General features: G+C 36.7%; 54 protein-coding genes, 1 tRNA gene and 1 riboswitch (2 of these 56 only partly in view). Of the genes, 32 read left to right on the forward strand and 23 right to left on the reverse strand.

Annotated elements, in window-relative coordinates:
- Positions 1–422, forward strand: partial view of a M20/M25/M40 family metallo-hydrolase gene (locus DBR39_RS00565; protein ID WP_124530392.1) — the 3' portion only. 1,048 nt of this gene lie to the left of the window's left edge; the window shows 422 of its 1,470 coding nt (coding positions 1,049–1,470); its start codon lies beyond the left edge, outside the window; the stop codon is at positions 420–422.
- Between the two features lie 968 nt (positions 423–1,390).
- Here DBR39_RS00565 and ilvA read toward each other — a convergent pair.
- From ilvA to folP, 7 genes are all read right to left on the reverse strand, one after another.
- Positions 1,391–2,653, reverse strand: coding sequence for a threonine ammonia-lyase (gene ilvA, locus DBR39_RS00570; RefSeq protein WP_124530393.1), 1,263 nt, complete (start codon positions 2,651–2,653; stop codon positions 1,391–1,393).
- Between the two features lie 11 nt (positions 2,654–2,664).
- Positions 2,665–3,711, reverse strand: coding sequence for a ketol-acid reductoisomerase (gene ilvC, locus DBR39_RS00575; protein ID WP_103234239.1), 1,047 nt, complete (start codon positions 3,709–3,711; stop codon positions 2,665–2,667).
- Positions 3,712–3,758: 47 nt separating this feature from the next.
- On the reverse strand, positions 3,759–4,040 hold the full coding sequence (locus DBR39_RS00580; RefSeq protein WP_103234240.1) for a hypothetical protein: 282 nt from the start codon (positions 4,038–4,040) through the stop codon (positions 3,759–3,761).
- Between the two features lie 11 nt (positions 4,041–4,051).
- Entirely contained in the window at positions 4,052–5,776 is a 1,725-nt protein-coding gene (gene ilvB / locus DBR39_RS00585; RefSeq protein WP_124530394.1) for a biosynthetic-type acetolactate synthase large subunit, read from the reverse strand.
- Positions 5,777–5,782: 6 nt separating this feature from the next.
- Positions 5,783–7,465, reverse strand: a complete 1,683-nt coding sequence (ilvD, locus tag DBR39_RS00590) for a dihydroxy-acid dehydratase (protein WP_124530626.1) — start codon at positions 7,463–7,465, stop codon at positions 5,783–5,785.
- Between the two features lie 178 nt (positions 7,466–7,643).
- A complete protein-coding gene (gene ilvE, locus DBR39_RS00595) occupies positions 7,644–8,516 on the reverse strand; it encodes a branched-chain-amino-acid transaminase (protein WP_124530395.1) in 873 nt (290 codons plus the stop codon).
- Positions 8,517–8,883: 367 nt separating this feature from the next.
- The gene (folP, locus tag DBR39_RS00600) at positions 8,884–9,654 is read right to left on the reverse strand and encodes a dihydropteroate synthase (protein WP_185147115.1); all 771 of its coding nucleotides are present in this window, start codon (positions 9,652–9,654) and stop codon (positions 8,884–8,886) included.
- A 455-nt stretch (positions 9,655–10,109) separates the two neighbouring features.
- Between folP and DBR39_RS00605 the strand changes: the two genes are divergently transcribed.
- The 6 genes from DBR39_RS00605 to tpiA all read left to right on the forward strand — a co-directional run bounded on the left by DBR39_RS00605 (position 10,110) and on the right by tpiA (position 15,762).
- Positions 10,110–10,676 (forward strand): DUF1599 domain-containing protein, encoded by a 567-nt coding sequence (locus tag DBR39_RS00605; protein WP_103234244.1) that lies wholly within the window; start codon positions 10,110–10,112, stop codon positions 10,674–10,676.
- Position 10,677: 1 nt separating this feature from the next.
- Positions 10,678–11,787, forward strand: coding sequence for a BT_3928 family protein (locus tag DBR39_RS00610; protein ID WP_124530397.1), 1,110 nt, complete (start codon positions 10,678–10,680; stop codon positions 11,785–11,787).
- Between the two features lie 161 nt (positions 11,788–11,948).
- Entirely contained in the window at positions 11,949–12,296 is a 348-nt protein-coding gene (locus tag DBR39_RS00615; RefSeq protein WP_034692300.1) for a TerB family tellurite resistance protein, read from the forward strand.
- 27 nt (positions 12,297–12,323) lie between these two features.
- A complete protein-coding gene (locus DBR39_RS00620; RefSeq protein WP_124530398.1) occupies positions 12,324–14,450 on the forward strand; it encodes a S9 family peptidase in 2,127 nt (708 codons plus the stop codon).
- Positions 14,451–14,491: 41 nt separating this feature from the next.
- The gene (locus tag DBR39_RS00625; RefSeq protein ID WP_103234029.1) at positions 14,492–14,869 is read left to right on the forward strand and encodes a GxxExxY protein; all 378 of its coding nucleotides are present in this window, start codon (positions 14,492–14,494) and stop codon (positions 14,867–14,869) included.
- 134 nt (positions 14,870–15,003) lie between these two features.
- A complete protein-coding gene (gene tpiA / locus DBR39_RS00630; RefSeq protein WP_103234030.1) occupies positions 15,004–15,762 on the forward strand; it encodes a triose-phosphate isomerase in 759 nt (252 codons plus the stop codon).
- 95 nt (positions 15,763–15,857) lie between these two features.
- On the opposite strand, the gene DBR39_RS00635 is transcribed toward tpiA, so the two are convergent.
- The gene (locus tag DBR39_RS00635) at positions 15,858–17,126 is read right to left on the reverse strand and encodes an esterase-like activity of phytase family protein (protein ID WP_124530399.1); all 1,269 of its coding nucleotides are present in this window, start codon (positions 17,124–17,126) and stop codon (positions 15,858–15,860) included.
- Between the two features lie 235 nt (positions 17,127–17,361).
- Positions 17,362–17,556: riboswitch (cobalamin riboswitch) on the forward strand.
- Between the two features lie 62 nt (positions 17,557–17,618).
- On the opposite strand from DBR39_RS00635, the gene DBR39_RS00640 reads away from it, so the two are divergent.
- Complete coding sequence (locus DBR39_RS00640) at positions 17,619–18,728, forward strand: T9SS type A sorting domain-containing protein (RefSeq protein WP_124530400.1); 1,110 nt, start codon at positions 17,619–17,621, stop codon at positions 18,726–18,728.
- A 234-nt stretch (positions 18,729–18,962) separates the two neighbouring features.
- Here the strand turns inward: DBR39_RS00640 and clpP are convergent, their stop codons facing one another.
- Positions 18,963–19,649 carry an ATP-dependent Clp endopeptidase proteolytic subunit ClpP gene (gene clpP, locus DBR39_RS00645; RefSeq protein WP_027373257.1) on the reverse strand — a complete coding sequence of 229 codons (687 nt, stop codon included), beginning with the start codon at positions 19,647–19,649 and terminating at the stop codon, positions 18,963–18,965.
- Positions 19,650–19,759: 110 nt separating this feature from the next.
- Positions 19,760–21,745: a DNA primase gene (gene dnaG, locus DBR39_RS00650; protein ID WP_124530401.1), complete on the reverse strand. Its 1,986-nt coding sequence runs from the start codon at positions 21,743–21,745 to the stop codon at positions 19,760–19,762.
- A gap of 213 nt (positions 21,746–21,958) precedes the next feature.
- Here dnaG and tsaE point away from each other — a divergent pair, with 213 nt between their 5' ends.
- The 13 genes from tsaE to DBR39_RS00715 all read left to right on the forward strand — a co-directional run bounded on the left by tsaE (position 21,959) and on the right by DBR39_RS00715 (position 33,340).
- On the forward strand, positions 21,959–22,366 hold the full coding sequence (gene tsaE / locus DBR39_RS00655) for a tRNA (adenosine(37)-N6)-threonylcarbamoyltransferase complex ATPase subunit type 1 TsaE (RefSeq protein WP_124530402.1): 408 nt from the start codon (positions 21,959–21,961) through the stop codon (positions 22,364–22,366).
- 67 nt (positions 22,367–22,433) lie between these two features.
- The gene (locus DBR39_RS00660; RefSeq protein WP_103233083.1) at positions 22,434–23,624 is read left to right on the forward strand and encodes an alanine dehydrogenase; all 1,191 of its coding nucleotides are present in this window, start codon (positions 22,434–22,436) and stop codon (positions 23,622–23,624) included.
- Positions 23,624–23,995, forward strand: a complete 372-nt coding sequence (locus DBR39_RS00665) for a DUF4258 domain-containing protein (RefSeq protein WP_124530403.1) — start codon at positions 23,624–23,626, stop codon at positions 23,993–23,995. The genes DBR39_RS00660 and DBR39_RS00665 overlap by 1 nt, the downstream gene beginning before the upstream one ends.
- 20 nt (positions 23,996–24,015) lie before the next feature.
- On the forward strand, positions 24,016–24,789 hold the full coding sequence (locus tag DBR39_RS00670) for a histidine kinase (protein ID WP_124530404.1): 774 nt from the start codon (positions 24,016–24,018) through the stop codon (positions 24,787–24,789).
- Complete coding sequence (locus DBR39_RS00675) at positions 24,764–25,474, forward strand: LytR/AlgR family response regulator transcription factor (protein WP_124530405.1); 711 nt, start codon at positions 24,764–24,766, stop codon at positions 25,472–25,474. Before DBR39_RS00670 ends, DBR39_RS00675 begins: the two co-directional genes overlap by 26 nt.
- A 110-nt stretch (positions 25,475–25,584) precedes the next feature.
- Positions 25,585–25,974, forward strand: coding sequence for a hypothetical protein (locus tag DBR39_RS00680; RefSeq protein ID WP_124530406.1), 390 nt, complete (start codon positions 25,585–25,587; stop codon positions 25,972–25,974).
- A 96-nt stretch (positions 25,975–26,070) separates the two neighbouring features.
- Positions 26,071–28,359, forward strand: a complete 2,289-nt coding sequence (locus DBR39_RS00685) for a cation:proton antiporter (RefSeq protein WP_228447731.1) — start codon at positions 26,071–26,073, stop codon at positions 28,357–28,359.
- Between the two features lie 103 nt (positions 28,360–28,462).
- Entirely contained in the window at positions 28,463–28,948 is a 486-nt protein-coding gene (locus tag DBR39_RS00690; protein ID WP_124530407.1) for a hypothetical protein, read from the forward strand.
- 48 nt (positions 28,949–28,996) lie between these two features.
- Positions 28,997–29,521 (forward strand): hypothetical protein, encoded by a 525-nt coding sequence (locus tag DBR39_RS00695; RefSeq protein ID WP_317127274.1) that lies wholly within the window; start codon positions 28,997–28,999, stop codon positions 29,519–29,521.
- 237 nt (positions 29,522–29,758) lie between these two features.
- Positions 29,759–30,601 (forward strand): prephenate dehydrogenase, encoded by an 843-nt coding sequence (locus tag DBR39_RS00700; RefSeq protein WP_124530409.1) that lies wholly within the window; start codon positions 29,759–29,761, stop codon positions 30,599–30,601.
- 232 nt (positions 30,602–30,833) lie between these two features.
- Positions 30,834–31,106 (forward strand): DUF2089 family protein, encoded by a 273-nt coding sequence (locus DBR39_RS00705; RefSeq protein ID WP_124530410.1) that lies wholly within the window; start codon positions 30,834–30,836, stop codon positions 31,104–31,106.
- 11 nt (positions 31,107–31,117) lie between these two features.
- Positions 31,118–31,699 carry a YIP1 family protein gene (locus DBR39_RS00710; RefSeq protein ID WP_124530411.1) on the forward strand — a complete coding sequence of 194 codons (582 nt, stop codon included), beginning with the start codon at positions 31,118–31,120 and terminating at the stop codon, positions 31,697–31,699.
- A 6-nt stretch (positions 31,700–31,705) separates the two neighbouring features.
- Positions 31,706–33,340 carry a serine hydrolase domain-containing protein gene (locus DBR39_RS00715; RefSeq protein WP_124530412.1) on the forward strand — a complete coding sequence of 545 codons (1,635 nt, stop codon included), beginning with the start codon at positions 31,706–31,708 and terminating at the stop codon, positions 33,338–33,340.
- 81 nt (positions 33,341–33,421) lie between these two features.
- On the opposite strand, the gene DBR39_RS00720 is transcribed toward DBR39_RS00715, so the two are convergent.
- Positions 33,422–34,840, reverse strand: coding sequence for an L-serine ammonia-lyase (locus DBR39_RS00720; RefSeq protein ID WP_124530413.1), 1,419 nt, complete (start codon positions 34,838–34,840; stop codon positions 33,422–33,424).
- Between the two features lie 179 nt (positions 34,841–35,019).
- Here DBR39_RS00720 and DBR39_RS00725 point away from each other — a divergent pair, with 179 nt between their 5' ends.
- Positions 35,020–35,598: a Crp/Fnr family transcriptional regulator gene (locus tag DBR39_RS00725; RefSeq protein ID WP_124530414.1), complete on the forward strand. Its 579-nt coding sequence runs from the start codon at positions 35,020–35,022 to the stop codon at positions 35,596–35,598.
- Between the two features lie 60 nt (positions 35,599–35,658).
- Positions 35,659–36,282: an FMN-dependent NADH-azoreductase gene (locus tag DBR39_RS00730; protein WP_124530415.1), complete on the forward strand. Its 624-nt coding sequence runs from the start codon at positions 35,659–35,661 to the stop codon at positions 36,280–36,282.
- Between the two features lie 192 nt (positions 36,283–36,474).
- On the opposite strand, the gene DBR39_RS00735 is transcribed toward DBR39_RS00730, so the two are convergent.
- The 6 genes from DBR39_RS00735 to DBR39_RS00760 form a co-directional block, all read right to left on the reverse strand.
- The gene (locus tag DBR39_RS00735; RefSeq protein ID WP_109738830.1) at positions 36,475–37,818 is read right to left on the reverse strand and encodes an ammonium transporter; all 1,344 of its coding nucleotides are present in this window, start codon (positions 37,816–37,818) and stop codon (positions 36,475–36,477) included.
- Between the two features lie 98 nt (positions 37,819–37,916).
- Positions 37,917–38,567 carry an alpha/beta hydrolase gene (locus tag DBR39_RS00740; RefSeq protein ID WP_124530416.1) on the reverse strand — a complete coding sequence of 217 codons (651 nt, stop codon included), beginning with the start codon at positions 38,565–38,567 and terminating at the stop codon, positions 37,917–37,919.
- 123 nt (positions 38,568–38,690) lie between these two features.
- On the reverse strand, positions 38,691–39,317 hold the full coding sequence (locus tag DBR39_RS00745; protein ID WP_103233524.1) for a YceI family protein: 627 nt from the start codon (positions 39,315–39,317) through the stop codon (positions 38,691–38,693).
- A 78-nt stretch (positions 39,318–39,395) separates the two neighbouring features.
- The gene (locus DBR39_RS00750; RefSeq protein ID WP_103233523.1) at positions 39,396–39,962 is read right to left on the reverse strand and encodes a YceI family protein; all 567 of its coding nucleotides are present in this window, start codon (positions 39,960–39,962) and stop codon (positions 39,396–39,398) included.
- Positions 39,963–40,104: 142 nt separating this feature from the next.
- Positions 40,105–41,154 carry a glucokinase gene (locus DBR39_RS00755; RefSeq protein ID WP_124530417.1) on the reverse strand — a complete coding sequence of 350 codons (1,050 nt, stop codon included), beginning with the start codon at positions 41,152–41,154 and terminating at the stop codon, positions 40,105–40,107.
- A gap of 116 nt (positions 41,155–41,270) precedes the next feature.
- On the reverse strand, positions 41,271–41,834 hold the full coding sequence (locus DBR39_RS00760; protein WP_103233522.1) for a hypothetical protein: 564 nt from the start codon (positions 41,832–41,834) through the stop codon (positions 41,271–41,273).
- A 364-nt stretch (positions 41,835–42,198) separates the two neighbouring features.
- Between DBR39_RS00760 and DBR39_RS00765 the strand changes: the two genes are divergently transcribed.
- Entirely contained in the window at positions 42,199–43,578 is a 1,380-nt protein-coding gene (locus DBR39_RS00765) for a DUF1800 family protein (RefSeq protein ID WP_124530418.1), read from the forward strand.
- Between the two features lie 177 nt (positions 43,579–43,755).
- The gene (locus tag DBR39_RS00770) at positions 43,756–44,940 is read left to right on the forward strand and encodes a DUF1501 domain-containing protein (protein ID WP_124530419.1); all 1,185 of its coding nucleotides are present in this window, start codon (positions 43,756–43,758) and stop codon (positions 44,938–44,940) included.
- Positions 44,941–45,231: 291 nt separating this feature from the next.
- Here DBR39_RS00770 and DBR39_RS24100 read toward each other — a convergent pair whose 3' ends face one another.
- The 3 genes from DBR39_RS24100 to DBR39_RS00780 form a co-directional block, all read right to left on the reverse strand.
- Positions 45,232–45,369: a hypothetical protein gene (locus DBR39_RS24100; protein WP_165835351.1), complete on the reverse strand. Its 138-nt coding sequence runs from the start codon at positions 45,367–45,369 to the stop codon at positions 45,232–45,234.
- Between the two features lie 102 nt (positions 45,370–45,471).
- Positions 45,472–46,491 (reverse strand): helix-turn-helix transcriptional regulator, encoded by a 1,020-nt coding sequence (locus DBR39_RS00775; RefSeq protein WP_124530420.1) that lies wholly within the window; start codon positions 46,489–46,491, stop codon positions 45,472–45,474.
- 72 nt (positions 46,492–46,563) lie between these two features.
- A complete protein-coding gene (locus tag DBR39_RS00780; protein ID WP_103233518.1) occupies positions 46,564–46,899 on the reverse strand; it encodes a HopJ type III effector protein in 336 nt (111 codons plus the stop codon).
- A 742-nt stretch (positions 46,900–47,641) separates the two neighbouring features.
- Here DBR39_RS00780 and DBR39_RS24560 point away from each other — a divergent pair.
- From DBR39_RS24560 to DBR39_RS00795, 3 genes are all read left to right on the forward strand, one after another.
- Positions 47,642–48,442, forward strand: a complete 801-nt coding sequence (locus DBR39_RS24560) for an RtcB family protein (RefSeq protein ID WP_410494247.1) — start codon at positions 47,642–47,644, stop codon at positions 48,440–48,442.
- Positions 48,443–48,578: 136 nt separating this feature from the next.
- Positions 48,579–48,686: transfer RNA gene (locus tag DBR39_RS24105), tRNA-OTHER, on the forward strand.
- 243 nt (positions 48,687–48,929) lie between these two features.
- On the forward strand, positions 48,930–50,684 hold the full coding sequence (locus DBR39_RS00795) for a hypothetical protein (RefSeq protein WP_124530423.1): 1,755 nt from the start codon (positions 48,930–48,932) through the stop codon (positions 50,682–50,684).
- Positions 50,685–50,854: 170 nt separating this feature from the next.
- Here the strand turns inward: DBR39_RS00795 and DBR39_RS00800 are convergent, their stop codons facing one another.
- Together DBR39_RS00800 and DBR39_RS00805 are read right to left on the reverse strand one after the other, a co-directional pair.
- On the reverse strand, positions 50,855–51,409 hold the full coding sequence (locus tag DBR39_RS00800) for a histidine phosphatase family protein (protein WP_124530424.1): 555 nt from the start codon (positions 51,407–51,409) through the stop codon (positions 50,855–50,857).
- The gene (locus DBR39_RS00805; protein WP_124530425.1) at positions 51,394–52,176 is read right to left on the reverse strand and encodes an adenosylcobinamide-GDP ribazoletransferase; all 783 of its coding nucleotides are present in this window, start codon (positions 52,174–52,176) and stop codon (positions 51,394–51,396) included. The genes DBR39_RS00800 and DBR39_RS00805 overlap by 16 nt, the downstream gene beginning before the upstream one ends.
- Positions 52,177–52,355: 179 nt before the next feature.
- Here DBR39_RS00805 and DBR39_RS00810 point away from each other — a divergent pair, with 179 nt between their 5' ends.
- Entirely contained in the window at positions 52,356–53,348 is a 993-nt protein-coding gene (locus tag DBR39_RS00810; RefSeq protein ID WP_124530426.1) for a hypothetical protein, read from the forward strand.
- Between the two features lie 55 nt (positions 53,349–53,403).
- On the opposite strand, the gene cobT is transcribed toward DBR39_RS00810, so the two are convergent.
- Positions 53,404–54,411 carry a nicotinate-nucleotide--dimethylbenzimidazole phosphoribosyltransferase gene (gene cobT, locus DBR39_RS00815; protein WP_124530427.1) on the reverse strand — a complete coding sequence of 336 codons (1,008 nt, stop codon included), beginning with the start codon at positions 54,409–54,411 and terminating at the stop codon, positions 53,404–53,406.
- 411 nt (positions 54,412–54,822) lie between these two features.
- Between cobT and DBR39_RS00820 the strand changes: the two genes are divergently transcribed.
- The 3 genes from DBR39_RS00820 to DBR39_RS00830 form a co-directional block, all read left to right on the forward strand.
- Positions 54,823–55,575, forward strand: coding sequence for a DNA polymerase beta superfamily protein (locus tag DBR39_RS00820; protein WP_124530428.1), 753 nt, complete (start codon positions 54,823–54,825; stop codon positions 55,573–55,575).
- 102 nt (positions 55,576–55,677) lie between these two features.
- Positions 55,678–56,535 (forward strand): DUF1837 domain-containing protein, encoded by an 858-nt coding sequence (locus DBR39_RS00825; RefSeq protein WP_124530429.1) that lies wholly within the window; start codon positions 55,678–55,680, stop codon positions 56,533–56,535.
- A protein-coding gene (locus DBR39_RS00830; protein WP_124530430.1) for a DEAD/DEAH box helicase crosses the window boundary here: on the forward strand, positions 56,532–57,671 show its 5' portion. Its footprint extends 1,104 nt past the window's final position; 1,140 of the gene's 2,244 nt are visible here — the first part of the coding sequence; the start codon lies at positions 56,532–56,534; its stop codon lies beyond the right edge, outside the window. The genes DBR39_RS00825 and DBR39_RS00830 overlap by 4 nt, the downstream gene beginning before the upstream one ends.

Genomic DNA, 57,671 nt, shown 5'->3' on the forward strand with positions numbered 1-57,671 from the left:
TTCCTAAAGAAAACATCGTAGCAGTTCTGAACGGTGATATGATCGGAAGAAATGATAATAATGAAGCGGCTTTATTAGGAGGAAATGCTCCTCATAAAAATTCTGAAGAATTGGTAAAAATGGCTGAAGAAGCCAATAATGAGAGTACAAAATTCAAATACCTGAAAGATTGGGATTCTCCGAGCCATGCTGAGTATTTCTATTTTAGAAGTGATCATCTTCCTTATGCTAAAATCGGGATTCCTGCTATATTTTTCACGAGTGTACTGCATGATCAGTACCATACTCCACAGGATGAATCTGAAAATATCAACTACAAAAAGCTTTATAAAATGACTGAATGGATGTACAGAACATCCTGGAAAGTAGCTAATGAAGCTGAACGCCCGAAAGTAATTTCGAATTTTTCACTGGAAAGATAAAAAATAAAAAAAGCTTCACAGATTGTGAAGCTTTTTTCATCATTGTGTTTTTAGAATCTGTTTGAAAACGAAATAATTTAATATAGAATATGATTTGGAACCATTAAGAAGAATTGAGGTTGTAAGGAAAATTAAGTTTCAACTCAATTGAATAAAGCACCGTGCTTACTAAATATCGAAAGATATTTTCCTTCATCATTCTTAAAGACTTAATCAATCTTAATGGTTTAAAAAATTATTTTAAATTAATTATAGTTCTTTTGCCTTGAAGCAAAAGAATCAAAAATTCAAGACTTAGAAACTTCCGCTAAAAATGAAATCTGTTCTCTAAAAACTCTAAACTCGTGCGGTAGCAATCTATGTTTAGAATCACTTATTGTCCCGCACTCAAACACTAGAGTTTTTTTAACGTTCACAGAATTCATTTTCTTAACGCCTCAGTTTCGTATGTCGTTTGACATTGTTAAAAACAAAAAAGCTTCACAGATTGTGAAGCTTTTTTCATCATTGTGTTTTTAGAATCTGTTTGAAAACGAAATAATTTAGTATAGAATATGATTTGGAACTATTAATAAAAATTGAGGCTTTAAGAAAGGTTAAGATTCAACTCAATTGAATGAAGCACCGTGCTTAATAAATATCGAAAGATATTTTCCTTCACTATTCTTAAAAACTTAATCATCCTTAATGGTCTAAAAAATTATTTTAAATTAATTATAGTTCTTTTGCCTTGAAGCAAAAGAACCAAAAATTCAAGACTTAGAAACTTCCGCTAAAAAGGAAATCTGTTCTCTAAAAACTCTAAACTCGTGCGGTAGCAATCTATGTTTAGAATCACATGTTGTTCCGCACTCAAACACTAGCGTTTTTTTAACGTTCACAGAATTCATTTTCTTAACGCTTCAATTTCTTATGTCATTTGATATTGTTAAAAAAAGAAACATTTCTCTTTTTAAATCTAAATTCTTTTAAATAAGAAGATTCATTAAAGAAGGATCATTATTCAGATAATTGACAAAAAAATCATTTTGCTTCATTTTATCAATCAAAGGGGTAAAATCTTTGTTTTGTTTGAGAGCAATTCCCACGACTGCAATTCCTTTTTCTTTCGAGTTTTTTTGGGTGTACTCAAAGTAGGTAATGTCATCATCAGGTCCCAGCACATCTATCACAAACGTTTTCAGTGCTCCAGGGCGCTGTGGAAATCTCACCAGGAAATAGTGTTTCAATCCTGCATACAGCAACGCTTTTTCCTTGATTTCCTCCATACGGGTGATATCATTATTGCTTCCGCTGATAATACAGACTACATTTTTACCTTTAATTTCGTCCCTGTACTTTTCCAATGCTGCTACTGAAAGGGCTCCTGCAGGTTCTACCACAATTGCATCTTTATTATACAATGACAAAATGGTTTGGCAAACAAGTCCTTCCTCTACCGTAGCCATATCATACAGGATATCTTTGCAGCGTTCAAAAGTGAGATATCCCACTTGCTGTACAGCCGCTCCATCTACAAACCGGCTTATCTTTTCAAGAAGGACAGGTTTCCCCTTTTCCAGTGCTTTTTTCATACTTGCTGCCGCTGAAGGTTCTACTCCAATAATCTTTGTCTGTGGTGACAGATGTTGAAATACAGAACAAATGCCCGCTGCCAGACCTCCTCCTCCAATCGGAACAAAAAGATAATCGATAACACCTTCCATTTGCTCCAGAATTTCCAGTGCCGTTGTTGCCTGTCCTTCAATAATAGCGGGATCATCAAAAGGATGAATAAATGCACTGTTATGGTCTTTGCAAAAACTCATCGCTGCATCTTTCGCTGCATCAAATGTATCTCCATACAGAATGACATCTATGTATTCTCCTCCGAACATTTTCACCTGTTCAAGTTTTTGTCCGGGGGTAGGCAAAGGCATGAAAATAGTTCCTTTCACCTTCATCGTATGACACGCAAAAGCAACTCCCTGTGCATGATTTCCGGCACTGGCACACACGACTCCTTTTGAAAGTTCTTCCTGTGACATGGTTGCCATCTTATTGTAAGCTCCCCTGATTTTATAGGATCTTACTCTTTGAAGGTCTTCTCTTTTAAAACTAATATTCGCCTCATAAATAGCTGACAGATTATTATTGACAGCCAAAGGTGTTTTTACCACTACATCTTTTAATCGTTCCCCCGCTTTATAGACATTCTCTAAAACGGAGGAAGCTATTCCTTCTTTCATCATCTTTATAATTGTTAATTGTTTTCGGGTCTCAGGCTTCGTACCGTCTTACCGGCCTTCCACATTTCGCTTTCTCTTAATTCAGTAAGCTCTACTTCTAATTTTTCACGATAATCCGGTTTGCTATTGCTGTCAATAGAACGCTGTGCTTCATTTCCTTTGGCTACATTATCATACAATTCTTCAAATAAAGGAGAAGTTGCATCCCTGAAACGTTTCCACCAATCCAAAGCACCTCTCTGGGCAGTGGTACTGCAGTTGGCATACATCCAGTCCATTCCGTTTTCTGCGACCAATGGCATTAATGACTGGGTCAATTCTTCTACGGTTTCGTTAAAAGCTTCAGAAGGACTGTGTCCGTTTTTTCTCAATACATCATACTGAGCAGCAAATATTCCCTGTACGGCTCCCATCAATGTTCCACGTTCTCCTGCAAGGTCGCTGTATACTTCTTTCTTAAAATCGGTTTCAAAAAGATATCCGCTTCCTATTGCAATCCCCATTGCCGTTACTCTTTCTCTGGCTTTTCCTGTTGCATCCTGATATACGGCAAAACTGCTGTTCAGACCTCTGTCTTGTAGAAACATTCTTCTCAATGACGTTCCTGAACCTTTTGGCGCTACCAGAAATACATCTACATCGGTGGGAGGCACAATTCCGGTACGTTCGCTGAAAGTAATTCCGAAACCATGAGAAAAATACAAAGCTTTTCCTGCGGTAAGATGCTGTTTTACTTTTGGCCAATATTCAATCTGGGCAGCATCACTCAAAAGATAGCAGATGATGGTTCCTTTTTCTAACGCTTCTTCGATTTCAAATAACGTTTCTCCCGGTACAAATCCGTCTGCTACTGCTTTATCCCATGATTTGGAGTTTTTTCTCTGCCCTACAATGACATTAATTCCGTTATCTTTCTGATTCAAAGCCTGCCCCGGTCCCTGTACTCCGTATCCAATTACTGCTACGACTTCATTTTTTAATACTTCCTGAGCTTTTTCCAACGGAAATTCGTTTCTTGTTACTACGTTCTCCTCAACTCCTCCAAAATTCAATTTTGCCATTTTTTTTTGATTTTATTTATTACTGATTATGATGTTTAATTTTTTGCTTAACTCGCATATTCTATTGCGGTCAGATATGGGGTTCTGTGATAATGTACCTCCAGAACGTCTACCTGTTTTTCCATTTGTCTGCTGATCTTCTGAACAGAATCTTCCGTTTCTCTGATCACAATGACAAACTTTTTTACTTTTTCTATTTCGGAAGGGCCCACATTGAAAGTCAACATAGAAATTCTCCTTCTCGAAAAAATAGCATTGATCCGGCTGATCAATCCTAAATAATCTTCTGTATACGCGGTAATGGTATATTCTTTATGGTCTGTTTTCATCTTTTTATTCTTTAAAATTTATTATTCAGTACAATCTCTGAAACACTTTTCCCCTGAGGAATCATCGGAAATACATTGTGTTCTTTTCCTGTCATGACCTCAAGAAGAAAAGCTCCGCTGTGATCAAGCATTTCACGAAGAGCCAACTTCAAATCTTCTCTCTCGGAAACTTTATTTCCAGAAATATGATATCCTTTTGCTACCTGAACAAAATCAGGACTTTGAATATCCACTGAGGAGTATCTTTCTTCGTGAAACAGTTCCTGCCATTGTCTTACCATTCCCAGATAGCAGTTATTAAGAATTAGAATTTTAACTTCCGGATGATACTGCATAATGGTTCCCAATTCCTGAATATTCATTTGGGCTCCTCCATCTCCCATGACCGCTACAACAGGGCGATTGGTACCGGCATACGATGCTCCGATTGCTGCAGGAAGACAAAATCCCATGGTTCCCAATCCGCCACTCGTGACATTGGTTCGGGAATGCTTAAATGTAGAGTAACGGCATGTTGCCATCTGATGCTGTCCTACATCTGTTACAATGATTGCTTCTCCTGCTGTCATCTCATTGAGGTACCGGATAACTTCTCCCATTGTAATTTCTCCTTCTTCAGGATAAAGCTCCGTATTGATCAGGTTGATACTTTCAATTTCATGACATTTTTTAAATCTTTCATGCCATTCCGGATGCTCTCTTTTTGTAATCCATCCAGTAAGAAGAGGAATCGTCTGTTTGCAGTTTCCAAGAATCGGAACATCGGCTTTTACATTTTTATTGATCTCTGCTTTATCAATATCCAGGTGAATGATTTTTGCCTGTTTTGCATATTGATCCAGTCTTCCTGTCACCCGGTCATCGAAACGCATTCCAACCGCAATCAGAACATCACATTCGTTGGTTAATATATTGGGTCCATAATTTCCATGCATTCCTACCATCCCTACAGCCTGAGGGTGATCGGTAGGGATAGCGCTCATTCCCAAAACCGTCCATGCCACCGGGATTCCTGATTTTTCAGCAAACGCTAAAAATTCTTTTTCAGCTTTCCCCAGCATGATTCCCTGTCCTGCTATGATAAATGGTTTCTCTGCATTATTGATCAGTTCCGCCGCTTTTTCAATACTTTCAAAACATAGATTGGGATCCGGTTTATAGCTTCTCAATGATTGACATGGAGAATATCCTTTATAATCAACAGACTGCAGCTGGGCATTTTTGGTGACATCAATCAGTACAGGTCCGGGACGACCTGATTTTGCAATATAAAATGCTTTTGCCAGGACTTCTGAAAGCTCATTGGCATCAGTCACCTGATAATTCCATTTGGTAACCGGGCTTGTGACATTCATTACATCTATTTCCTGAAAAGCATCGGTTCCGAGAAGGTGTTCAAAAACCTGTCCTGTAACGCATACCAAAGGGGTATTATCCAACAGAGCATCTGCTAATCCTGTGACAAGATTGGTCGCTCCGGGCCCACTGGTTGCCAATACAACCCCTACTTCTCCAGATACTCTTGCAAGACCTTGTGCAGCATGTACCGCGGCCTGTTCATGACGCACCAGAATATGTTCCAACGTTTCATGGTAATCGTAAAGGGCATCATAAATTGGAATAATAGCTCCTCCCGGATATCCGAAAACGGTTTTTACTCCTTCCTGAAGAAATGCCTCCAAAATGATCCGGCTTCCGGTAAGTTGTATTTCTGTTGATAAATTCAGGTTTTCCATATACTTTTATTGAGTGATTTCGTCCGTTACACAGCCTTCTGCCGCTGATGATACCGTTAATGCATATTTAAAAAGCAGTCCTTTCTGTACTTTAAGAGGGGGCTTTTGCCATCCTTTCTTTCTTCTTTCAATTTCTTCTTCTGAAACTTTGAGCTGTATGGTGTTGTTTACCGCATCTATTTCAATCAGATCATTATCATTTACAAAGGCGATCAATCCTCCTTCGTGAGCTTCCGGAGTAATATGTCCCACTACAAAACCATGGGTTCCGCCACTAAATCTCCCATCTGTAATCAAGGCAACACTTTTCCCCAAACCTGCTCCAATCAAAGCGCTGGTAGGTTTCAGCATTTCAGGCATTCCGGGAGCTCCTTTTGGACCTTCATGACGAATGACGATGACATCACCGTGTTGTACGGTTCCATCCTGAATTCCTCTGATCAGATTTTTTTCTCCATCAAATACACGGGCTTTCCCCACAAAACGTTCTCCTTCTTTTCCTGTAATTTTGGCCACGCTTCCTTTTTCAGCAAGGTTTCCATACAATATTCTCAGATGTCCGGTAGCTTTTATAGGTGCTGACAGAGGTCTTATGATTTTCTGTGTATTAAAATCCAGATTCGGAACATCTTTAAGATTCTCCGCGAGTGTTTTTCCGGTAACGGTAAGGCAGTCTCCATGAAGTAAACCTTCTTCCAGCAAATATTTCATTACTGACGGTATTCCTCCATGCTCATACAAATCCTGCATCAGGTATTTCCCGCTTGGTTTAAGATCTGCCAATACAGGCGTACAATCGCTCATCTTCTGAAAATCATCCTGGGTGAGAGGAACTCCTACACTTTTTGCCATGGCTATGAAATGTAATACCGCATTGGTGCTTCCTCCCAAAATAACAATCATACGAAGGGCATTTTCAAAAGCTTTCCTGGTCATGATATCAGAAGGCTTAATGTCTTTTTCCAATAATATTTTAATATATTTTCCCGCTTCATGACATTCGTTTTGTTTTTCCTGGCTTAAAGCAGGATTGGAAGAGGAGTACGGAAGGCTCATTCCCAATGCTTCTATCGCAGATGCCATTGTATTGGCTGTATACATCCCTCCACATGCTCCTGCTCCCGGGCAAGAATTTTTGACCACCCCATCAAAGTCTTCTTCTGTAATTTCACCGGCAATCTTTTGCCCCAATGCTTCGAAAGCTGAAACGATATTAAGTTGTTCTCCTTTATAACAACCGGGAGCAATAGTTCCACCATACACCATGATAGATGGTCTGTCTAGTCTTCCCATTGCGATAATGGTTCCCGGCATATTTTTGTCACAGCCCGGTAACGCGATCAAACCGTCGTAGTATTGTGCTCCACAGATGGCCTCAATACTGTCTGCAATTACATCACGGCTTACCAGTGAATAGCGCATCCCATCTGTTCCGTTGCTCATTCCGTCACTTACGCCAATGGTATTGAAAATCAATCCGGCCAGCCCATTCTTCCAGGTTCCTTTTTTTACCTCCCTGGCAAGATCATTGAGGTGCATATTACAGGTATTTCCATCGTATCCCATGCTGGCAATCCCGACCTGAGCCTTGTGCATATCTTCTTCTGTAAAACCTATCCCGTACAACATTGCTTTGGCAGCGGGCTGTTCACTGTTTTGGGTGAACGTTTTTGAATATTTATTTAGCATATTATTCTTCATTTTCTTTTCTTCTCATCTGCTTAAAGCGATTTTTTTTATTTAATTTTCAGCCAAAACTACAGCTTGTAATATTTCTTTCATTTCTAACTTTCCTAAAACTACAATATCCAATCATTTGAAAAACAGATGTATTCACCTGATATACAAATGTTTAAATTCCGAAAATTTACAATGACAGAACTCTTACCCTTTTCAAATAAGCCTGCTGTACTCTCCCACTTGCTGTATCTTCCCAGTCTCTGGTAAAAGGGACATCATCGAGTGAATCCAGCGCAACAATTTCTGCAGCGGTACCACAGAAAAACCCGGCATCTGCTCCTCTCATTTCTTCAGGTTTGAAAAAGGATTCTTTAACCGGAATATCAAGCTCCTCACAGATTTCAAAAACCGTTTGTCTTGTAATTCCCGGAAGGATACTTCCTTTGCCCGGAGTGAATAAGACTCCATCTTTTTCGTAGAAAACATTGGCACCAGAGCTCTCGGCAACATTTCCGTTTTCATCCAAAACCAATGCTTCATCATAGCCTTTGTCTTTGGCATCCTGACAGGCAAGGATCGAATTCACATAATGCCCACCTACTTTGGCTTCAACTTTAAAAGCTTTAGGATTCGGGCGCTGAAAAGGGGAAGTCATGATTTTCATTTTATCTGCCAGGTATCCGTTGTTCCATTCCCAGGCAAGAAGCGACAGGTAAGATTTTTGTCCTTTTGAAAGCGACATATTGGGCGAACATGTGACCAACGGACGGATATAAGCATCTGTAAATCCGTTACGTTCCAGAAGTTCATACGTCAGTTCTGTAAGCTGCTCTGCGGAATAATCAAAGGGAATATGCATCAGTTCTGCTGATCTTTTCAGCCTTTCATAGTGTTCTTTTGCTTTGAAAATTTGGGTTCCCTGATCTGTGCTGTAGGATTTGATTCCTTCAAAAACAGAGTAACCGTAGTGAAGGGATTGCCCATAAAGATCTGTTCCGGCTTCCTTTGCCTTCAAAAATTTTCCATCAAAATAGATGACCGTGTCGTCGTTGTAATACATGTTATAGAAGTTTAAAAAATTAAAAAAGGGAATAAAAAAAGCCCTCTCACGCTGTGAGAGGGCTCCATATATGTACAGTCATATAGTTTCCTTCTCACAGACGCAAGGGAATAATAATGACGATAATAATTACTGATAATAACTGATACATACTCTTGTACTATAAAAAATTAAAACAAAAAAAGCCGTTTCAAATATGAAACGGCCTATATATAATTTAAATTAAAATCTATTTAAAATGCCGTTTCCTTACTGTTGTTAATGACAACAGCAATAATAGAAATGACAATAATATTTTTCTGATTCGTAAAATTCATACTGCAAATGTATAAACTTTTTAAATACTCACAAGTTTTTTTCACACTTTTTATTTTTTTCGTAAAAAACGGGTAAGCGTTTCCTTTGCTTCAGCCACATCATGAACCCTTAAAATTTTTGCACCCTGCTCCAACACTTTCATATGAAGTTCCTGAGTTTCTTCATTGATATCCAAAGGTGATTTTCCGAGCGGTTTATAGATAAATGACTTTCTGGAAATGCCTATTAAAAGAGGAAATTTTCCAAATCCGAGATACTCAACTTCGTGGATCATTTTCATTTGGTCATCTACTGTTTTTCCGAAACCAAAACCGGGATCAAGAATGATATCATTCACTCCTTTTTCTAGAAGTTCTTTCGTTTTTTTGGAAAAATATTGATTCACTTCCAGCGTTATATCTTCGAATTTTATTTTATCATGCATGGTTTGGTAGGAAGGATTTACATGCATCAGGATGTACGGAAGCTTCGTTTCAGCAGCTGTATCAAACATTTCTGCATCATACTGACCTCCTGAAATATCATTGATCAGATCTATTCCTTCATTAAATCCCAATCTCACTGTTTCTGCATAAAAAGTATCAAGGGAAATCAGGGCTTCCGGAAATTCTTTTTTGATCAGAGAAATGAGATTTCCGATCCTGTTTATTTCTTCTTCAGCACTTAAAAATTCTGCATTGGGACGTGTAGACTGAGGTCCAATATCCAGTATTTCAGCCCCTTCTTTCAGTAGTTTTTCGGCATGTGACAAAGCTGATTTTTCATTATTGAATTTCCCTCCGTCAGAGAAAGAATCCGGAGTCAGATTCAGGATTCCCATGATCTTTGGAATGTCTAGTTCTACCAATCGGCCATTGCAGTTGATTGAATAGGTTTGAGGGTTGGAGAGCTGGAGGATTGGAGGGTTGGAGAGCATAGGAGTTTATTATTGGGATATGAGAATTAATAAATGATAGTTGATAAATGATTTTGTAGTGCAAAATTAGTGATTTATGTGTTTTTAATGGGTAGAAATTAGAAATTATAGGCTGGAGGCAGAAGCTGGAGGTTGGAAGCTAAATGCACACTCTCAAAACTCAAAACTCGGTAAATCGAATATTGAAACTCTTTCCTCAAACACCCTCCAACCCACTTACTCTCAAACTCTAAAACCCCGCATCACGAATCCGAAACCCTCAAAATCTCCCACCCTCAATCCCTCTGCCTCACAAACTCAGCTCGTCAAATTCAAAAATCTAAAACCGAATTCGTATATTTGGAAGATTAAGAAATTTTATGCTAAAAACATCAGTACAGTTCGAGAAAGTTATCAGTCAGTGTCGTGATCTTTTCGGTAAAAAGCTACAGGATTACGGGGCTGCATGGAGGGTACTAAGACCGAGTTCCATTACAGACCAGATTTACATCAAAGTCAACAGGATTCGTACGCTTCAGATGACTGATAAAAAAATGGTAGATGAGAGTGAGGAAGATGAATTTATCGCCATTGTGAACTACTCTATCATTGGGCTTATTCAGCTTGAGAAAGGTCTTTCCAATGATTTCAATGAAAATAAAGAAGAAATTTTAGGTCTGTATGACCAATATGCCCATGAAGCGAAGGCTTTAATGGAAAGAAAAAATCATGATTATGGTGAGGCATGGAGGGATATGAGAATCTCTTCGATTACGGATCTTATTTATCAGAAAGTATTAAGAACAAAACAGATTGAGGACAACCAGGGAAAAACTATCGTCTCTGAAGGACTTGACGCGAACTATTTCGATATGCTGAACTATGCTGTCTTCTGCCTGATCAAGTTCTCGGAAAAAGAAAATCAATTCGAACCCAAAAATATTTAATATGCTCAAAGGTTTATTACGCTTTATTATTGCTGTTATTTTTATCCTTTCAGGCTTTGTGAAAGCCGTGGATCTTGTAGGTTTTTCTTTCAAAATGGAAGAATATTTTGCTCCTCCTGTTTTTAATATGCCGTTTTTAGAAAAGTTTGCACTGCTATTCTCAGTTATAGTAGTGGTACTGGAGCTTTTCTTAGGATTTATGCTGCTGCTTAAATTAAAGCTTAAATTTACCTTATCCATATTAATTGCTCTTTGTATTTTCTTTGGATTCCTTACCTTTTATTCCGCGTATTTCAATGTTGTAACAGACTGTGGATGTTTTGGTGATGCAATCAAATTTACGCCTTGGCAGAGTTTCCTTAAGGATGTTGTCCTTCTTGTAGGGCTGATCATTCTATTCATCATGTATAGAAAAGAATTCCGTAAAAAAGATGAGTATGCCGTTACTGAGAAAGAGCCATCCAACACTTTCAAATATATTCTTTTAACTGTTTTTTCTCTGGGCATGATTTACGTTATGGCACAGGGAATTATGCATGAACCGATTATTGATTTCCGTGATTATAAAATTGGTACAGATATTAAAGGTGAAAAAGTAAAAATCGATAAGAACCCTTCTGAATACAAGACTTTCTACTCTCTGAAAAATCAGAAAACAGGAGCCGTTGTAAAAGTAAATCAGGATGATTATATCAAAAAAACAGAATACTGGGCAGAAGGTTCTCCATGGAAAATTGAGGATGGGAAAAACGAATCTGTATTGATCAAAGAAGGTTATAAATCTGAAATTGTGAAATTGAAGATTGAAGATCCTACGGGAATGGAAGTTACCAACGAGATCATTAACGCTCCAAAAGCGGTTTTGGTTTTTTCTTACCATCCCAAAGAGATCCCTGCAGATCTGCTTCAGAAAGTGGAAGCGAAAGTAAATGCTCAGAAAGGAGCTCTTATCTATGGAGTTTCTACAGAGCCCAATACTTTTAAAACAATCAAGAATGTACTGATGGACGGAACTGCCATCAAAACAATAGCGAGAAGCAACCCATTTGTATTGATCCTTGAAAAAGGAAAAATTGTAGACAAACAGCCTGCAAAAGACTACGTTAATTAATTATAAATGATGAGTGATGAATTATAAATGATAGAAGAAAAGAAGTCTCTATGAGAAATAATTGTAGCTCAATTATCAATTATCAATTATCAATTATCAATTATCAATTATCAATTATCAATTATCAAATTTAAACACTAAACTTAAACATACCACAACGCATGCAAAAATCAAATAAATCAATCGCTGGCTATCACTTATTAATGATCCTTTCTTCTGTAGACGGAGAGTTTGCTCCTGAAGAAGGAATGCTGGTGCAGCAATATATGGCGGATGAATTTCCGTTCAGAATGAACCTTGACAATGAACTTGAAACGCTGGCTCTTTTACAGCCTGAGGAATGGAAAGACCATTTTGAGTTCCATGCGAGATGTTTCCATGAAGATTCTACAGAAGATGAACGTGTAAAATTTGTTCAGTTTGCAAAATCACTGATCAAAGCAGACAACAAAGTAACCGAAGAAGAGCATACATTCTACGTTTTGCTGAAAAACCTTTGGGGATTATAGCATCCACTTAGATCCAAAAAAAATACCATGAAAAAAATTTATCTAGGACTATTAGTAATGAGTGTATCAACATTTCAATCTCAGAAATTTCCGGACATGAAGGCGCCTGTTGCAGAGAAACAGGAACACATCAGAGAAATGCATGGTGATAAGGTCAATGATCCTTATTACTGGATGATTGATTATTTTAAAAAAGGAAAAGATTCTACCAAGGTCGTTGATTATTTAAAGGCCGAAAATACCTATTGGGAGGGTATGATGAAAGATACAGAACCTTTCAGAGAAAAGCTTTTCCAGGAAATGAAAGCCAGAATCAAGGAGAAAGATGAGTCTGTGCCTGTTTTTAGGAATGGATATTACTATTACAGCCGTACAGAAGCCGGAAAACAATACTTTAAGTACTGTAGAAAAAAGGGCAGCCTTACTGCTCCGGAAGAAATTCTTATGGATGTAGATAAGATGGCTGAAGGTCATTCTTATTATGCCGCTTCAGGTTTCAGTATCAGTCCTGATAATACAAAGATGGTATTTGGCGTGGATGATGTTTCCAGAAGACAGTATAAGCTATTTTTAAAAGATCTTGGTACAGGAAAAGTTACAGATCTAGGAATAAAAAATACAGGAGGTTCTGCAACTTGGGCCAATGACAATAAAACCATTTTCTATACAGAAAATAATCCTACAACCCTTTTATCTGAAAAGATCAAAAAGCATACGCTGGGAACAGATTCCAGTAAAGATGTAACGGTGTATGAGGAGAAGGATAAAACCAACTTTATTTCCGTTTATAAATCTAAGAATGAAAAATTTGTTCTGATCCACTCAGGGTCTACCACTTCTTCGGAAACAAGATATCTGAACGCTGATCAGCCTGATGGGACATTCAATGTTTTCCAGCCCAGAATGAAGAATGTTCTGTATAGCATTACGCCATTAGAAGATAAATTTCTGATCAGAACCAATAAAGATGCTCTTAACTTTAAAATTGTAGAAACCCCTTTAGATAAAACGGGTGTTGAAAACTGGAAAGATTTTATTCCTCACAGAAAAGATGTTTTGATGCAGGGGATAACTTCCTTTAAAAATTATCTGGTTTTCAGCGAAAGACAGAACGGACTTTCCCAACTGGTCATCTATGACAGAAAAACAGCAAAAAAGGAGTTTCTGAAATTTGATGAAGCTGCCTATACTGTTTCTTCACTGGACAATCCTGAATACAATACGGATAATTTCCGTTTTGGATACACATCTATGATTACTCCAAATTCTCAGTATGAGCAGGATTTAAAGACTGGAAAAAGAACTCTTTTAAAACAACAGGAAGTTCTGGGTGGCTATAATAAAGACAATTATACTACAGAAAGACTTTTTGCCACAGCAAAAGACGGGACGAAAATTCCGATCTCCATTGTTTATAAAAAAGGATTTAAAAAAGACGGAAACAGCCCGCTTCTACTCTATGCTTACGGTTCTTACGGAAGCTCTATGGATGCTACTTTCAACAGCAACAGGCTGAGTCTTTTGGACAGAGGTTTCGCCTATGCGATTACTCATATCCGCGGAGGTCAGGAAATGGGAAGACAATGGTATGAAGACGGAAAAATGATGAAAAAGAAAAATACATTTACCGACTTCGTTGATTCCGGAGAATATCTGGTGAAAGAAAAATATACATCTCCAAAACATCTGTATGCTCAGGGAGGAAGTGCCGGAGGTCTTCTGATGGGAGCAATAGCCAATATGAGCCCGAATCTTTGGAACGGAGTCATTTCACAGGTACCATTCGTAGATGTTGTGAATACCATGCTTGACACCAGCATCCCACTGACTACCAATGAGTATGACGAATGGGGAAATCCAAATAATAAGGAAGCCTATTTCTACATGAAATCTTATTCTCCATATGAAAATATAGAGAAGAAAAACTACCCTAATCTATTGGTAACAACAGGTCTACATGATTCTCAGGTACAATATTTTGAGCCTGCTAAGTGGGTAGCCAAACTTAGGGACATGAAAACGGATAAAAATGTATTATTATTAAAAACGGATATGGCATACGGTCATGGTGGTGCTTCCGGAAGATTTGACTATCTGAAGGATATCGCTTTGGTGTATGCATTCATGTTTAAACTGGAAGGAATTAATAAATAATAAAGCTCTCGTGGATTTTGCAGATAACGCAGATTTATATAATGACAGAAAATGAAATTTCATACATCGTTCGTAAATGTGTTTTCAATGTATATAATCAGTTAGGTCCTGGTTTACTTGAATCCGTATATCAAAAAATACTGATTTACGAACTAGAAGAAAATGGTTTAAATGTAAAATCTGAAGTAGTACTTCCGGTATATTATGACAATAAAAAATTTGATATTAATTTTAAAATTGACATTTTAGTAGAAGATAAAGTTATTTTAGAACTAAAGTCAATAAAAGAGTTAGATAACGTTCATTATAAACAATTATATACTTATTTAAAATTATCTGATAGAAAATTGGGACTGCTTATAAATTTTAACACTTCTAATATTTTAGACAATATTAAGAGAGTTGTAAACAACTTATAATACGTAATTAGGTTAAATTAATCTGCTAAATCAAACAAATCTGCGAGAATAAAAAAAGAGTCTCGCGGATTTTGCAGATAACGCAGATTCATTAAAGAAAAAATTAAAAGTAAATAAATCTATATTTAAATCTTATGAGAAGAAAAATAGTTGCAGGAAACTGGAAAATGAACAAAAATGTAATTGATGCACAACAATTGATGATTCAGTTACTAAGCTATAAAAACAACAATGCTACCAACTGTGAGGTTTGGATCGCGCCACCGTCTTTATATTTAATGATGGCAAAAGACATCTTTGAAAAGGATGAGATCGGAGTATTTTCTCAGGATATGAGCGAGCATGAAAGCGGTGCATACACAGGAGAAATTTCTGCAGATATGTTAGAATCTATTGATGCAACCGGATCATTAATCGGACATTCTGAAAGAAGACAGTACCACGGAGAAACAGATTCTCACTGTAACAGAAAAATCAAATTAGCTCTTGATAAAGGTCTAATTCCTGTTTACTGTAACGGAGAAACCCTTGACCAAAGAAAAGCAGGGCAACACCTTGAAGTCGTAAAAAATCAGACTGAAGTTGCTCTTTTCACGCTTTCTGCTGAGGAGATCAAAAAAGTAGTGATCGCTTACGAACCGGTTTGGGCTATTGGAACAGGAGAAACGGCAAGTCCGGAGCAGGCTCAGGAAATCCATGCTCACATCAGAAACATTATTGCTTCAAAATATGGACAGGAAGTTGCTGATGAAGTATCTATCCTTTATGGAGGGTCTGTAAAGCCTGATAATGCAAAAGAAATTTTCTCTCAGCCTGACATCGACGGAGGTCTGATTGGAGGTGCTGCTTTGAAATTAGAGGATTTCTCTAAGATTATTGAAGGTTTTAATTAATATTGAAAATATTGGGTTTCGGCTAAAGCTTATTCCTAATTCATAAATAAAAACGGCGGCATCTTCGATGCCGCCGTTTTATTAAAAAAATCTAATTATTGAATATCGACTACATACATCGTTCCTTTGTCTACCTTCCCTGTTTTAGGAAGAATTTTAGCTTTTGGGTTTCCGTTTCCATCATCCACTACTCCAAAGTCATCATCATTGAAAACGGCCAGTTTATTGTTTCCTAAATAAACAATTCCCTCAAATTTATCATGTTCATAACCCAATTTTGCAACCAGATCTACTGCTAATGTTTTGGTGACAGTCTTTATGCCTGCATTCGTTATCTCATCCCAAGAGCACTGTTCTAAAGCTTTTCCGTTCACTTTCATCCCGTCTACAGCATTGATATCAGCTCCGTTTACATCGCTGGCATTACTCAGGTTGATTCTGTATACCTTTTTGAGCCCTCCCTGAGATCCGAAATTTCCATCTCTTTCGATCACTAAAAATTCATTGTTACTTAATGCCGTAATATCACAAACCGAGTCAGAAGCGCCTCCATCCTGTTTGTATAAAAACTGCTTGGTCTGCCCTGTAACAATATCAAATGTGACAATTCTTGTTAAGGTAGTATTGGTTGCCAATGCTTTGCTCGGTACATACATCATCGACTGTATTGTTCCTACCAATGTTCTTCCGTCCGGGGTCATAGCAAGTCCTTCCATTCCTCTGTTAGCCCTTCTTTTGGCCAAAACTGCAGGTAATTTTCTTGTTCCTGTATTTACACCTATCGGGCTTATTCTTTCCATTTCTACTCCATCTGCGCTGTAATGCACGATATGCGGACCATATTCATCAGAAACCCAGAATGTACCGTCAGCCGCCGCAACAATACTTTCACTGTCCAGTCCATATTTATCAGTACCCAGAACATTTCCGGAAGCATCGTAGGCTATTTCTCCTGTGCTTCCCATTCCTACAGGGTTTGGTAAGCCTGTAATAGGCTGTCCCGATGGATTTTTAAGCTTAATATATTTGATTACCTCTACATTTCTGTCAGCATTGATTTTAAAATGCATAATGGTAGGCGTAAAGTCAGGGGTTAAGAATTTTTTTCCATTCTGGAAGTCCGTGTTGGGTCCCCTATCTGTAATGACGTAAAATTCGCCTTTTCTCGTAGGGTGAGCCGCAGCTCCGGAACCAAATCCGCCATTGATAACATCTACTCCGTTTATCGTAGCCAATTTGGTAAATGGAAACTCCTGAGGGAGTTTAGAATAATTAATATCCTGGTTAATCATTGTGGTATCATCATCACTTTTACATGAAGCCAATACTGCCAGCACTACAACAGACAATAGTAATTTTTTCATATTCACTTTTATGGCTGCGAAAGTATAAATTGATTATAAACTGATCTTGAATATAATGATAATTGTGTTTTAACAATAGAACCTTAAAATGAATTGAATATAAACAGAAAAATAATGAATTTTAAAATAAAACACTAATGATTCAATCCAATCATTAATTAATATGAAAATCAACTTTTTAAGAATAGTTAAAAAAAGATAACTCACAAAACGGACTCACCTATTTATATGATATATTTGCAGCATTTTTTAAGGCTGAACAATGTTCATTAATAGGGAATCAAGTGAGAATAATATTCAAATCTTGGGCTGTACCCGCAACTGTAAACTGTTTAAACTTACCGCACAATAATATCCACTGGATCTGAAAATCCGGGAAGGAAGCTGTAAGATGTGAGCCAGGAGACCTGCCTTAAGATACGGACTTCAGAGAAAGATTTGTTTTTCCTCTGGAGATAAGTTTCGGGAATAAAACTTTAATTAAATTATATCATGAGAAAAATCTATCTTTTTTTCTTACTGCTTTGTATGCAGTTATTGTCGGCCCAATTCACAGAAAACGACATCAAATTTTGGGTAGGAACCGGTTCTAAAAAGGCCTATTTCATTGCAGATTTTAATGACAACACCACTCCCAATTCTTATGCGTGGGGATATCGTTTTGATGGCAATGGTCTAGTGATGGAAGATCTTATCAATGCAATTGTGGCCGCAGAATCCAAAATGCAGGTCGACATTCCTACAGGATATCTTTCTATTCTGAATTATAATCATCATACCTCCACTACTGATGATAGCTGGATAACATGGTCTGGATCCAGCGCATCAAATATGACATGGAACAATGGTGTAGGGTATACTCCTTTGGTTGACGGAAAATGGTATGGAGTGTCATACGGTCTTGATCATTACGATACCCCTCCCTCTCCTCCCGTTGCAGCTTACAGCTCTACATGGTATACTCCATCTCAGGTTACCAACTGGATTGGAACAGGAAGCAATACAAGCCTTATCGTAATCGATTTCGGAACTGATAATGCCAACGGAAGTGCCAATTCTTTTGTTTTTGGAATAAAATATAACGGAAGTATAACAGCTGAACAGGCTTTACAACTGATCCAGTCACAGACTTCCTATTTTAATGTTGCATCCGCGAATAATCAGATTTCCAATTTATCATTGAATTCATTCACCGGGAACGCTTCCGGATCAGACAGCTGGAAGTTATATAAAGGAAAAGATTTGTCGAGCTGGCAAACAAAAACCAACCTTTCTCAGATTCAGTTGAGCAACAACGACTGGCTGGGATTGAGTTTTGGACAGAGAAGACCGTTTACCCCTACTGAAGCATTTAATGCAACACTGGGAACGTCCGATGTGAATAAGAAAAAATTCAGTATTTATCCTAATCCGGCAAGTGATTTCATTCAGATTGAAACTGCTGAGAAACTGAAAGAAGTGAATATTTATTCTGCCACAGGACAGAAGGTAATGACTTCTCAGGAAGCAAAGATTAGTATCCAGTCTTTAACTTCAGGGGTTTATTTTGTTGAAATTAAAACAGCTGAAAATACTACGATCCATAAAATGGTTAAGAAATAAAAAAAGCGCCTTTAAAAAGGCGCTTTTTTTATAAGAATATATCTAAAGCTACACGTAAAACCACCCCGTCAAAAATTCTTTGAATTTTCGCCACCCCTCCGGAAGAGGGGAATTTTACGTCTCCAGTTGACTATTTGTAAGCGTTTTAATTTTCCCGGGAGAAAACTTTTAAGGCTTTGTGGTAAACAAAAAACCGCACCAGATGGGTGCGGTTTCTTATGATTTTACAATCAATTATTTTTTCTCTGTAGATCTTTGTAGAACCTCATCTACCATTCCGTAACCTTTAGCTTCTTCAGAAGTCATCCAGTAATCTCTGTCAGAAGATTTCTCTACCCACTCGTAAGTTTGCCCTGAGTGGTGACCGATGATTTCATAAAGCTCCTGCTTCAATTTCAGCATCTCTCTCAAGTTGATCTCCATATCTGAAGCGACTCCCTGAGCACCTCCTGAAGGCTGGTGAATCATTACTCTTGAGTGCTTAAGCGCAGAACGCTTTCCTTTTTCTCCGGCAACCAATAATACAGCTCCCATAGAAGCAGCCATACCTGTACAGATTGTCGCTACATCCGGCTTGATGATCTGCATCGTATCATAAATACCTAAACCGGCATATACGCTACCACCAGGAGAGTTGATATAGATCTGAATATCTTTTGACGGGTCTGCACTTTCTAAGAATAAAAGCTGTGCCGTAACGATGTTTGCTACCTGATCATCAATACCTGTTCCCAGGAAGATAATTCTGTCCATCATCAGACGGGAGAAAACGTCCATCTGAGCAACGTTTAATCTTCTTTCTTCCATGATGTACGGTGTAAGATTCGTTGGGCCATACATTCCCATATACTGATCGGTAACCAAACCGTTGTTTCCTAAGTGCTTTACAGAGAAATCTCTGAATTCTTTTTTAATGTCCATATTTTTATTATGTATTATTTTTAAATATTCCTGAAGTTTAAATTACAATATTTATTCCTAAAATTTTATAGGACTTTTTGTCACAGAATATCAAAAAAACTGACTTCAAACTATCTCTTACGATCTACATAAATCCCTTTGATAGGTGAATATTCGATAATATTGCTCAATCTGATGGAAGCCTGTTTCAGTAAAGTAATCTTTTTTATCAGCTCATAATATTTTCCTTCATCCGTACTGCTGTACTGATCCAGTTCTTTTGCCGTTTCTGTGATTAAATAATCAATATATCTGTATTTGTGCAATAAAACATCTCCCTGGATCTGATCCGCCACTTTATCTCCGTAATTGGGTGGATAAATATTTCTGGAAGCCCAGTTTTCAAGATCATCCAGTGGAATCAAAGCATCTACAACCTTTGTTGTGATCTCTTCATCCATAAAAGATACAAAAAAGTTTCCACTTCTCAGTTCGTCTTTCTGAATTCCTTCCCTCACTTGAGCGATAATGATTTCATTTCCTTTGACTAAAAATGCATACTGCTCTTCTTCAAAATGATGAAGAATCTCCTCAATGACCGTAATCTGATATTCTTCACCCTGCTCATTTCTACGTTTCAGAACAATATCTCCAAATGCCAGCATGTGTTCAACAAGTTTATTCTCCATAAACAACACATCAAACAAAAAAGGATCTTCTTTTTCCTTATCCAAAGGAACAATCTCCATCTTAGGAGCAACATTTTCCTTCGGTTGCTGCTGCACATGGTGAGTCTGATTCTGCGTGATCTGCTTCTGAACCCCTAGTTCATTGAAAAGACTCTGCTCAGAAAGTCCGAACTTATTGGATACTTCCTTAAGGTAGACTTCCCTTTTCAGTGCATTCTGTACAAAAGAAACCGATTTCACGATATCCCTTATTGCTTCAGCCTTTTTAATAGGATCATTTCCAACATCTCTCAACAGGATTTCCGCTTTAAAGTCGATGAAGTCCATCGCTTCATTTTCGATATACTTTTCAACGTATTCCTGAGGATGTTTTCTGGCGAAAGAATCCGGGTCATCTCCATCAGGGAAAAGCAATACACGGATATTCATTCCTTCTGTCAAAAGCATGTCTATACTTCGGAAACTGGCTTTAATACCTGCATTATCACCATCAAAAAGAATGGTTACATTTTCTGTAAGCCTTTTGATCAGTTTGATCTGCTCGGTAGTCAGGGAAGTTCCCGAACTGGCCACTACATTTTCAATACCGGACATATGAAGAGAGATCACGTCCATATATCCTTCCACCAAAAGACAGACATTCTTCCTTGAAATGGACTGCTTACTCTGGTTTAATCCATAAAGAACATTGGATTTATGGTAAATCTCCGTTTCCGGCGAATTGAGGTATTTTGCTGTTTTGACATTACTCTTAAGAATCCTCGCTCCAAAACCTAAAACTCTCCCTGAAAAACTGTGAATCGGGAAGATCACTCTATCCCTAAAACGATCGACTCCTCCCGGCGTGTTTTCCGGGAAAATAGAAAGTCCGGATTTCTCAAGAATTTCTTTGGTATATCCTTTTTCCAGGGCATACGCCGTAAAAGCATTCTTTTTTTCAGGAGAATATCCCAGCTGGAATTTATTGATAATATCATCCTTAAGTTCTCTCTCTTTAAAATAAGAAAGTCCTATACTTCTGCCTTCTTTATCATCCCACAAGATCTCCTGGAAATAGGTATTCGCCACTTCGTGGATCTTATATAAAATATCTTTTTCTGTCTGCGCATTTTTTGCTTCCTCAGAAATTTCACGCAGATCTTCTTCTACTTCAATACCGTACTTTTTGGCAGCGTGGCGAAGCGCTTCAGGATAAGTGAAATTTTCAATCTCCATAAGGAAAGAGATTGCTGTCCCTCCTTTTCCTGTTGAAAAATCCTTCCAGATCTGTTTGCTTGGTGAAACGACAAAACTGGGAGACTTTTCTTCATGAAAAGGACTGAGTCCTTTAAAGTTAGACCCTGCTCTTTTCAACTGCACATATTCACCCACAATCTCTTCAACGCGGATCGTGGAGAATATTTTATCAATGGTCTGCTTAGAAATCATGCTGTAAAATTAAGTATTTTTATGTAGAAATTGAAAGAGTTTGAGAGTTAGAGTGTAAGAGTGTGTGGGATACCGGATATGAGTTTTGGGTTTGCTCCTTTAAATCAATTTTAGCTTCAATCGTACCCATCTATCTTTATGGTCTTTATTCTTTTCTCTTTATTCTCAATTTTCGCTCTTTAAATTCATTATTTTTGCAAAACAAATTAGTATATGCAGTTCACTATAAATACAATTGAAGACTGGCAGGAAGTTGTTGACAGCATCATTCCTCAATTAAAACATAATATTTTTTTATTAAAAGGAAATCTGGGAGCGGGGAAAACGACGTTCACCCAATTTTTGCTTAAAAACATGGGCAGCAAGGATGAAGTCAACTCTCCTACTTACTCTATTGTCAATGAATACAATACAGAAAATGGGAAAGTGTATCATTTTGATCTTTACCGCTTAAAAAACATTGAAGAAGTCTATGATATCGGAATTGAAGAATATCTGGACAACTCTTTTCTGTGTATCATCGAGTGGCCGGAAGTCTATGAAGAGGAACTTTACGGGCTCAACTACCACACAATGAGTATTGTGAATACGGGTGAAAACAGAGAAGTTTCATTCGATTAAATATTATGTATCTTTGCTCATTAATTGAGTGTAAATAACAATCTGTAAGACATAATTTAATTTAAGGATGAGTACAAATATTTTTACTCCTTTCACAGAAGAAGAATTGATGCCGAAAGAGGAAAAATTGGAGGTGATAAAAAAAGGAAAACAATTCAGTATTGGAATTCCTAAAGAAACCTGTCTCAACGAAAGGAGAACCTGCATTACTCCTGACGCCGTACAGGTGTTGGTAGAGCACGGCCATGAGATCATTATTGAAGCTGGGGCCGGACAAGGTTCTTTTTTTACAGATTTACAATACTCTGAATCTGGAGCGAAGATCACCACTGATCCAAAAGAAGCTTTCGGGCAGGATCTTATCCTTAAGGTCAACCCTCCTACGGAAGACGAAATAGAGTATATGAAACCGAATACTTATCTGGTTTCGGCACTTCAGATCAACCTAAGAGACAAGGACTATTTCTTAAAGCTTGCTGAGAAAAAAATAAACGCCATTGCTTTCGAATTCATCGTTGATGAATACAAACAGCTGGCTTTGGTAAGATTAGTAGGTGAAATTGCAGGAACTGTTTCTATTTTGTATGCTTCGGAATTATTAGCCTTATCCAACGGCTTAATGCTTGGAGGGATCACAGGAGTAAGACCTGCTGAAGTAGTGATTCTTGGAGCTGGGATTGTAGGTGAATTCGCTACGAAAGCAGCCATAGGTCTGGGAGCCAGTGTAAAGGTTTTCGACAACTCATTATCGAAGCTGAGAAGACTTCATACGATTGTTGACAGCCGTGTTCCTACTTCCATCATTGATCCTAAAGAACTCAGCAAAAGTTTAAGACGTGCTGATGTTGTCATAGGAGCACTACCAAGATTGAATATGACCCCTATCGTTACTGAAGATATGGTCATGAAAATGAAAAAAGGCAGTGTGATCATCGATATCACCATAGATAATGGTAAAGTTATTGAAACTTCAGAGCTGACCACTATGGAAGATCCTTATATCATCAAGCACGGTGTCATCCACTGCGGACTTCCGAACCTTACCTCAAGAATGCCGAGAACCACCACCAAGGCAATCTCGAACTTCTTCCTTTCCTATATTTTAAATTATGATGAAGAGGGCGGCTTTGAAAATATGCTGATCCGCAAAAACGAAATGAAGCAGAGTTTATATATGTATAAAGGAAGACATACCAAAAAGATCATCTGCGACCGTTTCGGACTTACGTACCATGATATCAATCTTTTAATTTTCTAATGAAAAAACTGAAATTCTTCGTAATAGGCTTTTTGCCTGGGCTTTTGCTCGTATTTTTTATTCTAAACAAAAAAGGGGCAAGCTGCAGCGGTTATTTACCCAACAGCCGTGTTATTGCTGAAACACTATCTAAGGAATTCAAATATTCTGAAGAAGTTAAAAATGCAATGACTACCTACAAGATTGATGAGAAATTTGTAAAAGACAGCATCATTACCAACGGAAAAGTAGATTTTGACCGCAGCCAGGCACAGAAAAAACCGTGTCCAAATTATATTTTGACCTATCCTGAAAAAAATCCTTCTTACGAGGTCTCTTTTGAAAAATGTGAAGAAGAGGTAACGGTAAACGGTCTTAAGAAACTTAAATAGTTTTTAATAACCAAGATTTTATGGGTGGCAATTACTACATGATTCATGATTATCTGATATTCGTCGGAGTTTTTGCCATTTTCCTGTTTCTTACCGTAAGTATTTATCTCTTCAGCCAGAATCAAAAGCTGAATCAGAAAAATACCAAATTATCGGAAACCAACAAACTTATCGAGCAGCTTCTGAACGAAGTCCGTTTGGAACATATCGGCACAAAGCTGAATCCGCATTTGTTTAAAAACATTCTCAATTCGGTTCAGTCTCATGCCTATCAGACGTATATGTCATTGGATAAACTGGCAAATGTGCTGGATTATATTTTATACGAAAGCAACAATAAGTATGTGAGCCCTAAAGAAGAACTTAATTTTGCTTTAAGCCTTATTGAGATTAATAAAATTAAAATCAATCCCCTTTTCGATTTCAGAATCAAATCCAGGATCAACAAGTCCGATTCTCTGTATGAAGAAAAGGTATTTGCTCCGCTGATCTCTGTGGATCTTATTGAAAATGCCTTCAAACATACAGATTTCCTAGCCCAGGATTCTTTCATTTCCATTTATATGGAGCTTGAAAATGGTATTTACACCATGAAAGTAAGCAATAAGGCTTCTTTAAAAAATATTCTGGAAAAGGAGAAAAGCGGTTTTGGAAGCCAGTCTTTTGATCAAAGACTTAAAATGATCTACAGTACTTATTACCAGCTGGAAAAAAGTTCGAAAAACGGCGTCTTTACAGCGGAATTAAAAATCAATTTAGGAGAATTCTATGATAAAATGCGTTATTCTGGATGATGAATTGCTGGCCATCAGTTATTTAAAACTTCTATGCGAGCAGATCGACAATGTAGAAGTCGTAAAGGCATTTAATGATCCTAAGATTTTCCTGAACGAAATAGACAACATCGACTGTAATCTGTGTATTCTGGATATTGAAATGCCCGGAATGACGGGACTTCAGGTAGCTGAGATTATTTCAGGCTCAAAAAAAATAATCTTTACCACGGCTTATAAGGAATATGCCGCAGAAGCTTTCGACCTGAATGTGGTAGATTACGTAAGAAAACCTATTAAAAAAGAAAGGTTGATTCAAGCCTTTGAAAAAGCTAAAGAACTGGTGGAAGACACTCCTAAAAAAGCTTTTATCGAATGGAATACCAATATCGGAAAAACAGTCATATTCACAGAACAGATTTCTTATATCAAAACCTCTGAGATAGACAGCAGAGATAAAGATATCATCCTGAGTGATGGAACCACAATTGTTTTAAAAAACCTGAATTTTAAAAACCTTCTGGAAATGCTTCCAGCCAAAGATTTTGCACAGGTCAACAAGAAAGAGATCATTGCTCTGTCTTCCATTAAGGTATTTTCAACCAACGAAATTATCACCACAATTCCTACAGAGGATCATAATTTTTTGAAACTTCAGATTGGAGATGCCTATAAAAACTCTCTGATGGAGCTATTCGGAAAATAGACCTTCTTCAAATCTTTCGGGTTTCGTTACAGAATATCCACGCTTCATTACAACTCCCCTTTTTCAGTGTTCAATCTATTTAATTTTGTGTAGAATTAATTGATTTTATAATGAAAAACTTTTTCTATGCTGCGGGATTTCTCATATCCGGTCTGTGCTTTTCCCAGGAAACCTCTTCAAAAGTTAAGGTGTCATTTTTTGACGGGATAGCAGTGGCCGGATATGTAGATCATGGTGCCTTTATCAACTTTACAGGTCCTAATGTGAGCCTTACTCATAAAAATGTTAAATTTATACTTGGAATGCTTCCTTCATTGAGAATTAAAGAAGACCACTCGCCCGGGACCAAAAACAGCCCTATTATGCCCACGTTGGGAGCAGGCCTCACCATGGTTTATAAAAAGATAGCCTTTCAGATTCCTGCCTATTACAATTCTAAAACAGCTGATCAGAATGGCAGTTGGAAAGTAGGAGTCGGACTTGGCTATTCATTTAAATAGATTTGATTACATTTTTTAGAACATTCATTACATTTAAAAACAATAGTATTTTAATCTTAATATATTCTTATCAACTTTGCATAAAATATTGGAATCATGAATTTGGGGAAATACAAAAATATTATCTTTTACATCAGTACCATTGCATTCTTTTCTTGCGTCATGTACTGGTTCTTTATCCAGGGCAAAACACTGGAAATTGGAGAAAATATCACTCCTAGCAAAGCTACGGGAGCTACGATGTGGGACAATTTTGCAGATTCTTTTCTGGCAAACCTTCATCACCCTTTAGCACTTCTTCTTACTCAGATCGTAACCATCATCCTTGTAGCAAAACTTTTCGGATGGATTTGTACAAAACTGAAACAACCCTCTGTAATAGGTGAAATGATCGCCGGTATTGTTTTGGGACCATCACTTTTCGGATTATATTTCCCTGAACTTTCTGCCTTTATCTTTCCGAAAGAATCTCTTCCCAATCTACAGTTTTTAAGCCAGATCGGTCTGATTCTCTTCATGTATATTGTCGGAATGGAACTTGACCTGAGTGTTCTGAGAAAAAAGGCACATGATGCCGTAGTGATCAGTCACGCAAGTATTATTTTTCCTTTTGCATTAGGGGTAGGACTTTCTTATTTCATTTATAAAGAATTTGCCCCGGAAGGTATTCAGTTCAGTTCATTTGCCTTGTTTATAGCGATTGCAATGAGTATTACAGCCTTTCCGGTTCTCGCGAGAATTGTTCAGGAAAGAAACCTTCACAAGACAAAAATAGGAACCGTTGTTATTACCTGTGCCGCCGCTGATGATATTACCGCATGGTGTATTCTGGCAGCCGTAATTGCTGTGGTAAAAGCTGGATCTTTCTCAGGATCAGTATTCGTTATCTTAATGGCTATTCTGTATGTTTTCATTATGATAAAAGCGGTAAGACCATTTCTCCACAGAATTGCCGAATCGCAAAAAGGAAAAGGGTTTATCAGCAAATCACTTGTTGCCGTATTTTTCTTAATCCTTATCATCTCTTCTTATGCAACAGAAGTGATCGGTATCCACGCTCTTTTCGGAGCATTTATGGCCGGAGCAATTATGCCGGAAAACGTTAAATTCAGGAATCTTTTCATAGAAAAAATAGAAGATGTTGCCTTGGTTTTACTATTGCCGCTTTTCTTTGTATTTACAGGGTTAAGAACCCAGATCGGATTATTGAATGATACTCACCTTTGGAAAATTGGAGGATTGATCATTTTGACAGCCGTTACAGGAAAATTTGTAGGAAGTGCGCTCACCGCAAGGTTTTTGAAAATAAGCTGGAAAGACAGTCTCACAATAGGTGCTTTAATGAATACCAGAGGCCTTACAGAACTTATTGTACTTAATATCGGGTATGATTTAGGAGTATTAGGTCCGGAACTTTTCGCAATGCTTGTTATCATGGCCTTATTTACAACGTTTATGACGGGGCCGTGTCTGGATTTTATCAATTATCTTTTCAAAGGAAAAAAATCGATGATTGAAGAAGATGAACAGGAAGATAACGATACAAAATACAGGGTTCTTTTATCTTTTGAAACCGCAAAAGCCGGAAGTAAGCTATTGAAACTTGCAGATAATTTTACCCATAAAATGAACGGGAACAAAAGTGTAACAGCAATGAATATTGCTCCTGTTGACGAACTTCACGCCTTCGATATAGAAAACTTTGAAAAAGAACAGTTTAAAAATGTCATTGAAACCTCCCACGAGCTTCAGCTTGAAGTGACAACACTTTTCAAAGCTTCTACCGATGTGGAAAGTGACCTCACCAATATTACCAATAAAGGGAATTATGATCTTCTTCTTATCATGCTCGGAAAATCAATGTATGAAGGAAGTTTACTAGGAAGATTATTAGGATTTACAACCAAAATCATTAATCCTGAAAAATTATTGAACACCGTAAAAGGAAAAGGAAATATTTTCAACAACTCTCCTTACGATGATCTTACCCTTCAGGTTCTGGATAAAGCAACCATTCCTGTCGGAATCCTTGTTGATAAAGAATTTAAAACGGCAGACAAAATATTTGTACCTATCTTTAATCTAAGTGATTTCTATCTTCTGGAATATGCCAAAAGACTTATCAATAACAACAATTCCCAGGTTATTATTCTGGATGCTGCAGGACAGATCCGAAACAATATTGAGGTGAAAGAACTGATCAGAAGTATAGAGCAGGTAGCTCCTAATCATATCACATTGTACAATGAGAAAAAGATTGAGAAAGAGTTTCTGAATTCTCAGGATCTGATGCTTATCAGCAGCAAAAGCTGGAAAAACCTGATCGATACAAAAAGTCTCTGGCTTTCTGATATCCCATCAACATTGATTATATCAAATCCATAGCACAATAACACACCGATATTTCTATTTCTACTAGAAGCTGTAAATATTATTCGTTGTCTGTAAAGAAAAAACGGGTATATTTATAGCTTCAATTTTTTGGGACATGCTGATTAACAGTGAAAATGGAGTTATAGAACTGGAAGTCTTTACTACCCGGCTCTATAAGGGAATGAAATTTGATCAGCTGAAGCAATCTGATTTTCATAAAGAAAAGTATCATCATACGTGGGATGCAAAAACCGGGTATTTTTGGTATTATTTTAACAGCATAGAAATACAGGGATACCAGGTATCTTTCAGTCTGTGCTTTTTCGAAGATCAGCTGGACATCATTCATATGAACACATGGGAAAATGGTGATGCAAAAGACTGGAATGAATGGACAGAGGAAAAAGAAATGAAGGTTTTCTACCGGAATAATACTTTTCTTTCTCAGATTCTGGAAATGTCTCCAACCCAAAAGAAGAAAAACCCTTACCCAAGCTGCACCTTCAAATTTCCCTGGGGAAATGTATGGTCGGTCTACGATCCAAGAAGCGCCAGCAGCCTTATGGGAATCAACTTTAATGAAGAGGAAAAAAACAAATAAAAATAACTTATAACCAAAGAATAAGATTTTAGTATGTGCCGATATTCCATGATGGTTTACAAAGGACATTATGCCTGTTTTAACTGCCAGAAAACTTTCAAACGACGTCATTTAAAAGATGTGGACCGGGATGCTCAGGTCTCCGTAGAAGCCAAATGCCCCGAATGTGGCAGCCTGATGGCCAATATGGGGCTCGATTTCAAATCGCCTTCAAAAAATGACGATAAACAATGGGCTCATATCCGGGATCTGTACACGGTCGGAATCACTTTTCATTCCTGTGGCTGCTCCGGACCGGGATATATACCGCAGGACCGAAAGGCTATTATCTGCTATCTTGAAAAAATCCGTTCAGAATATATGCATTCTCTTGTATTCTGGAGATACCGTATAGAGCCTGAAAATAAAAAAGAACGCGAACAGGATTATCAAAAAAGTGGTGGTTATTTGTTGACTGTCAACCGCAATGCTTTTAAAGAAACCGTGACCAATCAGGAAGGAATCAACTACTGGATCAAAAGGATCAATGAAGTAGAGGAAAGACTTACTATTATCAAAGCGAATGTTCAATAGTTAATGCAATACATTTGGTAAGTAACATCCACAGCGCCGATTAATAGCATCTATATATAATTTAGATAAGAAATTTCGTTTCGTTTAAAAAATATTTTTACCTTTGCGAAGTGAATTTTAACAACGGAACATATTATTATAGAATTTTTAACTCAGATCTGGGATAGGGATTCTTATGAATATAATTTAAAACCTCGTCCTAGGACGAGGTTTTTTTATTTAAAAAAATTTAAAAAGATGAAAATAAGTATTATTGGAGTAGGATTAATCGGAGGTTCGATGGCCTTGAAATTAAGGGACAGAAATATCGCCAGCTTCATTTACGGAATCGATAACAATACACAGCATATCAATGACGCCCTAGACCTTAAGATCATTGATGCTGAAGCAGATCTGGAGCAGGGAATCAAAAATTCGGATCTGATTATCCTTGCCATTCCTGTAGATGCAGCCAGAAAATTGCTTCCAGCTGTTTTGGATCTTGTGTCTGATCATCAAACGGTAATGGATGCAGGCTCTACAAAAGCAGGAATTGTAAAAGCCGTAAAAAACCACCCGAAACGATCAAGATTTGTAGCCTTCCACCCGATGTGGGGAACAGAAAACAGCGGTCCGAAATCTGCCATTGCAGAGAGTTTTGCTGGGAAAGCAGGCGTTATATGCAATAAGGAAGAGTCTGCAGATGACGCACTGAACATCGTTGAAAAAGTAGTGGATGCTCTTGACATGCATATGATCTACATGGACGCTGAAGATCATGATATCCATACGGCTTATATTTCCCATATTTCTCATATTACCTCTTACGCTCTTGCCAATACGGTGTTGGAAAAAGAACGTGAGGAAGAAACCATTTTTCAGCTTGCCAGTTCCGGTTTTTCAAGTACGGTTCGTCTTGCCAAGTCACATCCTGAAATGTGGGTTCCCATTTTTAAGCAGAATAAAGAAAATGTACTGGATGTTCTGAATGAACATATCACCCAGCTCAGAAAATTCAAGTCTGCACTCGAAAAAGAAAACTATGAATACCTTGAAGAACTGATTACCAACGCCAACAGAATCAGAGGAATTTTAAGGTAAAAACCTATATACGATACTAAAAGCCCGACAGCTTTTACTTTTATTTTATTAAAGAATCCTTAGGCAGTGATGTCTAAGGATTTTATGTTTTTAAGTACTACTATTTTCATTAATATTCCTTCCAGCTTCCAGCACATACTTTTATTCACTTTAATCAATTAAATTTTAATAAAATTAAAAAATATTTTAACTTTATTAAAAAAAAACATTACTTTCGTAAAAAATATAATCCATGAAACTCCCCATAGTCTGTCCAAGTTGCGACAATACTCTTAACGTAAGCCAGATGAAATGTCCTAGCTGCAAAACAGAAGTAAGCGGTGATTATGAACTTCCGGTGCTCCTTAAACTGAACCGCGAAGAACAGGATTTTGTTCTCAATTTTTTCCTATCGAGCGGAAGTATCAAAGAAATGGCTAAACAGGCAGGCCTATCATATCCTACCATGAGAAATAAAATGGATGACCTCATTACTAAGATCGATCAACTAAAAACCAATCTGTAAAACTCAATCTTATGAACTGGAAAACCATTTTCAATCCGTTTGAAAAATTTGACGAAAAAATACTCCTGTTAGTAGGAATCTTCACAATAATAGTTTCTATTGCAATTGGGTATTGGACAGAAACTACTTACACCAGTATATATAAAATAGATAATGTAAAAGACATTTCTCTTCAAACTACAGCCATTATAACCACGGCAAGTTTTGCTTCAGCCATTATTATTCTTTTTATATTGGGTAAAATCTTAAATAACAGAACAAGGCTTATCGATATTGTCAATACCGTTTTACTTTCACAGCTTGTTCTAGCTATTTTGCAGCCTATAAACAAGATTCCTTTTATAGAGAACGCGCAAAAAACAATGATAAGCTACACCAGACATCCTGCTGAATCAACCCCTATACTTGATATCAGCATTATGATGGCTCTGGCTATGTTCAGTATTCTTGTTTTAATTTACAGCATTGTCATTTATTATAATGGCTTTAAAACCGCAACCAATATCAAAAAATGGCAGCATATTGTTCTTTTTGCTGTAGTATCGCTTGTTACTACTTTAGCCTGCCAGATTATAATGTCTAATTTTATTTAAAATACCATGAAAATCAAATTATTACTCGTGCTGGTCTTTCTGGCACATCTTTGTCACGCCCAAATTGAAGGCATATGGAACGGTGAACTGGATATCCAAAACATGAAACTTCCTGTCATTTTCAAAATTAAAAAAGAAAAAGAAGGATACAGTTCTTTTCTTAACAGTCCGAAACAAAGTGCCCGGGATTTTATCGTTGATAAAACCCAGTTCAGTAACAATGAACTGAATTTTGAGATACAAGAAATAAATGCCAGCTATAAAGGAGTGTATAAAACAGACCATTTTGAAGGAAACTTTTTCCAAAATGGAAAAACGATCCCTTTAAACCTGTTCAGGGATGTTCAAAAAAGTCAGGATGTTCCTTACCTCAATGGAAAGGCTATCAACACAAAGAAAATAGACGACTTTCTGGATTATATGGTTCAGAATAATCAGGGAATAGGCAGTGTCTCCATCTTCAGAAATGGTTCCGAAATCTATCATAGAAATTTTGGCCAGCAGCAGCTGAAAAACATTACGTATGATAAAAACACTCAATACCAGATAGGATCTGTGAGCAAGCTCATCACTGCTGTCATGCTCTATCAGCTTATAGAAAAAGGAAAATTATCTTTAACTGATAAACTGGAAAAATTCTATCCTGATATTCCTAATTCCAAAAATATTACCCTAAAGAATATGCTTAATCATACCAGCGGACTGGGAGATTATGTAGGAAAATCGATTCAGAATAACTGGCTTTTCGAAAAACCTGTAGGTGATAAAGCGATTATTAATGCTATAAAAAAAGAGGGAGTCCTTTTCAAGCCTGGGGAAAAAACACGATACTCCAATTCAGCATATTTCTTATTAAGCAGAATTTTGGAGAAGCTATATAACAAGCCTTATAATGAGATCTTAAAAGAAAACATTCTGGAAAAAGCAAAAATGAACCATACCTTTTCGGTCATTGATAATCCTGGAAATGTTTTTAAATCTTATCACCAAGAGGCAGGAAACTGGACTGAAGTGAAGGATTTCAACTTTCATAACTGTATCGGATTAGGAGATATTGTTTCTACGACGGAAGATCTTAACATTTTCGCCAATGCATTATTTAATGGGCAGTTCATAAAAAAAGAAACATTGACAACGATGATTTCAGATAAGAATGAAAAAACTTTCGGCTCCGGAATTATGAAGATGCCTTTTTATAATATTGAGGCATACGGGCATGGTGGAGATACTGCAGGAACCCACTCAACGGTATCTTATGAACCAACTGATCAGTTATCTTTTGCGATGAGCATCAATGGTGAAAACTTCCCACACAACAGTATGTTTGTTGCGATCCTGAATTTTATATATGACAGGGATTATTCATATCCTGCCTTTAATACAATTAAAGCTCCTGTTTCCGAGTTGGAAAAATATCCGGGAGACTATACTTCTAAAGATATTCCTTTAGGATTAAAGATATTTATCAAAAACGAAACTCTGTTTGCTCAGGGAACAGGGCAGCCGGAATTCGCCTTAGAATATGTAGATAAAAATCAGTTTAAGTTTGACCAAGCTGGTTTGAAAATCACTTTCATTCCTGAAAAAGGACAGCTCGAACTTATACAACGAGATAAGAAATATCTGTTTAATAAAAAGTAATATTCAGATCACATCATTCATAAAAAAAATCCTTAGACATATGATCTAAGGATTTTATATTTTTTACAATAAATTTCTTTGTTAACATTCCGGAACGTTTACCGCAATAGCCAGTCCGCCTTCGGAAGTTTCTTTGAAACGGTCACTCATCGCCTGAGCGGTTTCCCACATCGTCTGAATCACCTCATCTAATGTCACTTTTGCCTTAGCAGGATCACTTTCCAGTGCAATATTGGCTGCTGTAATTGCTTTCATCGCTCCCATTGTATTTCTTTCAATACATGGAATCTGCACCAGTCCTTTAATCGGGTCACATGTCAATCCAAGATGATGTTCCATTGCAATTTCTGCCGCCATCAATACCTGTCCTACACTTCCCCCCAGGATTTCTGTAAGCCCGGCCGCAGCCATGGCGGAAGAAACTCCGATCTCAGCCTGACAGCCTCCCATTGCTGCAGAAATGGTTGCATTTTTCTTGAATAATGTCCCAATTTCTCCTGCTACAAGCAAGAATCTTACGATATCATCTTCATTGGTAAATGGTGTAAACGCCTGAGCATACATCAATACGGCCGGAATTACTCCACTCGCTCCATTGGTAGGTGCGGTAATAATTCTTCCGAAACTTGCATTCTCTTCATTCACGGCCAATGCGAAACAGGCAATCCATTTGTTGATGTTCGTGAAGTTTTCTTCAGCATCAACAACCTGCTGGAACCATTCATCTTTATTTTTATAAATTTTATCTCCCAACAGTTTTCTGTTGATCCCCGCAGCTCTTCGGGTAACATTCAGTCCGCCCGGAAGAATTCCTTCTTTATTGACACCTTTGTAGATGCATTCTTTGATCTGCTGCCAGATGTAAAGCGCTTCCCCTCTCGTCTCCTCCTGAGTTCTCCAGCTTTCTTCATTCATGAAAATTAAGTCTGAAATTTTATCAAATCCCAGTTTTTCACAATATTTTGCAATATCCGAAGCTTTATGACAAGGATACAATGTACGTACACATTGCTTTTGGATAGAATTTTTTTCCTGGCTGGCAATGAAACCGCCTCCTACAGAATAAAAATCCTGCACAAGCTCTGTTCCGTCTTCGAAAACAGCTCTGAAGATCATTCCGTTCGGATGAAAATCAAGGCTCTTTTTCATATTTAAAATCAAGTGATGTCCGTAAACAAATGGAATGATTTTCTCCCCTCCCAGATTAAGGGTTTGAGTATTTTTGATGTAGTCTATTTTTTCGTCAATTTTTGAAGTATTGATCGTCTTAAAATCTTCTCCATTCAAACCGAGCATTCCTGCAATATCAGTTCCGTGCCCGATCCCCGTTTTTGCGAGTGAGCCAAAAAATTCAAGAAAAACCTCTTTAACTTCTTCGATTGATCTTTCTCTTTTTATAATCCTGATAAATGCTGCTGCAGCATTCCAAGGCCCCATCGTGTGCGAACTGGACGGGCCTATTCCTACTTTAATAATTTCAAAAACCGATATTGATTCCATAAATGATTCGTCATTTTCCTCAATAACAAAGATACATGATAAATCCTAATAAAAGCATAGCAAAACCTTAGATTTATTTGGTTTGACAGCCCATAAAATAAGTATTTTTGTAGATGAGCTGATCGTATGAGTTTCAATCAGATCTATTATTACACGGTTCTTTTTAATCATTTTTTTAAATGGAAACATTAATTAAGAGTATTCTGCAACATGCCCAATTAAGTCCGGAAGAAATAGCTGCCTTTAAAAATTTCTGGACAGAAAAAACATTGGAAAAAGGGGAATTTCTATTGAGAAACGGGGAAATATGCCGCTATGACAGTTATATCATTTCGGGAGTTTTAAAAGCGTTTTGCATTAATGAAGAAAATGGAAATGAAGAGATCCTCTTTTTAGCCATTGACCATTGGTGGGCAACCGATATTGCCAGTTTTTCAAAACAAAAGCCTTCCATTTATAATATACAGGCTGTAGAAAAAACAAAGCTTTTACAGATCAACCATCAGTCTTTCCAAAAAATGCTGAAGGAAATTCCATCTTTGGAAAAATACTTCAGAATTATTCTGGAAGGTTATCTTGGAACCCTTGAAAAAAGAGTTGTGTTCAATCATATGCTGAAAGCGGAACAAAAGTATTATGATTTCCTGGAAACTTATCCCGATATTTCATCCAGAGTTCCTCAGTATCTGATTGCTTCTTACCTGGGAGTCTCCGCAGAATTTATCAGCAGAATCCGTAAAAAAAATAAATCCTCTTGAACTAGATCAATTTTTCAGAACTTAATAATCAGGAATTTTGCTATTATAAATTATTAGCAAATGAAAATATTGATTATTAATGCCAGTGTAAGAAATGAAAGATCTTACAGCAGAAAACTAACCCGGCTTTTCGTTGAAAACTGGAAGACCAAATATCCACTCGATACATTTACCTACAGAGAAGCCGGAACAGACAACATCCCCAATATTGATGAATCCTGGATCGCAGGAGCATTCAAAAAACCGGCAGACCGGACTGAAGAAAACCAAAAGGCTTTACAACTTAGCAATGAACTGATACAAGAACTCAAGGAACATGACGTATATGTGGTCGGAACTCCCATGTACAACTGGTCTATTCCTTCCGGATTGAAGGCTTATATTGATCAGGTAATGCGGATCAATGAAACCTGGAAATTCAGATCAGGAGCTCCGGATGGCGATTACGTGGGCCTCCTTGAAAATAAAAAACTCTTTATCCTCTCAACACGGGGCGATACCGGATATGGAGAAAATGAAAAGAACGGCCCTATCAATTTTCAAACGACTTACCTGAAACATATTTTCGGGATCATGGGGGTGAATGATGTCACCATTCATTCCTTAGATAATGAAGAGTTTGGAGGTGAAGTTTTTGAAAATTCAAAAAATAAAATCTTTGAAGCGATTCATTCAATTCAATAAATCATTTTTGATTTGAATATATTACTCAGGAGGCTGTCTTAAAAGCCCGATTATTTAGCATTTGTCATTGACTACGTCGAATCTTTGATTTCTGACGAAGGAAGAATCTTATTAATAACCAGACGCATGAGATTCCTCACTACATTTCATTTCATTCAGAATGACATTTTTGAGACAGCCTCCTGCTTTTTATCAATTGAAACTTTCCTCATGCTGAGAAAGATCAAGTCCTTTATTTTCAGACTCTTCAGAAACGCGTAATGTAATCATAGAGTCTGTAATTTTATACAAAAGCAGGGAACCCAAAAAGGTGAAGGCAGAAACCAAAATTAATGCAGCCATGTGGTGAAGAAAAACCTCAAAACCTCCGTGAAGCAAGCTGGCTTTTTCACCATGGGCAAAAATAGCCGTAAGAATCATTCCCATAATTCCTCCTACTCCATGACAGGCAAAAACATCTAAAGTATCATCGATCTTCTTTAAAGCTTTCCAGTTGACCATCACATTTGAAACTATCGCAGTGATAAATCCTATAAAAAGGCTTTCCTGGATACTTACAAAACCACATCCGGGAGTAATCGCTACCAGCCCTACGACAGCACCAATACAAGCCCCCAATGCAGATACACTTCTTCCATTGATCCTGTCGAAAAAAATCCATGTCAGCATCGCCGAAGCGGAGGCAATGGTAGTCGTTCCAAAAGCTGTAGCTGCAGAAGCAGAAGCACTCAATGCCGATCCTGCATTGAATCCGAACCATCCAAACCACAGCATTCCTGTTCCCAGAAGCACATAAGGAATATTGGAAGGCTCATGATGCGGATTTTTCCTGTTTCCTACCACCAAAGCTCCTGCAAGTGCTGCAAAACCCGCACTCATATGTACGACGGTTCCGCCTGCGAAATCTTTTACTCCAAAATATTTATTTAAAAGGCCATCAGGATGCCATACCATATGACAAAGCGGTGTATAAATACAAATACTGAAAAGGACAATGAATAAAAGATAAGAAATAAAACGAACCCTCTCCGCAAAAGATCCGGTAATAATAGCAGGTGTAATTACTGCAAATTTCATCTGAAAAAGGGCAAACAGAATAAACGGAATAGTAGGCGCCATCATTTTATGCGGCAGATTTCCAACGCCGCTAAAGAAGGGGTAACTTAATGGATTTCCAATAATTCCGTAATGCTGTCCATCAATTGTAATTCCCAGAGGTTCTCCAAAAGATAGAGAAAATCCTACCACTACCCAGACAATAGAAATTACTCCTAAAGCAATAAAGCTTTGCAACATTGTAGAAATCACATTTTTCCGACCTACCATGCCTCCATAAAAAAACGATAGTCCTGGCGTCATCAACAGGACAAGTCCCGCAGCGGCCAAAATCCATGCGACATCTGCCCCTACAATTTTATCTTCGCTTAAAAACTCGCGTGTATCAGGAATATCTGCTGCCGGATTCCAGAATAAACCTCCGAATGCAACAAGTGTAATCACAGAGAATGAAACGATCCATTTTAATCCTATTTTCATGAAATTTATATTTAACCCTATCAAATTTAAACATAAATCACATAAAAACATATTTTTTTCAACAGAACCCCTATAAAAAAACTATTTATGAAATAATATTATTGTTTTTCACAAAATACTTCATTCAATATTTTAGTAACTTCCTTAGATTTGGTCGCAGGAAAAAGATGGGTTCCTCCCTTAATGACATAATCAGGATTGGAATAACGGATTGGGAAAACAATATCTTTATCTCCTAAGATCTGAATTACATTGGGATTTTCTTCAAACTTCCATTCGGAGACTTTTTCTACAGACCATTTCAGGTAATAAGGATCTTTTACTTTAAAATACTGCATAAGCTTTGGATTTTTAGGATCAAAAAGCTTTCGGATAACAGCATATACATTCGCGGCCTTATCATTGAATAAGCCTACAGGCAGTATTCTTGGAATCTTGGTAACCTCACCTGTTTTTATGAACTTGGATTTTTCTTTGTCAGATTTTATACTCCCCAGAATCACTACTTTCTCAGCAGGTTTCAGCTGATTGATCTCCTGCACGATAATTCCTCCAAAAGAGTATCCCAGCAAGCAGAACGGCTCCGAATCGTCTACTTTCTCTGCCATTCTTTTGACATAGGCATCAAAAGGCTCATTTTTTTCCGGAATAAGCCAATCTATAAAAATCAATTCACAATGTTTGGGAAACGTTATTCTTTCAAGGACTTTAAAGTCTGCTCCCAGACCGCTTACGATATAAATTTTCATACTACTAATGTATAAAAAATACAGGAAAACGGGAATGGCTGCCACAAATCTTATCGAATAAAGTCATAAAAAAAGAGCAGCTCATGAGAACTGCTCTTTTCTATATTGATAGTATTTTCAATCTTATTTTTTCTTCTTCGGAACTCTATTCTCGTTATCCAGCATTTCTGTGGTAACTTTGAACTGAATATCCATTTCATTCTTAATGAAATAATCTTTCAATGAAGACTGATAGAATACTTTAAAGTCTCTTCTGTTCAGAGAAAACTTCGCAGATTCAATAGATGTTGTAAACTGGGTAACGTATACATTCGCAGGGAAAGAAATCGTCTTTCTCACTCCTTTAAGGGTAAGGTCACCATAGACTGTAGAATTGTATTCACTGTTTGCTAAAGGAATAATTTTAGTCAAATGGAATTTGGCAATAGGGAATTTTTTTACTTCAAAGAAGTTTGTGCTTTTCAGATCATTAGTAAGCTTGATCTGATCCTCATCGGAAACATCTCCAGCCATCATACTTCTCATATCTATCACAAACTCTCCGTCTACCAGAACAGTATGATCAAAGTTGAATTTTCCGCTTTTCAGCTTTACTGTTCCTGAGTGGGAAGATGCTTCGGTTTTTACCACCTTATACCCCCACCATCTGATCTCTGATGAAGTCACTTTTGAAACTTTATCAAATTTCTTTTGGGCAGAAACAAATGATATGCCTGCACACACCATAGCAAACAATAGTAATCTTTTCATTCTTTTTTATTTACAATTCAACAAAAATAAAAAAAAGTGTAGAACTTCTACACTTTTAACAATCTTTTTTTGATTAATTTATTGAGCAGTTACTTTTACAAGCATTTCAATATCATCTTTCACAAAAACATCCTGCATTGTAGACTTGTACGCTACATCAAATTTTTGTCTGTCGAAAGAGAATTTGTTTGATACTAAACTTACTACTCCTTTGCTGTAAGAAATCTTAGCAGGGAAAGAAACTGGGTTTGTTTTTCCTTTTACAGTAAGGTTTCCTGTTACAAGAGAGTTGTACACTTTATCGTTGTTTTTCTTTACTCCTGTAATTTTGAAACTTGCTGTAGGGAATTTTTCAACTTCAAAGAAGTCACCGTTCTTAAGGTGCCCGTTTAGTTTTTGCTGATATTCTCCTGTAAGGTCAGTAGAGCTGATAGAAGTCATATCCAAAACGAAGCTACCACCTACCAATTGGTTTCCTTTCATTACCATATCTCCAGACTTTACTTTTACAGTACCGTCGTGAGAGCTAGCCTCAGATTTTGCTACTTTGTATCCCCACCAGTGTACATCAGACGCTACTACTTTTTTTGACTGTCCGAAAGCTAGACCACCAGCTAAAACTGCTAATAAAAATATTTTTTTCATTGAATAGAGTTATTTACTTATTTAATAATACAAATGTAGGTATCTTATTCAATAGATTTCATTGATGTATATCAATAAATTTTATTATTTTCATGAATAATATCATCTCATAAAAAAACTCCGAATTTCTTCGGAGCTCTGTTTATTCTTGATAGTAAGCGGTATAAAGCGCTATACCATTTAATGCTGTATGATTTTGCTTGACCAGATAGATGGGAGTACTTCTAAGCATTTCCTCCATTTTATCACTGATCTTGAATTTCTCATAGAATTTAGCCTTATCAATATATTCTCTGATGGTCTGTGGAATATCTCCGGCGATCAGTAATCCTCCGGTAGCTTTAAGCTTTAATGTTAAGTTGTTTGCTTCTCTTGCCAGAAACTCAAGGAAGGTATCTAAAGCAATTTTGCAAATAAGGACATTATCCTCTACTGCAGCTTTATATAGTTCTTCTACGAAATTACCTTGTGCAAGACGCTCGCTCAGCCATTCTGGTTCGGGATGTCTCTTTACATCTCTTAGGAATCTATAAATATTGAATAATCCTGACTTGGAAAGTACATTTTCCCAGCTTACAATACCATAGATATTATTTAAGAACTGGTAAAACTCAACTTCTACGTTGGTTCTTGGTGAAAATTCTGAGTGACCTCCTTCAGTTGCGAAAGGTCTCAGGTATTTTCCGTCAAAGAAATATCCAGCCTCACCCAGTCCGTTTCCGGGAGCAAGCACTGCTACGTTTCCTCTTTCAAGATGTCCGCTGGTATAGATCGCTTCAAGATCGTTATCTTCAAGAAGAGCCATTCCGTAAGCAGAAGCTTCAAGGTCGTTCAGCATGTCTACTTTTTCAAACCCGAAATCACGGGCATATTCTTCAACATCTAAATTCCATCCCAACCTTACAGGGTTACTTTTCCCATAAAGTACAGGACCTGGCACAGCCATTCCCAGACGTTTTACATTTTGCAGTTGATTATCCTGGATAAACTTCTTTAAAATATCTGAAAAAGCAGCGTATTCTTTGGTTGCATAGGTATTTTGTACTTGTATCTCAAGACCTCCGTTTCCGGAAACAAAATATCCTAAGATCGTTATATCTTCACGAAGACTTGCTCCAATGATAGAAACATTATCATTATTACTGTTCTCTACTCCTGGTAAATAAAGTGGAAATTTTGGATTCAGAATCATAACCTCTAATTTTACCAAATATAATAATTGTTTTTGTAAATCCTGCACAGAACAAAAAAACCTTTCCACTTTCGTGAAAAGGTTTTGGTTAATAATTGTTTATATATTAAATCTAACTACTTTCCTAATGGAATATTGTAACCGAATCCTACTCCGATATTCCCCACATTATAGTCCTGACCTGGCAAATCTCCTTTTGTTCCTACAAAAACCTTTTGGTATTGTACGAAGAAATTCCAGTCTCTGTTGTGGTATCCGATCTCCGGCTTGATGTAGAAACCTCCGTTTGCTCTTTCAACATTGGTGTTTGATGCCACTGTTTTATCTCCAACCAGGAAACCATATCCTAAATCTGTTCCGAAATAGAAACCTGTTTGTTTTGGATAAATTCTGATTAAAGCTGCTACAGGAACTACTCCTACATCATTGTTCTTATACCCGTTGTTCTCTTTTCCGAAATAGTGAGTATATCCTGTTGCGATACCTAATCCAAACCCTGGTGTAATCAGGTTCTGGTAAGCAACATCTACTCCTACTGCAGCAGAAAGATTATCTGAGGGAACTGCTAAACCAACATTTGCACCTACTTTAATCATATTATTCATTTGAGAACTTTGGGCGCTTGCTATACCTGCTGTTAAAACTCCAGCCAGCAATATTGCTTGTTTAAACATTTTCATAACTCTAATTTTTAAATTTTACTAAACAAGAGGATGTAAAAATCGTGCCAAGCAAGGTTAATTCATTGATTTTAACACTCAAACAACTCATAATACAATGAATATCAGTGTCTTATTTTTAACAAAATTTAAATGTTTGTTTAACAAAAATTATCAAAAAATGATATCGAAAAGTGAATTAAGAAAGAAATGAAGCAGGGAGATGGAAGCTGGAAGTAATATACTGTTATAAAACTTAATCTGTTTACCACAACATAATAACTCCCAGCCTCATTCCTCCAGCCCTCTCTACAATATTAACAATTCTTAACCCGTTATTACTTTTAACCTTTCTCCTGTAAATACATCAAAAAAATAAATTCTCATGGCTGATTCATTATTAAAAAATAAACATCTTCTTTGGCGGGCAGGTTTCGGTATTGGAGTTAATCAAATTGATGATCTGAAGAATAAGAACATTAAAACGTTGATGAATGAGTTATTTAAAGAGGATAGCTTTAGTGAGATTACTTATGACACTCCTGATCCGGATTCTGCCGCAGATTATATGAACAGCACTGCTCCTGCAGAAAAGAAAAAAGAAATGCAGCGAATCAACAGGGAGCAAAATAATGAACTTAACCTCAACTTTCTGGATAAAATCGTTAACAGCAAGGAACAGATGAGGGAAAAGATGGCGTTTTTCTGGCATGGGCATTTTGCCTCAAGAGTAGTAAATCCAAATTTCAACAAACAGCTTTTAAATACTATCCGGAAAAATGCACTGGGAAATTTCAAAGACCTGCTTTTTGAAGTAAGCCAGTCGCCGGCTATGCTTAACTTTCTGAATAATCAGCAGAACAAAAAAGATCATCCTAATGAGAATTTCGCCCGCGAAGTCATGGAACTGTTTACCATGGGAAGAGGCAACTATACTGAAAAAGATGTGAGAGAGGGCGCCAGAGCCTTTACAGGATGGAGCTATGATAAGGAAGGAAATTTTAAAGAAAGAAAAAACCTCCACGATGAAGGTTCCAAAACTTTTCTAGGAAAAACAGGCAACTTCGATGGAAATGATGTTTTAAATATTATCCTGGAACAAAAAACAACGGCACAGTTTATTACCACCAAGATATATAAGTTCTTTGTCAATGAAAAGATCGATCAGGATATCGTTAATAAGCTCAGCTCCAACTTTTACAATTCCGGATATGACATAAAAAAGCTGATGACTGAAATATTTTCGAGCACATGGTTTTATGATCAAAAAAATATAGGTAACCGAATAAAATCTCCTGTGGAGCTGATGGCAGGTATCATGCGGATACTTCCCATGCAGATTCAGAATCCTGAAAACCTCATCGTTTATCAGAAATTATTGGGACAGATGCTCCTTTATCCCCCCAATGTAGCAGGATGGCCCAACGGAAAATCGTGGATCGACAGCTCTACCTTGATGCTGAGACTTCAGGTACCACAGATCTGGTCCGGCCTCCGGCCTTTGGAATACAGCCCGCGACAGGATGATGATATTGATATGGGAATGAAGTCCCGGGAAACAGCTTTAAACAAAAGCTTTAAGAATCCGAATATCACGATCGACTGGGGCCGTATTGAAAAGCTTTTCTCTAATAAAAACTGTGAAGATTATCTTCTGCAGAATACTCAAAGTCTAGACATGAGCTCTGTGAAGAATTTTTCAGACAAAAGCATAAAAATGAATGTAATCAACCTGATGTCTACTCCGGAATACCAGTTAATGTAGGTAGAATATTTTAGGTTGCAGGCAGCAGGTAATAGCGGTCGCAGTATAACTTAGCATCATTTATTTATTATTTGCTGCCATAAAATTTTATAAAAACAAACAGTAGTAAAAATATAGACAAATCCTGCAACCTATCACCTATCATCTATCAGTCACCTTTACCCTAAAAACAAAATTATGTTAATCAAAAGAAGAGAATTCCTAAAAATAAGTTCACTGGCTACCGCTTCTATGCTGATGCCTAATTTCTTAAAAGCGATGACCTTGGATGAGGCCCTGAATCCTAATCAGAATATTCTGATAGTGCTTCAGTTTACGGGAGGAAATGATGGTTTGAATACCATTGTTCCATCCAAAAATGACATTTATTTCAGGGAAAGGAAAACCCTGGCCATTCAGGATTCAATGGCATTGACTGATGAAGCAGGGATCAATCCTTCTCTCTCCTATTTTAAAGAGCTTTTTGATAATGGGGAACTTTCTGTGATGAACAATGTGGGGTATCCCAATCCGGACAAGTCGCATTTCCGCAGCATGGATATCTGGCAGTCGGCAAGCAGAAGTGATCAGTTTTTGGAAACAGGCTGGCTTGGCCGTTTTCTGGATGAAGAATGCTACCGATGTGACCATCCTACTCAGGCCTTAGAAGTGGATGATATGCTCAGTTTAGCCTTAAAAGGAGATCATAATAAAGCTTTCGCCTTTAAAGATCCTAAAAGACTTTATCAGACCAGTCAGGAAAAATATTTTAAGTCTCTCTATGACCATCACCACGATGATGAAACAGTGTCTTATCTTTATCAGACCTTAGGTTCCACGATCAATAATGCCGATTATATTTTTGAAAAAAGCAAAGCCAAAAAAACAGAACAGACTTATCCTAATTCTCAGTTAGGAAAAGACTTTAAAACAGTAGCTTCTTTAATAAAATCAGATATCAATACTCAAGTCTATTACCTTTCGATCGGAAGTTTTGATACCCACGTCAATCAAAATGAAAGGCAGAAAAAGTTATTTGATGATATCAATGAAGCGGTAAAATCATTTGTAGCCGATATGAAAAGTAACGGACTGTTTAAAAATATCCTGCTGATGACATTTTCAGAATTCGGACGCCGTGTTGCCCAGAATGCCAGCAATGGAACAGACCATGGAACGGCGAACCAAATGTTTTTTATCGGCGGAAATCTTAAAAAGAAAGGACTTTTGAATGCGCTCCCGGATTTGCAAAATCTCAATGAAGGAGATCTTATTTACAAGGAAGATTTCAGAAAGGTGTATGCTACGATCCTGAAAAACTGGCTTAAGGCTGATTCGTCCAAAGTATTGGGCTGGAAAGATGGAATTTATGATTTTGTGTAGAGAAATCCGTAAAAGTCGCGAAAGTTTTTTTAACACTTAAGTTATTTTAAGATACTACTAAATGCTTAAGAAGTACACTTGAGTTTTTGAAAATCTTCGATTTTCAAGTGATAATAAAGATTACAATTCTGAACAATACCACAACTGGAGACGTAAGAATTCCCCTCCTCTGGAGGGGTGGCAAAAATTCAGAGAATTTTTGACGGGGTGGTTTAAACAAAAAAAAAAGAGACTGTGCATACTCATGACAGTCTCTTTTTCAATAATTTTAAATTTTAACTACTATTACGTTTAAGCCGTAATTTGCTTTGGTTTTTGATCTTTCTGATCTTCTTTTTTATCAAGTTTCTCAGATATTTTTTTAACAATATATTCTATTGCTATAGGGGCTAGGATTGCTATTAATGCTTTAAATATTCTTGATTTCATAGTGTGGTATTGTTGCTATATAAATGCAATTTCCAAGCCAAGATAAAACGAAAGAATAAATTATTTTACACAACCCACTATCAATAAACACTTTAAGCAACCTTAATTCTCATCAGGAACAATCAGATTCTGATAATTATGACTTCCGGCTTTGAATTTTTCATCCATCTTCAATCTTAATTTTTTGGGTCTATGAACAATCAGAGAGTCTCCAAATCCCAGCAAAAGCCTTTCCAGTTCGAAATTGATCTGAACACATATTTTAAACAGAGTTCCATCATGATCTTCCTTTATAATCTCCTGGCTTTTATGCAGCGGTTTGGTTTTCACATAAGGTGCATTGCCTGAATCCACCCAAAAGATGACATTTTTGGGAATAATTCCTTCTGAAACCGTAACTCCCACAATATCTTTAAAATAGTCATCACCATCCAGATCCTTGTCAATATATTGAAGTTTTTCATCCACTTCAATGCTTTCCATCCTGTCCAACGCCAGATTGTACATTTTCTGCTTGTAGAGACAGATCAGAAACCAACGGTTGTTGAATTCCTTCAACAGCTGCGGATGAACAGTAAAAACATTGGATTCCCTTGCCGTAAAACTTTTATAGAGAATCTTCAATCCTTTTTTATTCAAGATGCTTTCATACAGGATATCAATATGTTCTAATCCTTTCAGCTGTTCATTTTTATCCAGATGAATGATAGACTTCTGACTTGTTGCATGAATAGAGTCTTCCAGCTTCTGAATGACCCCGTTCATTTCCTTAAACATAGAAAAGTCTTTGAATTGTTTTAAAATCTGGACCGCATTGTTCATAGCCTTCAGGTCACTTTCATTCACAGAGATATTATGAATACTGTAGTCAGCATCACTGTAACGGTAATATTTTCTTTCATACACTTCAATAGGAGCTTCATACCCGAATTTTTCACTCCGCATATTTTGCAGATCAAGCTGAACTGTCCGCTTACTTACATAAGATTCTTTTCCCTCGAATTCAAATAATGCTTCTGAACATTCATCAATGAGATCTTCCAGCGTATATTTTCTATATTTGTTTTTAAGACATTTATCTAATGTTTTATATCTGATCAGAGCGTTTTTATTGGATGACATACCTTAGTGTTTAATGATTTGGTGTTTTTATTAAGCAATTCGCTTATTCGCCTTTTGATCTTTTCTAAAAAACTATTTCTCTTTCAGCGCATTTTCGTCAAAAGTAATGCCCTCCCAGCCAAATTTTATAAAGTTTCGGATATTCTGGTGATCAGTTCCCTCCGGATTTTTCAACACATCTTCTCTATAGAATTCTCCAAAAAGACAAAGTGTTTCTTCTTTCGTCAGATCCTGAATGCTGGCGAAGCTGAAAACTTTACACGAACCATTATTCTGTCCTGCCTGGTTCGTTGTATCTCCATTCTGAAAAGCGGTAGGAGTAAATTCATAATTTTCATCAATGTGAGCAATAACATCATTAAACTGTATCGTTTCCGGGAAATGTTTTAGTTGTTCTAATAATACCATGAGCCTTGTTTTTTTAATTTATATATTGGTTTGGCCAATTTGCAGATCAGCCTTTTCGCCTTTTTAATTAAACTTTTTGTAAAAATAATTAAAATTTCTTTATCTACGCAAAATAGTTGCGCAATAACGTATTTACTTTGCACTATCAAAATGAAACAAAATGGAATTTAATGGTAATCATTTAATCGAATTAGGATATAGACCAGCAAAATGGTTTAAAGATGCTATTAGCTATATCAATGAGAATAATCTGGATGAACATCAGATCGCAGAATATCTGGTACAGTTCAAGCAGCCGGATATTATTCCGCTTCATGAAACGGCTAAAGATTTTATGATCAACATCCGTGCAGAACACGAAAGTGAAAATGATAATGTAGAAAAAGTAATCAGAACCATGAAAGTCCTGATGAAAACTCCTACACTGATAGACGGAGCTTTAATGCCTGATGCCTGCCCTACAGGTCCTGAAGGTCAAATCCCGGTAGGTGGTGTGGTGGTTGCCAAAAATGCCATTCACCCAGGATTCCATAGCGCTGATATCTGCTGTTCTGTCATGCTGACGGATTTTGGAAAAGCCAATCCTAAAGATGTCTTAGATGCAGCTCATTTTATCACTCATTTCGGATATGGAGGAAGACCAAGAGGTGAACAGATGCCTATGTCTCATGAACTGATGGATGCTTTCAGAGAAAATGAATTCTTAAATGATGAAAAGCTGATCAGCATTGCCCGTTCTCATATGGGAACTCAGGGAGACGGAAACCACTTCCTCTTCGTGGGAATTTCCAAAAATACAGGAAATACCATGATGGTCACACATCACGGATCCAGAGCACCGGGAGCTGCTTTATATGATAAAGGAATGAAGGTTGCCAACCGTTTCAGACAGGAAATCTCCCCTGAAACATTAAGAGAAAATGCATGGATTCCTTATGATACTGAAGAAGGACAATCCTATTGGGAAGCGCTTCAGCTGATCAGACAATGGACAAAAGAAAACCATACTTCTCTTCATGATGCAGTTTTGAACAAGCTGGAAATGGAGAAGGAAGATAGATATTGGAACGAACATAACTTCGTTTTCAAAGATGGAGATCTGTTCTATCATGCAAAAGGAGCTACTCCGCTGGATGATAAATTCATGCCTGATATCACGGGACCAAGACTGATTCCGTTGAATATGGCAGAACCTGTATTGATCGTTCAGGGAAAAACGAATGAAAGAAACCTGGGTTTTGCACCGCATGGAGCCGGAAGAAATTTCAGCAGAAGCCAGCATAAAAGATCTTTGGCTCATAAAACGACTGAAGAAATCTTCAATGAAGAAACAGAAGGATTAGATATCCGTTTCTACTCCAATGAAGTTGATATTTCTGAACTTCCAAGCGCTTATAAAAGTGCGAAAAACGTAAGAGCACAGATAGAAGAATACGGACTTTGTGAAGTTCTGGATGAAGTGATGCCTTACGGGTGTATTATGGCCGGAGACGTGCAGAAGAATGCTCCATGGAAGAAAAAGAAGAAATTCAGAAAAGCATGATTTTTAATATTTTAAAACTTGCTTACTACGCAAACCTTATAGGTTTTGAAAACCTATAAGGCTGATAAAAACTAATAACCAAGCCTTACAGGTGTAAAAGCCTGTAGGGTTAATGAAAACTTTTTTCATAACGGTAGGGACAGTAGCTCAGATGGTAGAGCAACAAAATTACTTTTCGCTGCAGGCAAATAAAGTTCCTATGAATCCCAATTGTGTGTCACAGGTTCGAGTCCTGTCTGCTCCTCAAAATAACGAAAATGCTTATATTCACGTATTTGTCATTTTCATAAGATAAAAAAATTGAAGGCAAAGAAAGTTCCTATAATCCAGAATTACTTTCCGCCTTTTTACAAATGATAAGGCAAAGGGAGTTCCTATATTTTTTGGAAAAATACTCCCCGCTTTTTATAAACTATAGGTAAAAGGAGTTCCTATACACTTCACTTTTAATGAATCTACTCCTCACTTATTTTTTAAACTTAAAACAATGAAAACACTACAATTATTCAATGCTGTACTGGCCAGAAAATCTGATGAAAAGCCATTTATTTCTGATAATGGTTTTATCATTGAGCCTGATGCAGTTTGGGCGAAAAAAGAGATTATTTCTTATTATGCAAAGGAAAAACTGAATGGAAATGATTTGAATAAAACCTTTCATAAATCCTGGGAGAAAATAAAAAATACTTCCAGAATAGAATTGTTTTTTGAACAGATCGAACATTATATTTCAACGTACGGAAGTAATTTTCAGAACGAAATCTATATTCCCGAAGAAGTTTTGAATGTTCCAAACATGAAACTGATCTTTAAAGTAGTCAAAGCCTATACTCTAGAAGAAATGCAGGAAAAGTGCCTTTCACTTTTAAGATCCGGAATTGCTTTGAAAGAAGAAACGATTGACGATCTGCTTTCCATTTTGCATACAGAACTGGACTATGATTTTACAGGAAAAGAAAACATCAGAAATAAAGAAGCGATCATAAAAATAGCCGACTTATATGACATCTATCCTGAAAATCCTGTTGAGTTTTTTCGTTATGTCATTTATAAAACTACGAATACAACGCTTCTCATCAAAAACGATGATTTAATTAATGTAATCAAGCAAAGTAAATTTAACCCAACGTATCTATTCGAAAGCTTTGGACTTGAAAAACTGGCGGAAATTTTCAACAGATTTAAGCCGTTATTCCTTGCTTATAAAAACAGAGCTCCAAAAGCAGTCAATAAAATATCCAAGCTGTCTAAAGTACACCATAAGCCATTCATTTCAAATCCTTTGAATGATGCTACCAATACATTGCTGGAAAACAGCGATTGGCATTGGCTGGAAAATGCGACACCATTTGCGTTATTCAAAGCGTTGTCAGCATGTCATTCAAGAATGTATGGTCAGGATACTTTTGTTTACAGAATCAGAAATGGAAAATCATGGACTAAAAAAGGTAAGGAAACTTACGTGAATCAATTCAACTATGATTTCATTTTGGATTATCTGAAACTGAAGTACGAAAACCTTTCCGGAAAGAAATTCTATTTCCCGGAGAATGTAGAATTTGCATTGCCGACATCTGAAAAAATGTTTGTGGGAAATATTCCTACCGGAACCCGTTTTTATGGGGATAGACTAGCCATTGGTATCTATTGGGAAGATAAATGGGGGGCTAATGACCTTGACCTTTCAGGACTGAATATTGCCGGAAAAATAGGTTGGAATGCCGCGTATAATCATGGTGAGGGACAATTGATGTATTCCGGAGATATGACTTCCGCTCCCAACGGTGCTGTTGAATATCTTTACGCCAATAAAGGGCTGAGTACGCCAACGCTTGTCATGAACAACGTTTTCAGTGGAGATGCCAATTGTGGATATAAAATCGTCATCGGAAAAGGAGATAACATTTCCTACGACTATATGATGAATCCTAACAATCTCTTTGCTGAAGCCAGATGTAACTCGATTCAGAAACAAATGATTCTGGGAATGCTGTTACCAAAGGACGGAAAGCAATGTTTCGTACTGTTGAATTTCGGAGCGGGACATTCTCATGTTTCAGGAAATAATGAAGTATCCATCATGGCAACCAGTGCCTTGTATCAGCAATGGTACGAAGCAATGTCTTTCAATGAGCTTGTAAAAGAGCTTGGAGCAGAGATCACAACAAAAAAAGCGGAAGCTGATTTTGATTTCTCACTGGAAAGCCTTGAAAAAGATAGTTTTATCAGGATTTTTAAATAAATCCTATCACGTCATCTGATTGTATCGGGTGGCGTTTTTTTGTGAATAGGGCTGGGTATAGAGGAGAATAAAGAAACGTTGAGAACCACCCCGTCAAAAATTCTCTGAATTTTCGCCACCCCTCCAAGGGAGGGGAATTTTCACGTCTTCAGTTGGAATGTTGGTCAGTATTAAACATTCATCTTTTTAACAGAAAAAATGTATTCATTTATATCAATGATGACTTTCTTTCCATAATCAATCTGAATCGTAAACATATTCTCCAACGGAAACTGAAGCACAGCCTGAAGGATCAGACGAATGACTCCGGCATGGGTGATGACCAGCACTTTATTGATATCTTTTTTCTGAATGAGTTCTTTCCAGAAACTAAGGACACGGACCTGCATTTCAAGAAGATTTTCACCTCCCGAAGCTTTTACATTGATAAAATCTTTGTACCACAGATTGATTTCTTCTTCCGGAATATCAGTCCATTTTTGCAGTTCCCAGTTCCCGAAATTCATTTCGCGAAGCCTTTCATCTGTTTGATAATTAAGCTTACAATAATCCGCTAAAAAATGGCAGCGTTGAGAAGGACTAGAAATAACCTCATCATAATCAAAGTCTATATTCACGTCTTTAAAATCCTGCGCACAATCCTTCCGTAATGGCATTTCAGCAAATCCATAACAAAGGTTTTCAGGATTTTCTACAGCGGTATGACGAATCAGATGAATTTCCATACGATTATTGTTCCTAAGTAAAACAAAACTTCACAAACCTGCTGAACAGACCCCAGACAATCTCCGGTATAGCCTCCGATATGCTTTTTAAAATACCAGCCCATATAGATTTTCCCCAGATACGTCAGCACAAAAGCGAAAATCAACCGCCAGTCCGGAATCAGGGCAAAAGCAAGTAAAACACTGATGAATCCTACCAGCAAAGCCATTCCGTCCAAAGGTTTATTAGCCAAAGGTTTCGATTTGCTGACGTCAATATCGGTAACATATTGGTGAGTATAAATCATCGTTCCGGAAATAAACCGGCTTACCGTATGACCCAAAATAACAATCCCTAAAACTCCTATCGGATCAGCCATTCCCAACGCCTGAATACTGTAAAATTTTAACGCAAAAAGCAGAATAATTCCAATGGTTCCATAAGCTCCTACCCGGCTGTCTTTCATGATGGTGAGAATTTTTTCTTTTCCATATCCCCCTCCGAAACTGTCGCACATATCTGTAAAACCATCTTCATGAAAAGCTCCGGTCAATAAAACACTGGAAATCATCATTAAAACAATTCCTATTTCAAGATTAAAAAACAATGTAGAAAGATAAAGAATCACTGCATTGATCAATCCTACCAAGAGCCCGACCCAGGCAAAGTATTTTTGGGATTTATTCATGATCTCACTAGAATAAGGAACGGTAAACGGAACCGGAATTCTGGTGAAGAACATCAGAGCTGTGGCAAAGTAGATCAGTTCATTCTTGAGGACTTTCATATGTTCTTTTTAAATACAAAACTGGTTTAACCAATTTCCGTAAAATTAGGAAAGCTTTTAATAATGGTAAAGAGATCAATTAAAAAAATGAAAAACATGAATCTTATCATTCGAAATTGATCCCTTTTATTTCCGGAGTATTTTTAGTTTTGCACCATAATAACCATGAAAAAAAACAAATGAAAAAAGCGTATTTCGTTGGATTGTGTCTTCTATCCATAGTAAGCTGTTCGGCTCCCGGTGATGAACTGGAAACTTTAAATGAGTCTCAAACTCTTAACGGATCTTCTGCTAACCAATTAGCAAAAGGAGGCTTCAGAGATAATCCGGATACACCTACTCCACCTCCCGCAGGAATCTGGTCCAAATCCTTTTATTTAACTAATCCTATTTACGGTTTCTACAGTGATCTTACTAAAAAGCATCTGTACAATACCTCACCTTTACCATCCGAACTTCCTAAATCCTATCCTGGACTGAGCTATTATTTTCAGGAGAGATTATTAGGTTCTGCAGATGGGCCTGGCCCGGTAATTTCAAGATGGTTTCACACCGGAACTAATGATCTGGTATTAACGACTAATCCTAATGAATTGAGTGGGCAAAGTTACTGGGAGAAAAAAGATCTGGGAACAAGTTATAATGGTGATGAACCAGGAAGCTTTCCGATTTACAGGTATTTTAATTCTGATAAAAAGACCCACTTCTATACCAGAGATAAGAATGAACTGGGAGATGGAAAAGACGGCTATTCTTATGAAGGAATTGCTTTCTACTTAAAAGATTCTGAGCCTAAAGCGTATCGAGTTCGTGACGGACAGTTTTTCCAGGATAATGCAACGGGAGCTTTGTATATCGTATTTGAAAGTACCCTGAGACGTATCGAATCCTTTGCAGTGATCAATAATCTGTTTGCTGTTCAGGGTAAAGCTTATTTGCTCTATAAAGTAAATATAGAAGATTACACAGGAGAAAGAGGGGCTGACATCACTTCAGGAACCCAACTGGTACGAAACACCAATACTGGAAAACTATATTTGGTAGATGATGGTTTATACAGGTATATTCCTACTATGCAGATATTTAATTCATATAAATTGAATGAAGATGCTATTCAAAATAAACCTGTTAGAATGATGTTTACAGGTAAAGATGTTGCACATACTTATTAATAGTATTTATTTTAAGATAAAAGGGGCTTCATTGCCCCTTTATTATTTTCTAAAGCTAAGATGATTTATTAGAAATATGAGCATCTTCAAAGCTTGACATTTCATTCAGGAAATTAACTGCACTTTGGATAATCGGATATGCCAATGCACAGCCTGTTCCTTCACCAAGACGAAGATTGAGGTTTAAAACAGCTTTCTCTCTCATCAACCCCAACAGTTGAGGGTGGGCATTTTCATTGCTTACATGACAGAAGATACAGTTGTTCAGAATCTCAGGATTTTTTTTCCAGACTGTTGCTACAGCTACTGTGGCAATAAATCCATCCACCATGATCAGCATGTTATGATGATAAGCTTCTTCTATTGCTCCAATCATTTGGGCAATTTCTAATCCGCCAAAAGTTTGCGCAATTTCATCTTCAGTCATTGCAGCCGGATATTTTTCTATGGCTTCTGTTAAGATACTGATCTTATTCTGCAGCTGATGGTCATTGAGTCCGGTTCCTCGTCCGATACAGTTTGTAATCGGGATATCAAACAGTTTGCTCATCATCAGAGAGGAAGCTGAAGTATTCCCAATTCCCATTTCACCGAAACCAATGATATTACACCCTTTTCCGACAATATCAGTAACCACTGCCTTTCCATTTTTAAGCGCCTGCTGATATTCTTCGGGAGTCATGGCAGGTTCTTCCAGAATATTACGGCTGGATTTTCTGACTTTTTTATTCACCAGATTCAGTCCTTCAGGAAAATCAAAATTGACTCCCGCATCCACAATTTTAATCTTAATACAATGCTGTCTGCAAAAAACATTGATTGCAGCCCCTTCTCCCAGAAAATTCATGACCATCTGATAGGTTACCTCCTGAGGATAGGCACTTACCCCTGCGGCAGCAATCCCGTGATCGGCCGCGAAAACCACCATATGAGGATTCAATAACTGGGGTGAAGTGGTCTTCTGAACCATTCCAATTTTGTGGGCAATATGTTCCAATTGCCCTAATGCGCCTAACGGTTTTGTTTTAAAATCAATTTTATGCTGTAATTCTGATGATAACATGAATGTAATTGTCGTTTTTAAAGAATAAGGCCTCAGTATTATGTTAAATGAGAAAGATGCAATATTACTAAAATTCAATGAGTATTTTTCTTTTGTCTTGACACAAAAGAAACAAAAGGTCAAGACCTGGAAAATTGAGCTAAAAATAAAATGTGTTCTCTAAAAATTCTAAACTCGTGCGAATTCATTATTGTTTTTTTATATCGATATGTTTGTCGCACTTAAACAGAAGAATTTTCTTAACGTTCACAAAATTTTTTTTTTTAACGCACAATTTTCAAAGGTCAAAGAAGAATTTTGGTCTGCAGCATTCATTTATCTTCCGATTCTTTTAAAAATTTTGTCACTCAAAACAACTACGCAAGTATATTACGTACACCATCGCTTACTTTGTATCATAAATGAAAAACAATGACACCAAAAATACTGGAAAAAATAAAAGAAGTTGAGGCTACGCGGGGCGTAGAAGTCCTTCTTGCCGTAGAATCAGGAAGCAGAGCCTGGGGTTTTGCGTCTCCTGACAGTGATTATGATATACGTTTTATATACCGTCATGAAAAGGACTGGTATCTTTCTCCCTGGGATAAGGATGAAACCATAGAATTTATGACAGAAGATGACCTGGATGGTTCGGGTTGGGATCTGAGAAAGACTTTTCATCTTTTGCTAAAGTCGAATGCTGCCTTGCTGAGCTGGTTCTATTCTCCTATCGTTTATAAAGCGGATGAAAAGTTTGTGGAACTCTTCAGACCTTTGGCCGATGTCTGCTTTTCTCCGGTCGCGGTTTCCTATCATTATTTAAGCATGAGCAAGAAATATCTGGAAGCCTGCAGAAGTGATGAAGTAAAATTAAAAAGTTATTTTTATTGCCTCCGAACCACCCTTACCGGAAAATGGATCATAGAGAAAGGAACGGTTCCGCCTGTCTTGTTCAGTGATCTGCTTGTTTTAACAGATGATACAACCAGACGGAAAATAGAAAATCTTGTTGCCTTAAAAGCGACCAAAGGAGAATCTTACTACCATCCGAACGATTGGAAACTGTTTGAATTTCTTGAAAAAACAGTCGCTGAAAATGAAGAAAAATCGAAGAGTTTATCAGGAGGAAAGGCGGATAAAGGTGAGATGGAGAGGGTTTTTAGGGAGATATTGAAGAAATGTTAAGGATTACGGGAAACCGTAGTCTTTTTTTATGGATTGGAAATATATTTGTTGATTGGAAAATTTCACAATTTGTAGATTATTAATATATTAGATAAAAAAACCATGAAATCTGCTTCTCTTAAAGATCATACAAAGAATCTAATATTTATGTATGACAAAATTTCTATAGATAAGTTTAATAAAACAACTTTCCACTTAGATTATACTGCAAAAGTTTATAGACAAAAAGATTTAGTAGCTCTTATTAGAGATACTGTCCCATATTTTGCATTGACAGAACAGGAATTTAAAGAACTAGAATCAATAGAAATTAGTAGAACAGCATGGTCCAGAATATCTAAGGCCAGAAAAGATAAAAAAGGTGATTATGGTGAATTACTTCTTTTTTTAATAATGATAGTATATTATGATGCTCCTAAATTTGTGACTAAAGTAAGATTAAGATCTTCTGTCGGAATGCAAGTAAATGGCTATGATTGTGCACATTTTACAATTGAAAATAATGAACCTATACTATGGCTCGGAGAATCAAAATTCCATCAATCCTTTTCAACAGCACTTACAGAGTCATTCAATTCATTAAATGAACACTGCAAGATTTTATATACAACTGATGAAATTTCAATTTTAAAACCTAATATAGAAATTAATAAAGATTTTGAAAACGATTTTCTAAAATTAAAATCTGTTTTTGCAGGAAAATCAATCGATAAAATTAAATTCAGAATACCTGTTTTATTAACATATGATAGTAAAACAATAAAAAATAATGATGATATAAATAGTAAGTTTAAAAATGACCTAGAAAATGAATTACTTATTCATCATCAAAATATAGAAAAAAAGGATATATCAAACGAACTAAAAAATATTGAATTTATATTTTTTATTTTTCCATTGGAAACTGTTTCCAATATTAAAACAGATTTAGAGTTAATTGAAAATGCAATGAGAATATGATTTCAATATTACACAATTTAGATGATTCTAAAAAAATAGTCATTAAATCTGTAGATAAGTTAAAAGAAAGTGGAACTTTAGAGTTTAGTGAATTTAAAGTATTACTTGAAAATACTTACAGCTTATTAAACTCAAATGACGATGATGCTTATAATATAGGACTATATTCAATTTGCCATATTGGTGAATACTTACCTATTGACAATTTTTTACTACAATTACTGAATGATTGTATAGTTTCATCAAGAGTTTTTCTTTACAAAGAAATGCTTCCAAAAAAAATTAAAGTAATTGAAGATTCATTTTTTGATTCATTTGCTAAAGAAATTTATACTTTGGATTCTGGTACAGTATTAACTAAAGATCAAAAAAAACTTTTTAGACTTTTTAATAAACACAAGAGATTAATAGTAAGTGCCCCAACCTCTTTTGGTAAATCAAGGATTATTGAAGAAATAATCATTCATAACGACTACACAAATATTGCTATTATTTTACCAACTATAGCCTTATTGAGTGAAACCTATATAAGATTTAATGCAAATCCAAATATTAAAGAAAATTACAATTTAATAAATTCACTAGGCTTAGCAGACACAATTAATAAACATACTAAAAATATTTTCATTCTTACTCCTGAAAAAATGGACATGCTTTTAGATGAAAGGCCTGATCTAAAAATTGATTTTTTTGTAATGGATGAAATTTATAAAATCCAAGACGATGAAGATCGGAAAGGTATTTTTTCAAATTGCTTATATCGTCTAAGCAAAATGAAAACTGACTTCTATCTGATAGGTCCATACTTTGATGATTTTAGTCCAAGATTTAGGGAAATAACTAATTCTCATTTCGAAAAGTTCGATTCAGAAATCGTTCAAAAAGATGTATACAATATTTTTGATTTAGAAGAGGTAAAATTTACATTAGGTGGAAAAAAAATTAAAAAACTAAAAGATAATAAAAAAAACTTAAAAAATATATTAACTAATATTAATGGACAAACACTAATTTATAATTATAGAAAAGATTATGTAGAAAAACTAGCAAATGATGTAGTCGAGATTCTTCATGAAAATAATAATGAAAATGTTGATTCAGATTTAATTGATTACATTTCAGATAATATTTCTTCT

It is taken from the genome of Chryseobacterium sp. KBW03 (assembly GCF_003852415.1).
In the GTDB taxonomy this organism is placed as follows: domain Bacteria; phylum Bacteroidota; class Bacteroidia; order Flavobacteriales; family Weeksellaceae; genus Chryseobacterium; species Chryseobacterium viscerum.

Bases quoted from the DNA above. Each gene is read 5' to 3' on its own strand.
- ilvA (WP_124530393.1), bottom strand. From the start codon at position 2,653: ATGATGAAAGAAGGAATAGCTTCCTCCGTTTTAGAGAATGTCTATAAA.
- ilvC (WP_103234239.1), bottom strand. From the start codon at position 3,711: ATGGCAAAATTGAATTTTGGAGGAGTTGAGGAGAACGTAGTAACAAGA.
- DBR39_RS00580 (WP_103234240.1), bottom strand. From the start codon at position 4,040: ATGAAAACAGACCATAAAGAATATACCATTACCGCGTATACAGAAGAT.
- ilvB (WP_124530394.1), bottom strand. From the start codon at position 5,776: ATGGAAAACCTGAATTTATCAACAGAAATACAACTTACCGGAAGCCGG.
- ilvD (WP_124530626.1), bottom strand. From the start codon at position 7,465: ATGCTAAATAAATATTCAAAAACGTTCACCCAAAACAGTGAACAGCCC.
- ilvE (WP_124530395.1), bottom strand. From the start codon at position 8,516: ATGTATTACAACGACGACACGGTCATCTATTTTGATGGAAAATTTTTG.
- folP (WP_185147115.1), bottom strand. From the start codon at position 9,654: ATGGGAATCCTGAATCTGACTCCGGATTCTTTCTCTGACGGAGGGAAA.
- DBR39_RS00605 (WP_103234244.1), top strand. From the start codon at position 10,110: ATGCTAAAAACATCAGTACAGTTCGAGAAAGTTATCAGTCAGTGTCGT.
- DBR39_RS00610 (WP_124530397.1), top strand. From the start codon at position 10,678: ATGCTCAAAGGTTTATTACGCTTTATTATTGCTGTTATTTTTATCCTT.
- DBR39_RS00615 (WP_034692300.1), top strand. From the start codon at position 11,949: ATGCAAAAATCAAATAAATCAATCGCTGGCTATCACTTATTAATGATC.
- DBR39_RS00620 (WP_124530398.1), top strand. From the start codon at position 12,324: ATGAAAAAAATTTATCTAGGACTATTAGTAATGAGTGTATCAACATTT.
- DBR39_RS00625 (WP_103234029.1), top strand. From the start codon at position 14,492: ATGACAGAAAATGAAATTTCATACATCGTTCGTAAATGTGTTTTCAAT.
- tpiA (WP_103234030.1), top strand. From the start codon at position 15,004: ATGAGAAGAAAAATAGTTGCAGGAAACTGGAAAATGAACAAAAATGTA.
- DBR39_RS00635 (WP_124530399.1), bottom strand. From the start codon at position 17,126: ATGAAAAAATTACTATTGTCTGTTGTAGTGCTGGCAGTATTGGCTTCA.
- DBR39_RS00640 (WP_124530400.1), top strand. From the start codon at position 17,619: ATGAGAAAAATCTATCTTTTTTTCTTACTGCTTTGTATGCAGTTATTG.
- clpP (WP_027373257.1), bottom strand. From the start codon at position 19,649: ATGGACATTAAAAAAGAATTCAGAGATTTCTCTGTAAAGCACTTAGGA.
- dnaG (WP_124530401.1), bottom strand. From the start codon at position 21,745: ATGATTTCTAAGCAGACCATTGATAAAATATTCTCCACGATCCGCGTT.
- tsaE (WP_124530402.1), top strand. From the start codon at position 21,959: ATGCAGTTCACTATAAATACAATTGAAGACTGGCAGGAAGTTGTTGAC.
- DBR39_RS00660 (WP_103233083.1), top strand. From the start codon at position 22,434: ATGAGTACAAATATTTTTACTCCTTTCACAGAAGAAGAATTGATGCCG.
- DBR39_RS00665 (WP_124530403.1), top strand. From the start codon at position 23,624: ATGAAAAAACTGAAATTCTTCGTAATAGGCTTTTTGCCTGGGCTTTTG.
- DBR39_RS00670 (WP_124530404.1), top strand. From the start codon at position 24,016: ATGGGTGGCAATTACTACATGATTCATGATTATCTGATATTCGTCGGA.
- DBR39_RS00675 (WP_124530405.1), top strand. From the start codon at position 24,764: ATGATAAAATGCGTTATTCTGGATGATGAATTGCTGGCCATCAGTTAT.
- DBR39_RS00680 (WP_124530406.1), top strand. From the start codon at position 25,585: ATGAAAAACTTTTTCTATGCTGCGGGATTTCTCATATCCGGTCTGTGC.
- DBR39_RS00685 (WP_228447731.1), top strand. From the start codon at position 26,071: ATGAATTTGGGGAAATACAAAAATATTATCTTTTACATCAGTACCATT.
- DBR39_RS00690 (WP_124530407.1), top strand. From the start codon at position 28,463: ATGCTGATTAACAGTGAAAATGGAGTTATAGAACTGGAAGTCTTTACT.
- DBR39_RS00695 (WP_317127274.1), top strand. From the start codon at position 28,997: ATGATGGTTTACAAAGGACATTATGCCTGTTTTAACTGCCAGAAAACT.
- DBR39_RS00700 (WP_124530409.1), top strand. From the start codon at position 29,759: ATGAAAATAAGTATTATTGGAGTAGGATTAATCGGAGGTTCGATGGCC.
- DBR39_RS00705 (WP_124530410.1), top strand. From the start codon at position 30,834: ATGAAACTCCCCATAGTCTGTCCAAGTTGCGACAATACTCTTAACGTA.
- DBR39_RS00710 (WP_124530411.1), top strand. From the start codon at position 31,118: ATGAACTGGAAAACCATTTTCAATCCGTTTGAAAAATTTGACGAAAAA.
- DBR39_RS00715 (WP_124530412.1), top strand. From the start codon at position 31,706: ATGAAAATCAAATTATTACTCGTGCTGGTCTTTCTGGCACATCTTTGT.
- DBR39_RS00720 (WP_124530413.1), bottom strand. From the start codon at position 34,840: ATGGAATCAATATCGGTTTTTGAAATTATTAAAGTAGGAATAGGCCCG.
- DBR39_RS00725 (WP_124530414.1), top strand. From the start codon at position 35,020: ATGGAAACATTAATTAAGAGTATTCTGCAACATGCCCAATTAAGTCCG.
- DBR39_RS00730 (WP_124530415.1), top strand. From the start codon at position 35,659: ATGAAAATATTGATTATTAATGCCAGTGTAAGAAATGAAAGATCTTAC.
- DBR39_RS00735 (WP_109738830.1), bottom strand. From the start codon at position 37,818: ATGAAAATAGGATTAAAATGGATCGTTTCATTCTCTGTGATTACACTT.
- DBR39_RS00740 (WP_124530416.1), bottom strand. From the start codon at position 38,567: ATGAAAATTTATATCGTAAGCGGTCTGGGAGCAGACTTTAAAGTCCTT.
- DBR39_RS00745 (WP_103233524.1), bottom strand. From the start codon at position 39,317: ATGAAAAGATTACTATTGTTTGCTATGGTGTGTGCAGGCATATCATTT.
- DBR39_RS00750 (WP_103233523.1), bottom strand. From the start codon at position 39,962: ATGAAAAAAATATTTTTATTAGCAGTTTTAGCTGGTGGTCTAGCTTTC.
- DBR39_RS00755 (WP_124530417.1), bottom strand. From the start codon at position 41,154: ATGATTCTGAATCCAAAATTTCCACTTTATTTACCAGGAGTAGAGAAC.
- DBR39_RS00760 (WP_103233522.1), bottom strand. From the start codon at position 41,834: ATGAAAATGTTTAAACAAGCAATATTGCTGGCTGGAGTTTTAACAGCA.
- DBR39_RS00765 (WP_124530418.1), top strand. From the start codon at position 42,199: ATGGCTGATTCATTATTAAAAAATAAACATCTTCTTTGGCGGGCAGGT.
- DBR39_RS00770 (WP_124530419.1), top strand. From the start codon at position 43,756: ATGTTAATCAAAAGAAGAGAATTCCTAAAAATAAGTTCACTGGCTACC.
- DBR39_RS24100 (WP_165835351.1), bottom strand. From the start codon at position 45,369: ATGAAATCAAGAATATTTAAAGCATTAATAGCAATCCTAGCCCCTATA.
- DBR39_RS00775 (WP_124530420.1), bottom strand. From the start codon at position 46,491: ATGTCATCCAATAAAAACGCTCTGATCAGATATAAAACATTAGATAAA.
- DBR39_RS00780 (WP_103233518.1), bottom strand. From the start codon at position 46,899: ATGGTATTATTAGAACAACTAAAACATTTCCCGGAAACGATACAGTTT.
- DBR39_RS24560 (WP_410494247.1), top strand. From the start codon at position 47,642: ATGGGAACTCAGGGAGACGGAAACCACTTCCTCTTCGTGGGAATTTCC.
- DBR39_RS00795 (WP_124530423.1), top strand. From the start codon at position 48,930: ATGAAAACACTACAATTATTCAATGCTGTACTGGCCAGAAAATCTGAT.
- DBR39_RS00800 (WP_124530424.1), bottom strand. From the start codon at position 51,409: ATGGAAATTCATCTGATTCGTCATACCGCTGTAGAAAATCCTGAAAAC.
- DBR39_RS00805 (WP_124530425.1), bottom strand. From the start codon at position 52,176: ATGAAAGTCCTCAAGAATGAACTGATCTACTTTGCCACAGCTCTGATG.
- DBR39_RS00810 (WP_124530426.1), top strand. From the start codon at position 52,356: ATGAAAAAAGCGTATTTCGTTGGATTGTGTCTTCTATCCATAGTAAGC.
- cobT (WP_124530427.1), bottom strand. From the start codon at position 54,411: ATGTTATCATCAGAATTACAGCATAAAATTGATTTTAAAACAAAACCG.
- DBR39_RS00820 (WP_124530428.1), top strand. From the start codon at position 54,823: ATGACACCAAAAATACTGGAAAAAATAAAAGAAGTTGAGGCTACGCGG.
- DBR39_RS00825 (WP_124530429.1), top strand. From the start codon at position 55,678: ATGAAATCTGCTTCTCTTAAAGATCATACAAAGAATCTAATATTTATG.